Origin of the sequence: Pseudomonas sp. JV414, assembly GCF_032424305.1 — a bacterium.
Taxonomy (GTDB): Bacteria; Pseudomonadota; Gammaproteobacteria; order Pseudomonadales; family Pseudomonadaceae; genus Aquipseudomonas; species Aquipseudomonas lini.
This window is the reverse complement of the sequence record NZ_VYKC01000022.1, coordinates 1037277-1093451: the sequence shown is the minus strand read 5'-3', so window position 1 is coordinate 1093451 and position 56175 is coordinate 1037277. Positions and strand designations below refer to the sequence as shown.

The following is a 56175-nucleotide window of genomic DNA, read 5'->3' as shown; positions in this document are numbered from 1 at the left end:
AAGCCGAAGAAGTGCATCAAACCCAGCTGCCAGACCACCGCCACCAACGTGGTACTCAACACCGCCACGGTGCTGCGCATGCAGTGGGTGAACCAGTACAGCAGGATCAGGGTAATGACGAAAGCGACGCCGAAGAACATCACCACCATGACCAACCCATCGATCAGGTCGCCGACTTTCTTGGCGAACCCGACAATGTGGATCTTCACGTTGGGGTTTTGGGCTTCGAACTTGTTGCGGATCTTGTCTTCGAGTTCGTGAGAGAACTTGCGGTAGTCCAGCGCCAGCAACTTGCCCTGATCCTGCGGGTCCGGGTAGGACTCCAGCAGCGGGATATCGACGATGCTCGACTTGAAGTCGTTGGCCACCAGGCGCCCGACTTGCCCGGACTTGAGCACGTTGTTACGCAACAGGTCGAGGCTTTGCTGGGAGCCGTTATAGCTCTGGGGAATCACTTCACCACCGGCGAAGCCCTCCTCCGTCACCTCGGTCCAGCGCACGCTCGGGCTCCACAACGACTTGAGGCCGGAACGGTCGACGCCGGAAATGTAGAACACCTCGTCGTTGATCTGACGCAGGGTCTCCATGTATTCCTTGGAGAAGATGTCGCCATCGGTGGCTTCCACGGAAATCCGCACCGTGTTGCCCAGGTTCGCCAGATCGTTGCGGTGCTCCATCATTTTTTCAATGAACGGATGCTCGAGCGGGATCATTTTTTCGAAACTGGTGGACGGCCGGATCAACGTGGCCTGCCAGAACAGGAAAATACTGACCAGCAGGCAGATGACGATGACTGCCGGGCGGTTGTTGAAAATCAGGCGTTCAAGAAACGTCGCCTTGTCCTGATGAGGAGTGCTTAAGGATGTCATAGACCCGCCTTCTTATTATTTGCCCGGCTCATTTGGACGACCCGTTTTTTCCATTCTCTGCGCCGGTGGGCGAAGTGACGCGAACGCCACCCTGTCCAGCCAGAATCAGATTACCGTTGCCTGCCGCAGTCACCGCCGAGACGGAGATGCGATCCGGACGATTGAACACGCTGAAGGTTTCGCCGTCGTCGGTGCTGCGAATCACGCTGCCGCCATTGCCGACGATCACGATGGAACCGTCATCGAGCAATGTAGCGCCGGACAGACCGAACTCCAGTGCACCGCGTGTAGCCTTGAGTTCGACCTGCTCCCAAGTGCTGCCGAAATCCGTGGAACGGTAGAGATTGCCGCGCAACCCATAGGCCAGCAGCGTGGCCGGTTGCGCAGTGCCAATCACACCGAACAGCGAGCCTTCATAAGGGCCTTCAAGCCTTTCCCAGGTCTGCCCATCATCGGCGGAGCGGAACATGCTGCCCTGTTCGCCGACGATGAAAATGCCGGAATCCTTGACCGCTGCAATGGCATTGAGGTGGTACTGGTCTTCGTTGTCGAGGCGATCGCTGACGTTTTCCCAGTTTTTACCGCCATCGGTGGTTTCCAGCAAGGCACCGTAAGCGCCCACGGCAAAGCCGCTGTTAACGTCCTTGAACCAGACGTCGAGCAGCGGCGATTCACGTGTCAGGTCTTCGAATTGTTTGGTCCAGGTGATGCCGCCGTCTTCGCTGGCGAGGATCTGTGCGTCATGGCCAACGGCCCAGCCGTGTTTGTCATCGACAAAAAACACCGCCGTCAGCAGTTGCCGGGTTGGCACCTTGGCCTGGGTCCAGGTCACGCCCTGGTCATCGGAATACAGAATGTGCCCGCGATCGCCGACCGCCACCAGGCGTTTGCCGGCGTGTACGACATCGAGCATCAGGCCTTTGCTGGCCTTGGCGGATTCAACGGAATAAACCACATCGGCGGCCGACGCGGCAGCGGCCAGCGCAGGCGCCGACAGCACGGTACAGCCCAACAGCGAGAGCGCTGTAGCCAGCAACGCGAACCTGCGTAACGCCGGCGGGCGGCCAATACTCACACCCATGACAGGCTCACTCATAGACCTTCCCTCACATTATTATTGTTAGGTCGTTCAACCCTTCAGGGCGCCGTAAGGGATGCGCATCGGGATTGACCTATTCAGGAGCATAGTCCTGAAACCCGCAATCCAGAGCCCCTTCGGAAGCTGGCTTATCCTATCGGGGTTTGGAAAGGTCTGACAATCGACGCCACGTTATGTTTTGTTAACTGGAGGGAGATGGGTTGTAGGTGAATGAGGGGGTATTCGGAGGGGTGATTGGGGTTTGGGGTACATATCCGTTTCTGCGGTCACGGCGGCTATTGGTTTCGCTTTTACAGCGAGTCACTTTCGAAAAGCGCGAAAGTAACCAAAGCGCTTTTGCCCCTGTCGTTCGGTGCCTCGCCCAGGCTCGGCATGCCCTCGCTCCGGTCTCTCGAGGGGGCGAGTACCGCAACAGCAAAAGCGAGGCGGCCTACCGGCCGGCCTGATTGGAAGCGCGTGCGCATTTTTCCCGTAGGAGCTGCCGAAGGCTGCGATCTTTTGATTTTGCTTTGGCTTTGGATCTTGATCTACCCGCCCCTTCGGGAGGCTGAGTGGAGGTGTTCATCTGGGGATTGGCGCGCAGCGCCGTTCGACGCAGTCGAATCCATCGCATGTAGGTCGTAGCGAAGCAGACCGTAGGGCTATGCCCCCAGATGGATACCGGAGCGAAGGAACGCCGAGCCTTAGCGAGGGGCCGTACGCTTGGGGCGAGACCTTTTGGGTACTTTTGGGGCGTTTGCCAAAAGTGCCTCGCCGTAAGGGCGAAACCATTAGCAGCCGTTACCGCAGAAACGGATATGTACACCATCAAAAATCCCGGTCGGCTATCAGGCCGCCATCGCAGGCAAGCCAGCTCCCACAATTTGATCGGTGTGCATCTGCAAGAAACAGGTCGGCTATCAGGCCGCCTTCGCGAGCAAGCCCGCTCCCACAGGGTCCAAGTGAACCCTGAGGGAGCAAGGCCAAACTCAGGCCAGGCTTTTGCTGACCACTTCAAACACATCGCTGGACAGTTGCCCCGAAGCGCGAATCCGCTCCAGTTCGCCTTTCATCAACGCCTGACGAGCGCTGTCGTATTTGCGCCAGCGAGTCAGCGGCGCCAGTTGGCGAGAGGCGATCTGCGGGTTAAACCCGTTCAGCTCGATCACCAGATCCGCCAGGAACCGATATCCGGAACCATCGGCGGCGTGGAAGTTGATCAGGTTCTGCCCGGCAAACGCGCCGATCAGTGCCCGCACCTTGTTCGGGTTCTTGATGGTGAACGCCGGGTGTTGCATCAAGGCTTTGACCCGTTCCAGACCACCCGGCAATGTGCTGCCGGCCTGAACGCTGAACCACTGATCCATGACCAGCGGATTGTCCTTGAAGTGCTCGGCGAAGGTCGCCAACGCCGTGGCTTTCTGCTCTTCGAACGGCGAATTCACCACCACCGCCAACGCCGTCAGACGCTCGGTCATGTTGTCGCTGGTGTCGAACTGTTCAAGGGTTGCCGCCAACACTTCCGGCTTGCCGCTGAGCATCAGGTACGACAGCGCAATGTTTTGCAGCGCGCGGCGGGCGAAATGCTCGGCTTCGGCCACATACGGTGTTTTCTTCGAGAGATCGCGATTGGCCTGATAACGCAGCCACAATGCCTCGAACAAACCTTCAGCCAATTGCTTACGGGCAAACTCGCGGGCCGTGTGAATGGCGTCTACGTCAGCCACTTCACTGATCTCGGTCAGATACGCCTCGCCCGGCAACGAAAGCATTTCGGCGACCATGGCCTGATCCAGCGTATCGTCGGACAGCACAGTACGCAGTGCTGAAACCAAACGCTGATCCAGCACCAGCGTTTCGCCCTTCTGTTGCTGTTCGATCAACTCTTGCAGCACTTGCACCGACAATTGCTGACCGGCATCCCAGCGGTTGAAACCGTCGCTGTCGTGCTGCATCAGGAACATCAGCTGATCGCGGTCGTACGGGAAGCTCAGTTTCACTGGCGCCGAGAAGCCGCGCAGCAACGAAGGCAGCGGCTTTTCAGCAATATCGACGAAGGTGAAGGTTTGCTCGGCTTCAGTCACCGAAATAACCCGCGAAGTGCCTTGAGCACTGGTTTCACCGGAAAGACGCAGGGCAATCTCACCACCCTTGCTGTCCAGCAGACCCAGTTCCACCGGAATCACGAACGGCAGTTTTTCCACCTTGTCCGGGGTTTCCGGGCAGCTCTGGCGGAAGGTCAGGCTGTAGGTTTTCGCAGCGGTGTCGTAAGACTCGCTCACCGCCAAACGCGGTGTGCCGGCCTGGCTGTACCAGCGTTTGAATTGAGTCAGGTCAACGCCGTTGGCGTCTTCCATGGCCTTGATGAAGTCGTCGCAGGTCACGGCCTGGCCGTCATGGCGTTCGAAGTACAGGTCGCTACCTTTGCGGAAGCCTTCGGCGCCAAGCAAGGTGTGGATCATGCCGACCACTTCCGAACCCTTTTCGTACACGGTCAGGGTGTAGAAGTTGGAAATCTCGATGAAGCTGTCCGGGCGCACGGCGTGAGCCATCGGGCCGGCGTCTTCGGCGAACTGGTGGGTGCGCAGGTAAGCAACGTCCTGGATGCGTTTGACCGTCGCCGAGTTCATGTCGGCGGAGAAGCCGGAATCGCGGAACACGGTGAAGCCTTCCTTGAGCGACAACTGGAACCAGTCGCGGCAGGTCACGCGGTTGCCCGACCAGTTGTGGAAGTATTCGTGGGCAACGATCGCTTCCACACGCTGGTGCGCGGCGTCGGTAGCGGTTTCGGCGCGGGCCAGCACGGCGCTGGAGTTGAAGATGTTGAGGCCCTTGTTCTCCATGGCGCCCATGTTGAAGTCGTTGACCGCGACGATCATGAAGATGTCCAGGTCGTACTCGCGACCGTAAACCTCTTCGTCCCAGCGCATCGACTTCTTCAGGCTGTTCATGGCGTGCTGGCACTTGTCGATGTTTTCCGGCTCGACATAGATGCGCAGCGCCACGGAGCGCTCGGTCATGGTGGTGAAGGTGTCTTCGACGCACCACAGGTCACCGGCCACCAGCGCAAACAGGTAAGCCGGTTTCTTGAACGGGTCTTCCCAGGTTGCCCAGTGCCGGCCGTCTTCGCCAGGACCTGAGGCAATCGGGTTGCCGTTGGACAGCAGCACCGGATAGCTGTGCTGCTCAGCAACCACCGTGGTGGTGAACGTGCTCATCACGTCCGGGCGGTCGAGGTAATAGGTGATCTTGCGGAAACCTTCGGCTTCACACTGGGTGCAGAACATGGTGCCGGATTTGTACAGGCCTTCCAGGGCCGTGTTGGTTTCCGGGTGGATCTTGACGCTGGTGTCGACCGTGAAGCTTGTACCCGTTGGTTGCAGGGTCAGGTGATTCTCGGTCAACTGGTAGTCGGCGGCGCTCAGCTCACGGTCGGCCAATGTCACCGACAGCAGCTCGAGTTGCTGACCGTCCAGCACCAGCGGCGGCAGGCCCGGGCCACGTTCAGGATTGCGGCGCATCACCAGTTGCGCATGGACCAGGCTGTGGTCCTCGAACAACTCGAAGGTCAGGTGCGTCTCGTCGATCAGGTACTCAGGTGCCTGATAGTCCTTCAGGTAGATCATCTTCGGTTGTTCGGTGCGCATACTGGAATCCTTACTGATGCACGGCGAGCTGGTAGGCCGTGTATTTACGAATATTGATCACGCCGGTGTCGAAAATCAGGTACTGGCCCTTGATCCCCAGCAGCGTGCCTTCGGCAATCGGGTTCTTGTCCAGGTTGAAGCTGACAATCTTGGCCGGGTATTGCTCGACCGGATAGCGGATCTCGAGCGGTTCGACATCGGTAATGGTCTGGATTGCTTGTAGGCCAAATCGTTCCTGCAAACCTTGCAAACCTTGCGCACAACTTTCAAACAGCTGATCGCGAACCTGCGCCAGGTCCACAGATACGGCATCGCCCTTGAGTAAAGCACGCCAGTTGGTCTTGTCGGCTACCTGGCTGCGGAACAGGTCTTCGACGAAGCCCGACTGCTGGCGGGTCGCGACGCGCATGATCGGCAATGCCTGGCTGGCGCCCTGATCGAGCCAACGAGTGGGCAGCTGCGTAGCACGGGTTATGCCGACTTTGATCCCCGACGAATTGGCCAGATACACCACATGATCGGTCATGCAGAATTTTTCGCCCCACTCCGGATCGCGGCAGGTGCCAGCGTCGTAGTGGCAACGTTCCGGGCTCATGATGCAGAGGTCGCACTGCGCCAGTTTGGTCATGCACGGGTAGCAGTAACCCTGGCTGAAACTGGTTTTGGTCTTGCGTCCGCAATGGGTGCAGTGGATCGCCCCCAGGTATTCCAGGCGCACCGTGGTGCCGATCAACGGATTGACCGGTACCTCGGCGTCGCCCAGACGAAAAGCGTACTGAACGTTCGGCCCGTCAAGGCGCGCCGACATTTTGCTGATTGCACCACGGCCAATCTCGATCAATGGATGGCATCCGATTTGAACAGAATGTTTGGCACTTCGATCGACTTCGACTCGCATTCCTGCGGGCCCATGTAGCCGGTGCGCTCTTCCTCGGGCAGGTTCTGGATTTCCCAGGCGATCATCGCTTGCAGGGACAGTTCACGCTGCTCGGCGGTGAGTTTGCCACCGTCGGACCATTTGCCGATTTCCACCGCCAGTTTCAGGCTCTGGTAGATATCCGGGGTGATGTTTTTGATCATTTCGTTAAAAGAGGACATCAAGGGCTCCGCGCTCTTTAATCACATAGCTTATTTGGAGGTCAGTTTACGGCGGTTGTACAAACCGCCCAACAAACCGGTGAAGCATCCGATGAGTAACCCGCTGACGTGGGCCGCGTTGGCAATCTGGCCGAAGCCGATCATCGAGACCAGCCCCGACAGACACACCAGCAACCACACCAGCATCATCACCAACACCCCTCGAGGCAGGCGATACGCCGGATTCGGCGACAGGACCTGGAAGATCCAGCAATGCCCGAGCAGGCCGTACAGCACCCCGGACAACCCGCCAAACAGGCTCGGGCCGCTGAAAAGGTATTGGGTATAGTTGGACACCAGGCTGAACAGCAGCGTCAGGCCGATCAGGTTGATGCTGCCCTGACGCGACTCGATACGCCGCCCCAGTTCCCAGTACCACATGCCGTTCATGGCCAGGTGCAGGATGCCGAAGTGGATCAGCATCGGCGTCACCAGACGCCACCACTGCCCCGCCGCCAAGCTGTCGACCAATGGCGTGAAATGGATGTACTCGCCGACCACGCGGAAATCGAGGAACGTCAGCCAGCGTATCGTTTCGAGATTCTCGCCAAGCAGCGTCACCATCGCGACGATCAGGGTCAACAGCAGCACCAACGCCGTAGCCTTGCTGTGGCGCAATTGCTCGACGAAGCCTGGACGCTGCCGCGTCTGCGTGATCGGGATATCCAGTTGCTGATCGGGGTCGCCCGCCGGAAAGCGTTCGTACAATGAGCGCACATCTTCGCTGATGTTGGCCGGCACCCACAGCACTTGCTCGCCCGCCTCTTCGCTGACCCGATGGGGCACTTGCATGCGCTGCAGCAGTTTGACGAACCCGCTCAAATCCACCGCCAGAGGCAGACGCAATACCGCCACCGCCGTCATCGCAACACCTCCGGGCGCTCGACATCGACCCAGACAAATTTATGCGGGTCGAGACGGGTTTCCTGATCCAGACGATAAGCGACCAGTTTGCCGTAGAGCACCGCACTGTAATCCAGACACGCCAGGTTCGGGCGGATCGGCGCCGGTTTGCCGCTGCGCCAGTAGTGACCGACGAACAACAGCGGCTCATCGACGCCGTAGCGCAGCAAGTTGTCTTTTTCGCTGGACGACAGCGGCGTGCGGGCCACCGGCTCAGGCAGGGCGTCGGGCTGGAACACGATGTCTCCGTAGGTTTGCGGGTCGTCTTCCCAGAACTTGGTGCGGAAAAACGAGCGCGTCAGGCCGTCGCCGCTGGTCATGGTCAACCCGTGGGGCAAGCGCATGTCGGTGCCGCGCAACAGGCGATCGAACACGGTGCAGGCAAAACTGCCTGGCACCGCGGAGGCCTGGAGGAAGTGCTCATCGATGCAACCGTCGGGGAACAATCCGCGCAACGGCTCGATCAGGCCGGCGTCCCAACAGGCATGCACCACGCGGAAACGCCCGGCATCGACGAACAATGGCAGCTTATAGAACCATTGCAGGAAGTCATGCCATTCCGCGGGATGATCTTCGAACTGGGTCAGGGTTTCCTGAAGCAGGCGCGCGTGGCGTGGCGTATGTTCACGCACGAACTGCTGGCCACTGCCCGGCGGCGCCGGCGTGCTCCAGCCGAGGGCGTTGAATTCATGGTTGCCCATGATGCACAGCGCCTGGCCGGCCTCGACCATGTCGTGGACGATGTGCAGCGCCTCGCGAATCCGCGGGCCGCGGTCGATGATGTCGCCGAGGAACACCGCCATGCGCGACGGATGCCGCCAGACGCCAGCCTGTTTGTGGTAACCGAGCCGGTCGAGCAAGTGCTCAAGGGTCAGAGCGCAACCGTGCACGTCACCGATCAGGTCGTAGCTACGCGCGGGATCGAGCATCAGTCGCCTCCACCACCCAACTTGCTGCCCCAGCCAAGTTTGGTCCGGCAGACTTCATAGTAGTTGTGGTCCAGCGGATGAATCAGCCGCAGTTTCTGCGCTTTCTTGCTGATGGTGATGGTGTCACCGGGCGCGCAGGTGAAGTGATTCTGCCCGTCACAGGAGACTTGCGGGTAAATCTGCATATCTTTGGACACGACGATTTTCAGCTCACTATTGCCATCGACCACGATCGGCCTGCCTGACAAGGTATGGGGGTACATCGGCACAATCACAATAGCGTCGAGCTTGGGATGCATGATCGGGCCGCCCGCCGACAGTGCATAAGCGGTCGAACCGGTCGGCGTGGCGACGATCAGGCCGTCGGCCTTCTGGCTGCAGACGAACTGGCCGTCGATGTACAACTCGAACTCGATCATCCGCGTCGATTTGCCGGGGTGCAGCACCACGTCGTTCAGCGCATCGCCCTGGCCGATGGCCTCGGCGTGGCGACGGACTTCAGCTTGCAGCAGGAAGCGGTTTTCCACCAGGTAGTGGCCGTCGAGCACTTCGGCGACCTTGACTTCCAGTTCATCGGGACGAATATCGGTCAGGAATCCCAGGCTGCCCCGGTTGATGCCGAGCACCGGAATATTGTGCTTGGCCAAGGCACGGGCGGCGCCCAGCAGGCTGCCGTCACCACCGACCACAATCACCATGTCACACACTTCACCGAGCATCTTGCGCGACGAAGTTTGCAGGCCATGACCCGGCAGGACTTCGGCGATGGTGTCTTCGAGGATCACGTGCAGGTGACGATCGAGCAGAAACCGTTTCAGTCGGCGGACGGTATCCAGCACCTGAGAACTGCCCAGGCGACCGATGATGCCGATATTACGAAATTGCTCCATGGGGCTCCTAAGTTAGGGGATGTTGGCGTTCGCTGGCGGCCGCGTTGCGTGCCAACGTGCGCGAGGCTGCGTTGCGGGATTTGCCAAGGGAACAGCCATTGGCGGCATCCCGCGCCTTGCCTCGCACCCGTTGGCCCAGCAACGCGGCTCGCCACCAAACGCCAACAGCCCCTAAGGTCTGCGGCGGCGAAAAACACGATTATGGGCGAAAGCGCGGCGTAGACAAAACCCTTTCAGCCACGAGTGAAGAGGCTATGCTCGCAAGATGATCCTATTTCCAGATTTGCTCCAGTTACCTCACCAGTTGCGCCACCCTGAAGTGCGCGACCTGGCTTGGGTCATCCTCGCGCCGCCGATGCTCAGCGTCACCCCGTGGCCACAGCGTCATCCGCTGGCGGGCAGCGACTGGGTGCAGGCACCGGAGCGCCTGGAACACTGGCTCAGGCAACTGGATCGCGACAGCTACGACTTGCTGCACTGGCTGGCCCAGGCCAGAACCCGGCGCCTGGGTCTGTACTACGAGCGGCTGTGGCAATACGCCGTGCGACACGCGCCGGGTATCGAACTGATTGCCGCCAACATGCCGATCCGCCGTGAAGGCCACACCTTGGGTGAACTGGACATGCTGCTGCGTGATCGCGATGGCGTGCATCACCTGGAACTGGCGATCAAGCTCTACCTTGGGCCACAGAACGGTGACGGCCACGACACCGCGCAGTGGCTCGGACCGGGTTGTCATGATCGGCTCGACCGTAAACTGAAGCACCTGAGCCAGCATCAATTACCGATTTCCGCGCGGGCGGAGAGCCGTGCAGTGCTGGCGTCGCTGGATATCCAGCAGTTCAGTGCGCATCTGTGGCTGGGCGGTTATCTGCTCTATCCGTGGCCGGGGCAAGCCGAGCCACCCAGTGGCGCGCACCCTCAGCATTTGCGCGGTAGCTGGTTGCATCAGAAGGACTGGGCGGACTTTGTCGTGCAGCGCCCATCCGGTCGCTGGCAACCCCTGCCCCGCCATGCCTGGCTGGCGCCGGCCCATTATCCCGAAGAGCAGACCTGGGACGCTGAACAGCTGAGTGCATGGCTGAGCGACCTGGACCCGCTGGCACCTGCGCAGTTGATGGTGCGGCTGACAGAGAACGGCGAAGGCGATTGGGAAGAAGCCGAGCGGCTGTTTCTGGTGTCTGATCTTTGGCCGAATGTGCCGGGTAATGGTTGAGTTTTTGTGGTGAATGGACGGGCGTCTTCGCGGGCAAGCCTCGCTCCTACAAGGACCTTCGCCATAAGGAGATCCAATGTGGGAGCGGGCTTGCTCGCGAAAGCGGTGGGTCAGTCGATATCAATGTTGACTGTGCTGCCGTCTTCGCGAGCAAGCCCGCTCCCACAGGAATTGTGGCTGGCCACAAGAATTAATCAGCGCCACGTAAACGGGTCACTGCTTTTTATGCTGCTCAACCCACAGCGCATACGCATCGATGAATTTCTGCAAGAACGGCCTGACCGACTCCGACAACTTGCCCGCCTCGTCGAATGCTGAACCGGCGCCGCCCAGATAGGCTTCAGGCTGTTGCATACACGGCACATTGAGAAACACCATGGACTGGCGAATATTGTGGTTGGCCCCAAATCCGCCGACGGCGCCTGGTGAAACGCTGATCACCGCACCCGGCTTGCCGTTCCAGGCGCTCTTGCCGTAGGGGCGCGAACCCACGTCGATCGCATTCTTCAACGGCGCCGGCACCGAACGGTTATATTCCGGGGTTACGAACAGCACCGCGTCGGATGAGCTCACCTGTTGTCGGAAAGTGCTGTAGGCTGCCGGCGGTGACTCGCCATCGATGTCTTCGTTGTAGAGCGGCAAATCGCCGATTTCGACGATGTTCAGCTTCAGATTGGCAGGCGCCAGCTCGGCCAGCGCCAGTGCGACCTTACGGTTGATCGACGCTTTTCTCAGGCTGCCGACCAGAACGGCGATCTCGTAGACGTTGCTCATGGAAGATTCTCGACTGTCCGATGGGAAGAGCTTCTAGTTATAGATGATCAAATGACGATTCAACCAGTGGGCGACGGAAAAACGCCGCCCCTGACTATTTTTTTCCTGTAGGAAAACTTACCTCGCCCAACCACGGTCTACAGAACCGCAAATTGAGTGATTTATCTCCAGAGGTTCTAAGCAGATGGCAGCAGTACTCGTCGGTCAGTTCCATGCAAGAGACGCGGAAGGCCGCGTTTATTCCGTGCATGAGTTCCAGGAATCCACCCCGTCGCACGACGGCCTCGCCGGCTCGGTGCCTGTCACCACCTATAAGCTGGCCATTGGCGACCGGCTCAACAAACTCGACGACAACGAATTTGTGCTGGTGCAATCAGGCGTCACCCTCACTCGCGAACCTGAAACGAACGTGGCCTCATAACCCGCTGTTATGAGCAGAAGTCATATGCGCGCACTTGAGTTAGGATTCAGTGACTGACTCCCTCACCTGCTGAACATGGACTTCACGCATGCGTTTACGTCATATCGAAGTGATCCAGGCGCTCCTGCAGACCGGTCACCTGGGCACCGCCGCCGAATGGCTGCAGTTGCCGGTGGCCGAGGTTGAACGCACCCTGCGTGATGCCGAGGATCAGATGGGTTTCATGCTGTTTGCCAGCGTGCGCGGTCGCCTGCAAGCCACGCGCGAGGCGCGGGAGTTGCAGGTCGAGATCGCCCACGTCTACGAAGCCCTCGAGCCGGTCCAGCGACTGGCCAGCAGCCTCAAGCAATATTTGGCCCCGCCCCTGCGAATCATCTGCACCCCGCCGTTGGCACAACACCTGTTGCCACACAGCATCGCGGCCCTGCGCCGACGCCTCCCCGACGCACCTTGCACCCTCCTGAGCCAGCCGACCCGCGAGATTGTCAGAAGCCTGCTGCTGCGTGAAAGCGATTTGGGCCTGAGCCTGCATGACCCGGACCACGCCGATATCCATTGCCAGGTCATCGCTCAAGGCAAGCTCCAGCTGCTGGCGCCCCATGGCTGGCTGCAACCGAAACAGAAGTACATCTCGCTGCAGGACCTGGCCGGCCAGTCGATGGTCGGCCTGGAAGGTCACGATCCGTTAAGCCCGGCGCTGGACAACAAGCTGCATGCGCTGCGCCCTGCCCCGGTCATCCAGACCCGGGTCCAGACTCATCAAATGATGCGCAGCATGGTCGAGGCCGGTGAAGGCCTGGCAATCGTCGACCCATTCACCGCCCTCGGCGCCAAATCGGCTGGGCTCGATACCTGCCCCCTGGCGCCTGCCGTGCCGATCAGCGTGTATGCCTTGAGCCTCAAGACCGCCGAGCCCTCTTCGGCGGTTCAGGCGTTGCTGGACATCGTCACGGAACAAGCCGTGGCGATGTTGGCGAGCTGAGCGGGTTTTCCAGCGGATTATCGAACAGGCGATACCAGAACAGCGCCACCTCAGCGGTGTTCGGATCGATCCCGCGGTAGCGCAGATGATCGATCCCGCCGACCGTGTAACCGCAACGCTCATAAAGTCGGCAGGCCCCCAGGTTGTTGTTCTGGGTTTCCAGCATAATGCCCGGCAGTTTTTTCTTGCGGCTCCAGAACTGCGCCACGTCCAGCAGCGCCTTGGCCACGCCATGACGGCGCGCCGGCGCATGCACCGCCAATTCATCGATATGGGCGAAGCCGTTCCAGTTGGTACTGACCACTAAATGACCCACCGGCTCGTCATCCAGATAGGCCATGAAAATCTCGCTGTCAGCGGCATCGCGAAAACTGCTGAATTCCTCGGGATCGATGCCATAACACTTGCGATACGGGGTGATTGGTGTCACCGGCCACTGCAGCACCGGCTTACCGATTTGCGCGGCACCATAGGCGGCGACTTCAAAACTGAAATCACTGCCCCAGATATAAGCCGCAAACCCCTCATCGGCGACACGCACCGAGAGGCCTGGGTATTTGGGATTCATGACTGGTTGCATACTCGGAAAGGTCCTCATTCCTTGATGCAATCGACGGTGTAGTGCCGTCCATTGCCCTCGTCTTCGTGTTGCAAGCCATGCACATCGGCGACAAATCCGGGGAAGCTGCTGTCGAACGTACGGGCAAACTTCAGGTAATCGATGATCGAACGGGTCGACTCGGTGAAACGCTCGCCGGGCATGATCAACGGAATCCCCGGCGGGTATGGCACCAGCATTACCGCTGCGATCCGCCCGTCCAGAGCATCGATCGAAACAGCCTCAACCTCCCCGCGTACCAATTGATCATAGGCGTCCGCCGGCTTCATCGCGACTTCCGGCAGTACGGTGTACATGCGTTTGAGGTGTTTGGCCGTGGCGTTGCTGCGATAACAGGCGTGCAATTGATCACACAGATCACGCAAACCCATGCCTTGATAACGGGCAATATTGTGTTGCGCCACGCACGGCAAACAACTTGCCAGGCTGACGTTGGCGTCGTAACTGCGCTTGAACTCCAGTAATTCGGTCAGCAGCGTGCTCCACTTGCCCTTGGTGATGCCCATGGAGAACAGCACCAGGAACGAATACAGCCCGGTCTTTTCCACGACCAGCCCACGCTCCCAGAGGAATTTGCTGACCACCGCCGCCGGAATCCCCCGCGCACTCAGGGCACCGCCTGCCGTCAAACCCGGCATCACCAGCGTGACCTTGATCGGATCGAGCAGCACATAGTCGTCGGTCACGCCGCCAAAGCCATGCCAATCGGCGTCGGGTTGCAGCAGCCAGTCTTCGGTGACCACCTGCTCGATACCTTCGGCCGAGGGTGGTTGCCAGATGGAAAACCACCAATCATCAGCGGCGATGTGCTGACGCAGATTGGCCAGGGCCCGGCGAAAACTCAGGGCCTCGTCGAACATTTCCTGCAACAGCGAACGCCCGGCCGGCCCTTCCATCATCGCCGAGGCCACGTCCAGCGAAGCAATGATGCTGTACTGCGGCGAGGTCGAGATATGCATCATGAATGCTTCGTTGAAACGGTCGCGATCCAGCTGCCGCGCACCGCCGTCCTGAACGTGAATCATCGACGCCTGACTGAACGCCGCCAGTAACTTGTGCGTAGAGTGCGTAGTGAACACCAGCGGGCTGTCTTCGCTGCGAGAGGTGCCCATACCGTAACGGCCGGCGAAGAACTCGTGGAATGCCGCGTAGGCGTACCAGGCCTCATCGAAATGCAACACCTCGACGCTGTTGCCCAGGCTCTGCTTGATCAGCTCGGCGTTGTAGCACAAGCCGTCGTAAGTCGAGTTGGTCACCACCGCCAACTTGACCTTGGGTTCGCGGCCCTGGGTCAGCGGGCTGGCGTCGATCTTGGCCTGGATCGATTCGCGGCTGAATTCGCTCAACGGAATCGGGCCGATAATCCCCAGCTCATTGCGCTCCGGGCACAGGTACAGCGGAATCGCGCCGGTCATGATGATCGAGTGCAACACCGACTTGTGGCAGTTGCGATCCACCAGCACCAGGTCATCGCGGGCCACCATGGAATGCCAGACGATCTTGTTGGCGGTCGAGGTGCCATTGATCACGAAAAAGGTGTGATCGGCGCCGAAATTGCGCGCGGCTCTCGCTTCCGCCTCGGCCAGAGGGCCGGTGTGATCGAGCAGCGAACCGAGCTCGGGCACCGATACCGACAAATCCGAACGCAGGGTGTTTTCCCCGAAGAATTGGTGAAACGCCTGCCCCACCGGGCTCTTGTGATACGCCACGCCGCCGCCATGGCCGGGGGTATGCCAGGAATAATTGGAGTCAGCGGTGTGCTGCACCAGCGCCTTGAAGAACGGTGGCAACAGACCGTCCAGATATTTGCGCGCCGCGCGAGCGACCTGACGGGCGAGGAAGGGCACGGTGTCTTCGAACAAATAAAGAATGCCGCGCAACTGATTGAGCTCGGCCATGGCGTCGGCCGGGGCATTTTCCAGGGTGACCTGTTCGCCCAGGGCAAAGATCGGCAGGTCCGGCGCCCGAACCCGTGCCAGGCGGATCAGCTCGGCCATGTTATGCAGAAGATGAGCATTGGTGCTGGCGTCTTCGGCGGCAATCAACATGCAGGAGAGGCCGTGATGAGTCGAGGCGACCAGACGCCCTTCGTTGTAATCGACCGCCGAGACGATGCTGAAGCCTTCCTGCTCCAGCTCCCGGGCGATGCCACGCACACGATCACCGGCAACGGTGTCGGCTTTGATGTCGCGGTGGACGATCAGGACCGGAAATTTCAAATCTTTATACATGGGGCTCGGTGTCCTGAGGCGGCAGACCGTGGCCTGCCAATAACCTCAGGGTAGAGGGTTGGAGCGCATGTGGCGAGCGGGATGCCCTGAAGTGGGGCATTGGTTGCGTTTGCGAAGATCAAAAGATCGCAGCCTGCGGCAGCTCCTACAGGATCGGGGCCACCGTTGATTTGATGCTCGACACGGTTGGCGTAGGAGCTGCCGAAGGCTGCGATCTTTTAAGGCCTTTAGGCCTGGGCCTTGGCCTCAGCCAATTGCTGCCACAGCGACGGAGCGCCGGCGGATTTGGCGATGGCTTCAAGGCGCGCAATGTGCTGGGCCAGATCCTCTTCACTGGCACGGATGATCCGGATTGGCTGACGATCGGCCGGCAGACGACGGATTTCGGTGGCGGAGTTGTCCGCGCCTTCACCTGAACCATTGCCATCGGACGCGTTACCGGCCAGCGACAGGCTGGTCTGGCCGCCGGTCATTGTCAGGTAAACGTCGGCGAGAATCTCGGAGTCGAGCAACGCGCCGTGCAGCTCACGGCCGGAGTTGTCGACGCCATAGCGTTTGCACAAGGCGTCGAGGCTGTTGCGCTGCCCCGGGTGACGTTCCCGGGCCATCATCAGGGTGTCGAGGATCGAGCAGTGTTGCGTGATGTCCGCGCGTTCGTGGTGGCCCATCAGGGCGAATTCGTTGTTGATGAAGCCAACGTCGAACGCCGCGTTATGGATGATCAGCTGCGCACCCTTGATGAACTCGAAGAACTCATCGGCCACTTCGGTGAAACGCGGCTTGCCCACCAGGAACTCGTTAGTGATGCCGTGGACGCCAATGGCGCCTTCATCACTCTCGCGATCCGGTTGCAGGTAAACGTGGAAATGCCGGCCGGTCAGGCGCCGACCGATCAACTCGACACAACCGATTTCGATAATCCGGTGGCCGTCGGTCACCGGCATGCCGGTGGTTTCGGTATCGAGTACAACGGATCTGGTGGCCATCAGTGCTCAGCTCTCAACGGGTCAATCGTGCAAAAGCGGCGATGTTAACACGCTCGCGGGATCCAGCGCGCCGCCAGACAACCAGCTACCACGACCTTGGTACTGTGAACACGGTCCCTGTAGGAGCTGCCGAAGGCTGCGATCTTTTGATCTTGATTTTTTCGGAGCCGCTGAAGACCAAGATCAAAAGATCGCAGCCTCCGGCAGCTCCTACGGGGGGATCGCGCGGCTTTAGGCCTGCTTGTACCCACGCACTTCATCAACGCCACGGTTGGCCAGTTGGTCGGCCCGTTCGTTGCCGTGATGGCCGATGTGCCCACGTACCCATTTCCAGGTGACGTTGTGGCGGTTGACCTGTTCGTCGAGCAGCTTCCACAGATCGGCGTTTTTTACCGGTTCCTTGGCCGCGGTTTTCCAGCCGCGTTTCTTCCAGTTGGCCATCCACTCGTTGATGCCTTTCATCACGTACTGGGAGTCGGTCACCAGCAGCACATCGCAGGAGCGTTTGAGTTCTTCCAGGCCACGGATCGCGCCCATCAACTCCATGCGGTTGTTGGTGGTGTTGGCTTCGCCGCCCCAGAGTTCTTTTTCAACGCCCTTGCATACCAGCAACGCACCCCAGCCGCCCGGGCCAGGGTTGCCCTTACAGGCGCCATCGGTGAAGAGTTCTACGCTATCGCTCATGCCAATCTATCCAGAAAATGCGGTGGCTCGCCGATCGGTGACCGACGATGCCCAAGGCCGGGGCGAACCCGGCCGGGAAAATAAAATGTGTACTACGGTTCGAGGTGACGACGGTTGACCTTGGCCATCGGCAATGGAATCAGCTTGCCCATCGGTTCGCGCCGTTCCTGACGCACCGGCCGCAGGCCTACCACGATCTTGCGCGCGACCAATAAATAGAAGCCACCACCCGACAATTGCCAGTCACCGGCCTTGCGCTCCCAACCGGCCAGACGGGCTTGCCAGGCAGGCGACGCAAGCGGCGGACGATAGCACCCGAAGCGGCGTTTCTCCAGCGCGAAGCCCAGCAGGTTCAGCCAGTCAGCAACCCGCGACGGCGAAATGCAGCGGGCCTTGCGCAAGGCGTCATGGGCGAACACATGACGCAGGCCCCAGCTGCTCCAGGGGTTGATTCCGACAATCAGCAGATGCCCGCCAGGCCGAACACTGCTCGCCGCTTCGCGCAGCAAACCGTGGGGCGACAGGCAGAAATCCAGCCCGTGCTGCAACACCACCACATCGGCGGCGTGCTCGCTCAAAGGCCAGGCCTGCTCTTCGCAGACGATCTCGACCCCCGGCAACGGCGCACCGAGCCGCACATTGCGCTGGACCTGCGGCGCCGACGGCGGTGTCTGCGCCGAAGGGCCGTAATGCACCAGGTAACCGCCGAAGAAGCGCCCCAACTCGTCTTCGAGCATGCGTCGTTCTTCGTCCAGCAGAAATTGCCCGATGGGCCCGGACAGCCATTCACGGGCCGCGCTGATCAATGTCAGCCACTCAGGATCGGCCTGAGCGAACGCTTTATCGGTCATTGCATTCTCCAACGCGCCAGGAAGTTCTAAGATGCGCCAATGTTTTCCGCTTGGCGAATCCGACGATGATACAGATCAGTGCCCTGCCCGCCTTCACCGACAACTACATCTGGTTGTTACAAGACCACAGCACCCAGCGCTGCGCCGTGGTCGACCCGGGCGATGCCGCGCCAGTACAAGCCTGGCTCGCGGCGCACCCGGGTTGGGTGTTAAGCGATATTTTGATCACTCATCACCATCATGACCATGTCGGCGGCGTCGAGCGGCTGAAAAAAGCGACAGACGCGACAGTCTACGGCCCGGCCAGCGAAAGCATCCCGGCGCGGGACGTGGCGCTCAAGGATAATGACCGCATCAGCGTGCTGGGCTGGGACTTCGACGTCATCCAGGTACCGGGCCATACCCTTGGGCACATTGCCTTTTATCATCAGGGCCATTTGTTTTGCGGCGACACCCTGTTCGCCGCCGGTTGCGGACGGTTATTCGAAGGCACGCCCGAGCAAATGCATCACTCGCTGAGCCGCCTCGCAGCGCTGCCCGAAGACACGCTGGTCTACTGCACCCACGAGTACACCCTGAGCAATCTGAAGTTCGCCGCAGCAGTCGAACCGAACAACCCCGATACCCTCGAACGACTGGCCAAAGTCACCCGGCAACGCGACGCCGGAATCATGACGTTGCCTTCGACGCTGGCACTGGAAAAGCTCACCAATCCGTTTTTGCGTACCGGAGAAACATCCGTTAAAGAAAAAGTGGACGAACGGAATGGTACTGATAACCGGGCTCCGAGTGCGGTTTTTGCTGCTCTTCGAGCGTGGAAAGATACGTTCTAGGGAGGCTGCTTGATGATACAAAAATTCTGAATGGTTGACCGCAGGGGGTGCGCTTTCTAGAATCGCCCGACATTTTTGCCCGGAACTTACTTCCAGCCAATGTCGTCACCTATTCGTAAAGCCATCAATTCAGACGCATTGACCCGCTTGGCTCAAGCCATCGCGGTGGCTGTGTCCGCCACTTTGGCGGGCTGTTCCAGCCATGTGCCGCAGACCGAAGCGACACACACTCCGAACATCGCCGCTCGAGCCAAGCAAAAACCCATCTGGCTCAGCGAAAAACCAACACCGCAAATTCCACAGGACGTCTGGGAGCGCATGCGCCAAGGCTTCCAGTTGCAGGACAACCTGGGCGTCAACCCGCGCATCGAGCAACAGCGCCTGTGGTTCGCCAGTAATCCGTCCTTCCTCGAAAACGCCGGCGAACGCGGCAGCCTCTACATTCACTACATCGTCGAACGCCTTGAAGAACGCAACATGCCGCTGGAACTGGCGCTGTTGCCGGTGATTGAAAGCGCCTACAACCCAATGGCCTATTCCCGGGCCAACGCGGTGGGTCTTTGGCAATTCATTCCTTCCACCGGGCGTTACTTCAACCTGCGCCAGACCCGCTTCTACGATGGCCGTCGCGACATCACCGCCTCGACCACCGCGGCCATGGATTACCTGACCCGCCTGCACGACATGTTCAACGGCGACTGGCTGCTGGCCTTGGCGGCCTACAACGCTGGCGAAGGTACGGTCAGCCGGGCCATCGAGCGCAACGAACGACTCGGCCTGCCGACCGACTACTGGAACCTGCCGCTACCCGCAGAAACCCAGGCCTATGTGCCGAAGCTTCTGGCGTTGTCGCAAGTGGTCCTGGCGCCCGAAGCCTATGGCGTGAACCTCAACCCGATTGCCAACGAACCGTACTTCCAGGTCGTCGAAATCAACCAGCGCATGGACCTGTCCAAGGTTGCCGCGGTGGCCAACATCGACGAAGACGAACTGTTCCAGCTCAACCCGGCCTTCAAGCAGCGCACCACCATTGACGGCCCCCAGCATCTGCTGGTGCCAACGTCCAAGGCGCAACTGCTGACCGCCAGCCTGTCGACCATGCGTCCTGACGAGCTGATCAGCCAGCGATCGCTCAAGCCAGTGTTCGAAGGGGCAGACGAAAGCGAAATCGCCAGCCTCAAGCGCGCCTATCGGGTCAAACGCGGCGACAATCTGGGCACCATCGCCAAGGCCAACAAGGTCGACATCAAGGACCTGCAACGCTGGAACAAACTGACCGGCAAGAACCTCAAGGTCGGCCAGACCCTGGTGATGCAGGACACCACCAAGCGCAAATCCGGGCGCGTCAACACCGTGGTCGCGGCGAACAGCAAGGCGAACGGCAAGGTTACAAACAAGACGCAACAGACCCAATACAAGGTCAAGCAAGGCGATTCGCTGTACATGGTCGCCAAACGTTTCAACGTTGAAATGCAGCACCTCAAGCGCTGGAACCCTCGAGTTGGCCAGGCGCTGAAGCCGGGGCAGATGCTGACGGTTGCTTCGCCGAATTAAAATTGTGTGCTGCTGAAAAGATCGCAGCCTTCGGCAGCTCCTACAGAATGCGTACATCCAATCAATCGCGGGTGTACATGATCGATGTAGGAGCTGCCGCAGGCTGCGATCTTTTTTTATGCCTGGACATCGCTTTCAGCCCCCGTCTTTTTCCTGTCGATACAAGCTGTTACTGTACGGCCCACAAAGCCCAAGCCGCCTGGATCGGATCTCTGACTTGAAGCGTCCCCTCCTCCTGCTCCTGATCAGCCTGGCCTTGAGCTCCCCCGCAAGCGCGACGATCAGCGAAAGCCATGGTTATGCGCAGTTCGGCACGCTCAAGTACCCGGCCAGATTTACCCACTTCGACTGGGTCAACCCGCAAGCGCCCAAGGGCGGTACGTTGCGGGTGATGGCGTTTGGCACCTTCGATACGCTCAACCCTTACACATTCAAGGGCTCGAGCCCGGTTTCCACCGGCAACTTCCTGCAATACGGCATCAACGAACTCAATGAACCGCTGATGGTCGGCACCGGCCAATACGCGCCGTCCGGCGATGAGCCGACCTCCAGTTATGGCCTGATTGCCCAATCGGTGGAATACAGCGAAGACCGCAGCTGGGTGGTGTTCAACCTGCGTCCCGAAGCGCGTTTCCACGATGGCACGCCGATTACCGCTTACGACGTGGCGTTCTCGTACCGGTTGCTGCTCAAGGAAGGTCATCCGCAATACCGCACCAACCTTCAGGAAGTGTCGCGGGTGGATATCCTCAACCCACGACGCATCCGTTTCGTCTTCAAACGCTCCGGTAATCCGCTGCTGATCCTGCGCCTGGGCGAGTTGCCGGTGTTGCCTCAGCATTACTGGGAAGGTCGCGACTTCAAGGCCACCACCTTCGAGCCGCCATTGGGCAGCGGGCCGTATCGCATCACCTCGGTAACGCCCGGACGGCAGATCGTCTTCGAACGGGTCAAGGATTACTGGGGCAAAGACCTGCCGGTCAATCGCGGCAAGTACAACGTCGATCGCATGGAAGTCGAGTTCTACCGTGACAGTGACGTGGCTTTCGAAGCGTTCAAGGCCGGTGAGTTCGACATCTACATCGAACACCAGGCGAAGAACTGGGCCAACGGTTACAACTTCCCGGCCGTGCGCCGTGGCGAGGTGATCAAGGCGCAAATCGCGCATCAGATCCCGACCCAGAGCCAAGGCCTGTTCATGAACACCCGGCGACCGGCCTTCGCCGAGGCCAAGGTCCGCGAAGCGCTGGGGCTGATGTTCGACTTCGAGTGGACCAACCGCACGCTGTTCAGCGGTGCCTACAAGCGCGCCATGAGTTATTACCCCAACAGCGAGTTCTCCGCCACCGGGCTACCGGTCGGTCACGAGTGGCTGCTGCTCAAGCCCTATCGCGATCAGTTGCCCGCCAAGCTGCTCACCGAGCCGTTCAGCCTGCCGCAGACCGAAGGCCGCGGCATTCCGCGGGAAACCATGCGCAAGGCCCTGGAGCTGCTCGCCGAGGCCGGCTGGAAGCTCAGCGGTCAGCGGCTACAGAACACCATCGGCCAACCGTTGCGCTTCGAGATCCTGCTGGTCAACCCGAACCTGGAACGCATCCTTCAGCCTTACGTCGAGAACCTCGCCAGCATCGGCATCGATGCGCGGCTGCGCACGGTCGATCGTGCCCAGTACAAACAGCGCCTCGATCAGTTCGATTTCGACATGATCCTGATGACCCTCAACCAGACCCTGAGCCCGGGTCTGGAACAATGGCAGTACTTCCACTCCAGCCAGGTCGGGGTCAAGGGCAGCAAGAACTACGCCGGTATCGCCAACCCGATAGTCGACCATTTGCTCGAACAACTGCTCGCCGCCCAGACCCGCGATGCACAAGTCGCCGCCGGCAAGGCGCTCGACCGGGTGCTGCTGTGGCAGCACTACATCATTCCCAACTGGTACCTCAATTATCACCGCCTGGCCTACCGCAACCGGTTCGCCTTCGTCACGACGCCGCCCTACACCCTGGGCCTGAGCGCGTGGTGGCTGAAATCTTCGGAGAAAGATCGATGAAACCCGTACGCGCCCTGCTCTTGCAGGCCAGCGGTCTGTTGTTCGCCGGGCTGGCCTGCGCCGCCCCGCAACATGCCCTGACCCTTTACAACGAGCCGCCGAAATACCCGGCCGATTTCAAACATTTCGATTACGTAAACCCTGACGCGCCCAAGGGCGGAATCTTCCGACAGGCCGGGTTCGGTGGCTTCGACAGCCTCAACCCGTTCATCAACAAAGGCGTGCCGGCCGACGACATCAGCATGATCTACGACACCCTGGCCAAACAGGGTCTGGATGAGCCGTTTACCGAATACGGCCTGATCGCCGGCAAAATCGAAAAAGCCCCGGACAACAGCTGGGTGCGCTTCTACCTGCGTCCCGAAGCACGCTTCCACGACGGTCACCCGATACGTGCCGAAGACGTGGTGTTCAGCTTCCAGACCCTGACCAAGGACGGCGCCCCGCTCTACCGCGTCTATTACAGTGACGTGGAAGAAGTGGTCGTCGAAGACCCGCTTAAAGTGCTGTTCAAGTTCAAGCACAAAAACAACCGTGAATTGCCGCTGATCCTCGGGCAACTGCCGGTACTGCCCAAGCATTGGTGGGCCACTCGCGACTTCACCAAGGGCAACCTGGAACTGCCGCTGGGCAGCGGGCCGTACAAAGTCAGCGAAGTGAAGGCTGGACGTTCGGTACGCTATGAGCGGGTCAAGGATTACTGGGGCAAGGACCTTCCGGTCAATCGCGGCTTCTACAATTTCGACGTAATGACCACCGACTATTACCGTGACAACACCGTCGCGCTGGAAGCGCTCAAGGCCGGCCAGTTCGACTACTGGCTGGAATCGGTCGCGAAAAACTGGGCCAAGGCCTACAACATTCCGGCGGTGACCGAAGGTCGGCTGATCAAGGAAGAAATCCCCAACGGCAACCCCACTGGCATGCAAGGCTTCGTGTTCAACCTGCGCCGCCCGGTGTTTCAGGATGTGCGCGTGCGTCAGGCACTGACCCTGTTGCTGGACTTCGAATGGACCAACAAGCAACTGTTCAACGGCGCCTACGCGCGCACCCGCAGTTACTTCGAAAACTCGGAAATGGCCGCCACAGGCCTGCCAGACGCCGATCAACTGGCGATTCTCGACCCGTTCCGCGGCAAGATTCCCGAGCAAGTGTTCAGCGAAGCGTTCCAGAACCCGGTGACCGACGCCAGCGGCATGATCCGCACTCAGCAGCGCAAGGCCTATCAACTGCTGCAAGAGGCCGGCTGGCGGATCGTCGACGACAAAATGGTCGACGCCACCGGCAAACCGGTGACCATCGAGTTCCTGCTGGCCCAGACCGAGTTCGAGCGGATACTGCTGCCGTTCAAGCGCAACCTCAGCGACCTGGGCATCGACCTGGTGATTCGCCGGGTCGACGTCTCGCAATACATCAACCGCGTGCGCTCCCGGGACTTTGACATGATTGTCGGCAGCTTCCCGCAGTCCAACTCGCCGGGTAACGAGCAGCGTGAGTTCTGGATGACCGACGCAGCCGACAAACCCGGCAGCCGCAACTCCATGGGCCTGAAAGACCCGGTGGTGGACCAACTGGTCGAGCAACTGATCAACGCCGATTCGCGCCAAAGCCTGGTGGCCCATGCCCGGGCGCTGGACCGGGTGCTGCAATGGGGCTATTACGTGATCCCCAACTGGCACATCAAGACCTGGCGCGTGGCGTACTGGAACCACATCGGCCACCCGAAGGTTTCGCCCAAATATGACATTGGCATCAATACCTGGTGGGTCAAGCCCAACGCGACAGTGCCGATAGAAGTCGAAACCAAACTGCAAGCCGACCCTGCGGGCACGGAGTAATCAGATGCTGGCGTATATTTTTCGGCGACTGCTGCTGATCATCCCGACCCTGCTCGGCATTTTGCTGATCAACTTCGTGATCATCCAGGCCGCCCCCGGTGGGCCGGTGGAACAGATGATTGCCAAGCTCGAAGGCTTCGAAGGTGCCACCAGTCGCATCGCTGGCGGCGGTGCCGAAGTGTCGGTGGCCGGTTCCGCCTATCGCGGCGCCCAAGGCCTGGACCCGGCGCTGGTCAAGGAAATCGAACACATGTACGGCTTCGACAAATCGGCGCCGGAACGTTTGTGGATCATGATCAAGAACTACGCCACCCTGGATTTCGGCGACAGCTTCTTCCGTGACGCCAAGGTCATCGACCTGATCAAGGAAAAGATGCCGGTGTCGATCTCCCTGGGGCTGTGGAGCACGCTGATCATGTACCTGGTGTCGATCCCGCTGGGGATCGCCAAGGCGACGCGACACGGCAGCCACTTCGACGTCTGGACCAGTTCGGCGATCATCGTCGGTTACGCGATCCCGGCGTTCCTGTTCGCCATCCTGCTGATTGTGGTGTTCGCCGGCGGCAGCTATTTCGACTGGTTTCCGTTGCGAGGCCTGACCTCGAACAACTTCGACGAGCTGAGTACCGGCGGCAAGATCCTCGATTACTTCTGGCACCTGGCACTGCCGGTGACCGCATTGGTGATCGGCAACTTCGCGACCATGACGCTGCTGACCAAGAACAGCTTCCTCGATGAGATCAACAAGCAATACGTGGTCACCGCCAAGGCCAAGGGCCTGACCCGTCACCGCGTGTTGTACGGCCATGTGTTTCGCAACGCCATGCTGTTGGTGATCGCCGGTTTCCCTTCGGCATTCATCGGGATCTTTTTCACCGGCTCGTTGTTGGTGGAAGTGATTTTCTCCCTCGACGGCCTCGGCCTGATGAGTTTTGAAGCAGCGATCAACCGCGATTACCCGGTGGTTTTCGGCACGCTGTTCATCTTTACCCTGCTGGGGCTGGTGGTGAAGCTGATTGGCGATCTCACTTACACCTTTGTCGATCCGCGCATCGACTTCGAAAGCCGGGAGCATTGAGATGAACCTGTCCCCTCTCAATCGCCGACGTTTCGAACTGTTCAAGGCCAACAAGCGTGGCTGGTGGTCGCTGTGGCTATTCCTGATTTTGTTCGGCGCAAGCCTCGGTGCCGAACTGATCGCCAACGACAAACCGCTGGTGGTGCATTACGACAACGCCTGGTACTTCCCGGCCCTCAAGCGCTACCCGGAAACCGCGTTCGGCGGCGAATTCCCGCTGGAAGCCAACTACAAGAGCCCGTACATCCGCGAACTGCTCAAGGCCAAAGACGCTTGGGTTTTGTGGGCGCCGATTCCCTATAGCTACCAAAGCATCAACTACGACCTGAAAGTCCCGGCCCCCGCGCCGCCCTCGGCCGATAACCTGCTGGGCACCGACGATCAGGGCCGCGATGTGCTGGCCCGAGTGATTTATGGCTTCCGGATTTCGGTGCTGTTCGCTTTGACGCTGACCATTCTCAGCTCGATCATCGGCGTGATCGCCGGGGCCTTGCAGGGCTTTTATGGCGGCTGGGTCGATCTGGCCGGGCAGCGTTTTCTGGAGATCTGGTCCGGGTTGCCGGTGCTGTATTTACTGATCATTCTGGCCAGTTTCGTGCAGCCGAATTTCTGGTGGCTGCTGGGGATCATGCTGCTGTTCTCGTGGATGAGCCTGGTGGATGTGGTGCGCGCCGAGTTCCTGCGCGGTCGCAATCTGGAATACGTGCGCGCGGCCCGGGCGCTCGGCATGCAGAATGGTGCGATCATGTTCCGCCATATCCTGCCCAACGCCATGGTCTCGACCATGACCTTCATGCCGTTCATCCTGACCGGCGCCATCGGCACGCTGACCGCCCTGGACTTCCTTGGCTTCGGCCTGCCGCCGGGCGCGCCGTCCCTGGGTGAACTGGTGGCCCAGGGCAAATCCAATCTGCAAGCGCCGTGGCTCGGTATGAGTGCGTTTGCGGTGCTGGCGCTGATGTTGAGTTTGCTGGTGTTCATCGGCGAGTCCGCTCGCGATGCCTTCGACCCGAGGAAGTGAAATGAATCAGGACAATCTGATCGAAGTGCGCGACCTGGCCGTCGAATTTATCGTCGGCGAACGCGTGCAGCGGGTGGTCGAAGGCGTCAGCTTCGACATCAAGCGCGGCGAAACCCTGGCGCTGGTGGGCGAAAGCGGCTCCGGTAAATCGGTGACCGCCCACTCGATCCTGCGGCTGCTGCCCTACCCGCTGGCCCGGCACCCGTCCGGAACCATCACTTATTCCGACCGGAATCTGCTGGACCTGAAAGAGAAAACCATCCGCCACATCCGCGGCAACCGGATTGCGATGATTTTTCAAGAGCCGATGACCTCGCTCAATCCGCTGCATTCGATCGAAAAACAAATCAACGAAATCTTGGGCATCCACAAAGGCCTGACCGGCAAAGTCGCGACCAAGCGCACGCTGGAACTGCTGGAAATGGTCGGCATCCCCGAACCGGAGAAGCGTCTCAAGGCCCTGCCCCACGAATTGTCCGGAGGCCAGCGTCAGCGAGTGATGATCGCCATGGCCCTGGCCAATGAGCCGGAATTGCTGATAGCCGACGAACCGACCACGGCGCTGGACGTGACCGTTCAACTGAAAATTCTCGAACTGCTCAAGGAATTACAGGCCCGCCTAGGCATGGCGTTGTTACTGATCAGTCACGATTTGAACCTTGTGCGAAGAATTGCGCATCGCGTATGTGTCATGCAGCGCGGTTGCATCGTCGAACAGGCATCGTGCGAAGAATTGTTCCGCGCACCGCAGCATCCGTACACGCGGGAACTGCTGGCAGCGGAGCCCAGCGGCAAACCGGCGACCAACGTGATTGGCCCGCCATTGCTGCAGGTCGAGGACCTGAAAGTCTGGTTCCCGATCAAGAAAGGCTTTCTGAAAAAGACCGTGGACCATATCAAAGCGGTAGACGGGATCAATTTCAGCCTGCCCCAGGGCCAGACTCTGGGGATTGTGGGAGAAAGCGGTTCCGGCAAGTCGACGCTCGGCCTGGCAATATTGCGGCTGATCGGTAGCAAAGGCGCCATCCGTTTTGAAGGCAAGCAGCTAGACTGCCTGACGCAGCATCAGATTCGACCGCTGCGGCGGGAGATGCAGGTGGTGTTCCAAGACCCGTTCGGCAGCCTGAGCCCACGGATGTGCGTGAGCCAGATCGTCGGCGAAGGCCTGCGAATCCACAAGATGGGCACTGAGGCAGCACAGGAACAAGCGATTATTGCGGCACTCAAGGAGGTAGGCCTGGACCCGGAAACCCGGCACCGCTACCCCCACGAATTTTCCGGTGGGCAACGGCAGAGAATCGCCATTGCCCGGGCATTAGTGCTAAAACCGGCGTTGATTCTGCTGGACGAGCCGACTTCGGCCCTCGACCGGACCGTGCAACGCCAAGTGGTGGAGCTGCTACGTTCACTGCAAACCAAGTACAACCTGACGTATTTGTTTATCAGCCATGACCTGGCTGTCGTCAAAGCGCTGAGCCACCAGCTGATGGTGGTCAAGCATGGCCAAGTGGTCGAACAGGGAGACGCGCAAAGTATCTTTGCCGCCCCCAAACATCCGTATACACAGCAGTTGCTGGAAGCCGCTTTTCTGGCACCAGCCACTGCGCAATAAACCTGAAAAGAGGAGCAACACATGGGTTTTCTCGCCGGTAAGCGCGTACTGATCGTCGGTGTCGCCAGCAAGCTGTCCATCGCATCCGGCATCGCTGCCGCCATGCATCGCGAGGGCGCTGAGCTTGCCTTCACTTATCAGAACGACAAACTCAAGGGTCGTGTCGAAGAATTCGCACAAGGCTGGGGCTCGAGCCCTGAGCTGTGCTTCCCGTGCGACGTGGCCAGCGATGAAGAAATCGCCAAGGTCTTCGAAGCACTGAGCAAGAAGTGGGACGGCCTGGACTGCATCGTGCACTCCGTCGGCTTCGCCCCGGGCGACCAACTGGACGGCGACTTCACCGAAGCCACCACCCGTGAAGGTTTCCGCATCGCTCACGACATCAGCGCCTACAGCTTCGTGGCCCTGGCCAAGGCTGGCCGCGAAATGATGAAAGGCCGCAATGGCAGCCTGCTGACCCTGTCGTACCTGGGCGCCGAGCGCACCATGCCGAACTACAACGTAATGGGCATGGCCAAGGCTTCTTTGGAAGCTGGCGTGCGTTACCTGGCTGGCTCCCTGGGCCCGGATGGCACCCGCGTGAACTGCGTATCGGCTGGCCCGATCCGCACCCTCGCCGCTTCCGGCATCAAGAACTTCCGCAAAATGCTGGCCGCCAACGAAGCGCAAACCCCGCTGCGTCGTAACGTCACCATCGACGAAGTCGGCAACGCCGGCGCCTTCCTGTGCTCGGACCTGGCGTCCGGCATCAGCGGCGAAATCATGTACGTAGACGGCGGCTTCAACACCACCGCCATGGGCAACATCGAAGAGTGATCTTCGGTTAGCCATGAAAAAACCCGCCGATTGGCGGGTTTTTTTATGCCCTCAATTCCAGGCTTGATGCGGTCAAATGTGGGAGCGGGCTTGCTCGCGAAAGCGGTGTGCCAGTCGACACTTTCTGTATGCCGAACACCGCCTTCGCGAGCAAGCCCGCTCCCACAGGGATTAGTGTTCAGTCGTCGATCTGCGTCAAACACCGGGCAAACAACTGCTGGATCGGTTGTGTGCGCTGGCTATAACGCTGCAACAGCACGATCTCCCGGTAGAACGTCAGCTCACCCAACGGAATGATCCGCACCTTCGCCCCATGCTCAAGCCACAGCCCCGCCTCGGGCAATAGCGAAACACCCAGCCCGCATTCGACCATTTTGACGATAGCTTCCAGCTCATCCAGTTCCAGTGCCACCTGCACATCAATCTGCTGCTCACGTAAAAAGCGAGTCACCAAGCGCCCACCGAAAGAATTGCGGTCGTAGCGCACGTGGGGGTGGTTGGCGAGCAACTGCAGCGGGTCGTCACCCTCAAGATTTGCCGGCACGATCAGCACAAACGGCTCCCGGCGAATGACGTGCACCGACAATTCCTTGGGTAACTCAAATGGCGGCTTGATCAGAATCGCCAGGTCCACTTCGCCGGTGTCCACCTGACTCAACAGGCTCAGGGATACCCCCGGCACCAGTTTCGTCTCCAACAATGGCGCCTGTTGCCGGAGTCGCAACAGCGCTCGCGGCAACAGCCCGGTCTGGACGGTGGCCACCGCGCCGATCTTCAATTCACCACGAAACTCGCCGACGCCATCACTGACAGCCATACGGCTGAAGGTCTCAAGAATTTCCCGGGCCATTGGTAACGCCCGCTGCCCCGCCGCGTTGAGAATCGCCTGACGTCCGGTGCGATCGAACAGGCGCATGCCCAACGCCTGCTCAAGGTTACGGATCTGCGCGCTGACCGCCGACTGGGTCAGACCAATGTGCATGCCTGCCGCAGCGAACGTGCCATAACGCGTCACGGCAATGAAGGTTTTCAGTTCCCGCAGCATGGGCCCTCCAATTGATCGAAATAATTTGAGCTCGCCGCAAAAACTATCGTCTTTCAATCAAAAAGCACAGGACTAAACTCGGTATCAACTCCCAACCTGTCGAGGCACGTCCGATGCAACTGTCCCCTTTTCATTTGGCCATCCCGGTTTACGACTTGGCCGCCGCCCGGCGCTTCTACGGTGAAGCGTTCGGCCTGGAGGAAGGTCGCTCCAGCGATCACTGGGTCGATTTCAACTTTTTCGGCCATCAACTGGTGATTCATCTGGCACCGAAAAACGCTTCTCAGGAAGCCGCCCATACCAACGCCGTCGATGGTCACGATGTACCAGTACCGCATTTCGGTGTGGTATTGGGGATGGAGGAATGGGAGACCCTGGCCGAGCGCTTGAAAGCCATTGGTACACGCTTCGTGATCGAACCGGGTATCCGCTTTCAGGGATTGGTGGGCGAACAAGCCACGATGTTTCTCTTCGACCCCTGCGGCAACGCTCTGGAATTCAAGGCGTTCAAGAATATCGATCAGTTGTTCGCCAAATGATCGGCCCGACCGGCTGTTGTGGACAGCCGAGCACATTGCAACGGTCTTGCAAGACGCCATTCAACAATGACGGGCGTCGAACTGTCGGTCGCGCATCGCCTTATCGACCAAGGCCAACAAGTCTTGCGCTGTCTGGTGTAGCCGAGGATCAAACTCGATCTGCCCGATACTGAAGCGAATGTCATAGCCACGATGTGCCGTGGCATTACGTTCATCGAGTATTTCTTCGAGGCGCGCCCTGATCGCGGCGATTTCCACGGCGTCGGCGCCGGTCAACAAGGCAGCAAACTCATCGCTGCCGAGCCGGCCGATCACATCGCTTTCACGAAAGGCGATGCGTAGCACATCGGCGAAGGTTTTCAGGGCATCGTCGCCCTCGGCGCGACCGTACAGCTGATTGATGCGCTTGAAGTCATCAAGGTCGAAAAACAGCAGGGTCGCGGGTTTGCCCAACTGCTGACAGGCCTCCAGCCCTAACTGAGCCAAAGCCTCGAAGCCATGACGATTGGAGAGCAGGGTCAATTCATCCATGCTCGCCATCTGCACGCCCATCAGCGCTTGCTCGGCCCTTCGCGCCAGATCGCGCAGTACATCGCGATCTGCGCTGTCGAGTGCATTCGGCGCACGCATGTCTGCGCCAGCGCCGGGTTTGAGCGGTTTGCCTGGGGTTAACATCTCTCACTCCTTGATGGATATGAACGTTAGAGTCGTTCACACCCGGTATGACTCCCTATAAACGCGCCGCTGGTCAGCTACCCGCCAGCGGACACGGCCCTCCAGCGTCGGCCCAGAGTTTGAACTGGGTGACGAATATGTCATGGGGCACGGGCACCGGCGCCCGTCCCTCACCCGGACGCCAGCCCCAGAGCACCAGTTTGTCCTCGCTGACATGTTTGATCAGCGCCGCAAAATCACGATCACCATTACTGGATCGGTCCTTGATCATCGCGCACAACTTGTCGGGCGGCAGGCCGATCCAGGCCATTTTGTGCGCCGCTGGCGGCAGGCTCCAATGTGGCGCTCCGGGTGGCGAGTTGGGGCCATAACTGGCCGGCGGATTTCTTTCGGCATGACAACTGGCACACGGCAAACCGGCTGCGCCCTTGCCGTCCAGGCCGCGAACCACATTCATTGCGTGAGGAACACCGGCGTCGAACTGCAACGGCGCATCGCCGGGGATATGACAGTTCTGACAACGCGGGCTCTGGAACACTTTCTGCACCGTGTCGAACGCCTTCACTGCCTCTTTATCATCAGCGAACAGGTCAGAGGCATAGCCACTCAGACCGATCAGCACCACCGCGCCCAGAATCAGATGTCGTCTCATCTCACACCCCCGACAGTTGCAGCGGCAGGTCCCGCAGACGCTGCCCGGTCAGGGCAAACACCGCGTTCGCCACGGCCGGCGCCACGGGCGGTACACCGACCTCGCCGATGCCGCCGGGCTTGTCGCTGCTGGGGACGATATGCACCTCGACCACCGGCATCTCGTTCAGGCGCAGGACCTGATAGTCGTGATAATTGGATTGCTGCACCTGACCGTTCTTGAACGTCAGCTTGCTGTGCAAGGTAAATCCAAGACCAAAGGTAATACCTGATTCCATCTGCGCGGCGATGCCCTGCGGGTTGACCGCAATGCCGCAGTCCACCGCACACACCACCCGGTGTACGCGAATCGCCAGATTGTCCTGCGATACCTCGGCCACTTGGGCGACGTAACTGCCGAAGGACTCATGCACCGCCACGCCCAATGCGTGACCGTCCGGCAAAGGTGCTTTCCAGTTGGCTTTTTCCACCGCCAGATTCAGCACGCCCAAATGCCGTGGATGCGCCTTGAGCAAGGCGCGTCGGTACTCCACCGGATCCTTGCCGGCGGCGTCTGCCAGCTCATCGATCAACGACTCCATGACAAATGCAGTGTGGGTGTGTCCCACCGAACGCAACCACAGCACGCTGATGCCGGTTTGCGGTGAATGCAGTTCGACCTGATGGTTGGCCAGCCCCTCAAGGTAAGGACTGTCGGCCACGCCTTCGACGGAGGTTTTGTCGACGCCATCCTTGACCATGGTCGCCGCGAACGAGGTGCCCGTCAGAATCGACTGCCCGACCAGCACATGCTTCCAGGCCATCGGCATGCCGTCGGCGCCCAGCCCGATGCGCGCCTGATGCAAGAACGCCGAGCGGTAGTAACCGCCGCGAATGTCATCCTCTCGGGCCCAGACGGTTTTCACCGGCCCGCCCGCTGCCTTGGCGACGTACACGGCTTCACTGACAAAATCCGAGGTCGGGTTGGCCCGACGCCCGAAGCCGCCGCCGAGAAATTGGGTGTGGATCTCGACCTGTTCGGGTTTGAGCCCGGTGATCTTCCCCGCGATCATCTGATCCAGCGTTTGAAACTGCGTGCCGGTCCAGATTTCGCATTTATCCTTGGAAATTTTCACCGTGCAATTGAGCGGCTCCATCGGCGCGTGAGCCAGGTACGGCACGCTGTATTCAGCCTCAATGGTCTTTGCCGCTTTGCCCAGCGTCGCCATCGCATCCCCGGCCTTACTGGCAGAAGTGCCGGGGGTGGCGGCGAGTTTACGAAAGCTCTCCAGCAGCTGTTGGCTGTCGAGCCCGGCGTTTGGCCCCAGGTCCCATTCGACCTTCAGCGCATCGCGCCCCAGCTTCGCCGCCCAATAATGATCGGCAATCACCGCGACACCCGTGGGCACCTGCACCACTTTGTGCACGCCCGGCACCGCCAGGGCCTCGGCGCCTTCGAAGGATTTGACGCTGCCACCGAACACCGGTGGGCGAGCGACCATCGCCGTCATCAGCCCATCGAATTGCACGTCCATGCCGAACTTCGCCTGCCCGGTGATTTTCTCCGGGGTGTCGAGGCGCTTGGTGGGTTTGCCGATGACTTTCCAGTCCTTGGCTTCCTTGAACTTGATCGAGGCCGGATCCGGCACCGGCAGCTTGGCGGCGTCATCCGCGAGTTCGCCGTAAGTGGCGCGCTTGTCGCCGGCAATGACCACGCCCGATTCGGTGCGAATCTGCGAAGGCGCCACGTCGAATCGCTTGGCCGCCGCCTCGATCAGCATCAAGCGTGCCGCCGCTCCGGCCTGGCGATAGCGGTCGAACTCCATCCAGGTCGACGTCGAACCGCCGGTGATCTGCATTCCGCCAAACGCCGGCAGGCCATAATCGGCCGCCGAGGCCGGCGCATGCTCGACGCGGATTTTCGACCAGTCGGCGTCCAGCTCTTCGGCGATCAACATGGTCAGGCCGGTCCAGATGCCCTGGCCCATTTCCGAATGGCCGAGCAGCACGGTGATGCTGTTGTCGTTGCCAATGCGTAAAAAGGCATTGGGGGCGAAGACATTTCCTTGATTCTCGGCGCCGAGGGCAAAGCGATTGGCACCCGGGATGACAAACGCCACCACCAGACCACCGCCCAACACCGCACTGCCCTTGAGAAAACCGCGACGCGAGACAGGGTTGATTCTGTTCATGGGTCAGCTCCCTTCGACGTGTATCAACCGATCTCGGCGGCGCGTTTGACCGCGGCGCGGATTCTTGGGTAGGTGCCGCAGCGGCAGATGTTGCCGGACAGCGCCTGGTCGATGTCGCTGTCGGTGGGCTTGGGGATCTTTGCCAGCAAGGCGGCCGCCGACATGATCTGCCCCGACTGGCAATAACCGCACTGGACCACGTCGAGCTCGGCCCAGGCTTGCTGGACCGGGTGCGAGCCATCGGCGGACAAGCCTTCGATGGTGAGAATTTTCTGCCCGTGGGCCACCGCCGTGGCGGGCGTGATGCAAGAGCGCAGCGGCGCGCCATCGACGTGTACGGTGCAAGCGCCACACTGGGCCATGCCGCAACCGAATTTGGTGCCCGTCAGGTGCGCGACATCGCGCAGCACCCAGAGCAACGGCATGTCCGCGGGGACATCCAGTTCCTGGTCCTTGCCATTGATATTAAGGGTCAGCATTGCGGGTTTCCTCAGACTCACGGTGTTCTGAAGGGGCGCCTCGTGGCGAGGGGGCTTGCCCCCGTTCGGCTGCGAAGCAGTCGCAAATCCAGTGCATACTGGTGTGCTTGGCAGTACGAGATTGCAGGTTTTAGGACAGCTTCGCAGTCCAACGGGGGCAAGCCCCCTCGCCACAGGGTTATCCCTACAGCTAAGCGCAATTTGCCCCACTAGCCATGTTCATCGACCACCGGTCGCTCTACGCGGGTTGATCGGAAAGCTGGGCCAAGCCCACCTAAAAGCAAACCAATATCATTTGCGAGACTTCCGGTCATTTGCTTTAATCGCGACCAATTCTTATTTGCACCCGCGACGCCAGTCGCTACGGACGTGTGCTCTCAATGACAGTCGCCGACTTTTCTTCGGTTCAAAACCTCTATACCTGCCATCACCGATGGCTGTATGAGTTGTTGCGTCGACGCCTCAGTAATGCAATGGATGCCGCTGACTTGGCTCATGACACCTTCATGCGGGTGCTTAAGCGGCCGCAGACGTTCGACTGCGAGGTTCGCGAGCGCTCCTATCTGGCGACCATTGCTCGCGGTTTGTGCATTGATCACTGGCGTCGTCGGCAGTTGGAGCAAGCTTGGCTGGCAACGCTCGCCGCACGACCTCCCGCCTTGCAGCCTTCACCGGAACAACGGGCGATCATTGTCGAGACTCTGCACGAAGTGGACGCCCTGCTGCAGCGCTTGCCAAAGCGGGTCAGCGATGCATTTATCCTGGCTCAGTTGCACGGCATGCCCTACCGACTCATCGCCGACGAGATCGGCGTGAGCGAGCGCATGGTCAAGAAGTACCTGGCCCAGGCCATGATGCATTGCGCGATCCTCGAAGCCGAGTTCGATGGGTTGCTGATTGAATAACCCCATGCCCGCCGTCCCCCTGAAAAAACTCAGCCATGCCAGCCTCGAGCAAGCGGCCCAGTGGTATGTGCAACTCCACGACCCACAAGTGGCCGATCACGAACGCCTGAGCTGGCAGGCCTGGCTAGCCCAAAGTGCCGACCATCAGGACGCCTGGCGCTACATCGAACGGGTCGGCCAGCGCTTCACTCCGCTGCAACACGAGAGCGAGCAACAGGCTGTCAGCCAAGTCCTGCGCGGCACCGGCCGCTCGCCAATCAGTCGCCGCCACACGCTAAAGAGCTTGCTGATACTCACCGCCGGCAGCCTGACGGGATGGGCGGCATGGCGCGGCACGCCGTTGCCGGAAACACTCGGCCGGCTCACTGCCGATCTCGCTACCGGCACCGGGGAAACCCGCGAAACCGTGCTCAACGATGGCAGCCGGATCTGGCTGAATGCACTCAGTGCGCTGAATGTCCGCTTCGATGCCACGCAACGCTTGCTGCAGTTGCAGTGCGGCGAAGTGTTGATCGACACCGCCAAGGACCCCGGTCGACCGTTCCTGGTGGAAACCGCCCAAGGGCGACTGCGGGCGCTGGGTACCCGCTTCAGCGTTCGCCAAGAGGATCGACAGACCTTGCTGAGCGTCTATGAAGGCGCTGTCGAAGTTCGCACCCGCCACGGCGCGGTACAGGTTGTCGAGGCCGGTCGGCAACTGGCGTTCAGCGACAGCACAATGGCGCTGAGCACCGCCGCCAGCCCCTCACGGGAAGCCTGGCGCCATGGCCTGCTGCTGGCAGACAACCTGCCACTGGGCCAGTTGATCGACGAATTGAACCGCTACCGTCCGGGGCATTTGCACTGCGATCCGAAAGTTGCCGAGCTGCCGGTCATGGGCTCGTTCCCGCTCAAGGACACCGATCAGGCATTGCGCCTGCTGGAAGCGGCATTGCCGATCCGGGTGCAAAATACCTTCCCCTGGTGGGTCAGCGTCGGCCCGAAAGCCTGAGTGGAAAACTTTTTTCGGCAATCGGTTCCCTTTTGTCTTTCTCGTTCGGTTAACCCCTCAGAAGCACCTCACATTGCCGATCGAACTGATTCCAGGGAACGCCATGTCACGCAACGCCTTCACCCGCACTCGTTTTGCCCTGCGCCCCTTGGCGCTGGCCCTGCCGGCCGCATTCCTGAGTTTTTCAGCGCCGCTCGCTCAAGCAGACACCACGGGCGCCAGTGAACAGTCCAGCCACCGGACACGCCATTACTCGATAGCGGCGGGCCCCTTGGCAAGCGTACTCAATCGCTTCGCTGAGCAAAGCGGTGTCTTCCTCGCCGGTCACAACGACCTCGCCGCCGGCAAGCGCAGCCCCGGCCTCGACGGCGACTACACCGACTCGCAAGCGTTGCAGCGACTGTTGCAAGGCAGCGGCCTGCAAGCCAGCCCCCAAGGCAACGGCGGCTATGTGTTGCAAGCAGTGCCCGCCTCACAAGGCGCACTGGAACTGGACGCCACGAACATTTCCGGTCAGGGGCTGGGCGCCACCACTGAAGACACTCATTCCTACACCACCGGTTCGACGTCTTCGGCTACAGGCCTGCCGCTGTCCCTGCGCGAAACACCGCAGTCGGTGACCGTCATCACCCGTCAGCAAATGGACGACCAGGGCTCCACCAGCATCGCCGACACCTTGCGCCGCGCCCCCGGCATCAGCGTGCAGAACTACGACAGCGAACGCTGGGAGTTTTCCAGCCGTGGCCTGCCGATCACCAATTTCCAGTACGACGGCGTCAATACCGACTACGACGGCGTCTACGATTACGGCACCACCAGCACCGACATGGCGACCTTCGACCGCGTGGAAATCATCAAAGGCGCAACGGGCCTGATGACCGGTTCGGGCGATCCCTCGGCCACCGTCAACCTGATCCGCAAGCGCCCGACCAAAGAGTTCAAGGCATCGATTGCCGGCACGGTCGGCTCCTGGGACAACTATCGCAGCGAAGGCGACATTTCCGGCCCGCTGACTGAAAGCGGCAACGTGCGCGGGCGGTTCGTCGGGGTCTATCAGGATCGCAGCGCCTACATGGATCACTATCAGAACACCAAGGACATCGCCTACGGCATCCTCGAAGCGGACCTGACCCCGGACACCCTGCTGACCTTCGGCATGGACCAGCAAAATACCCGTTCGCGCGGCGCCAGCTGGACCGGTTTCCCGATGTACTTCAGCAACGGTTCGCGCACCAACTTCTCCCGTTCCTTCAACCCGGCCACCGACTGGAGCCGTCGCGACTTCACCAACCAGACAATTTTCGCCTCCGTGCAGCAACGACTGGCCAACGACTGGACGCTGAAAGTCAGCTACGACCGCAAACACCGCCAGCACGACACCCTGCTCGGCTCGGCCAGCGGCGGTAATCCGGACCCGGTCACCGGTAACGGCATGTTCATGTACATGGGTAAATTCAAGGGCGATCAGGTTCAGGACAACATCGACATCAACCTCACCGGCCCTTTCAGCCTGTTTGGTCGCGAGCACGAATTGATCGCCGGCTTCATGTCGATGAACGCCCGCCAGGACATCCCGGTGCACGGCTCGGTCTATCCGGCCCTAAACAGCAGCGTCTTCGACTGGCGCGGCGAGTTCCCCAAACCGGACATCCCGCGCATCGGCGATAACGACATCGTCCAGCGCCAGACCGGAGCCTACCTGGCGACCCGGCTCAAGCCCACCGATGATCTATCGGTGATCCTCGGCGGCCGGGTCAGCGACTTCAAGGGCAGCGACCACCTCGACTACAACGACCCGAACACGCCCGACGTGCGCGACGGTTATCGCCAGACGGGAGTGGTCACCCCTTACGCCGGGCTGATCTACGACCTCAACGACACTTATTCGCTGTACACCAGTTACACCAGCATCTATCAGCCGCAAATGAGCAAGGACGCCGCGCGCCAACTGCTCGACCCGGTGGAAGGCGACAGCTACGAAGCCGGCATCAAGGCCGAATACTTTGGTGGGCGCCTGAACGCCAGTTTCGCGGTGTTCCGCATTGAACAGGACAACGTCGCCCAATACATCAGCGGCTTCGAGACCGAGTCGGTGTACAGCGCCGTTCAGGGCGCGACCACCAAAGGCTTCGAGTTCGAGCTGGCCGGTGAAGTGATGGAAGGCTGGAACCTGTCAGCCGGCTACACCTACAACCATACCCGCGATGCCAAAGGCGATTACGTCTACGGCTCGGTGCTGCAAACCACCGCCCCGGAACAAGTGGTGCGCGTGTTCAGCACCTATCGACTGCCCGGCGCATGGGAAAACCTGACCGTCGGCGGCGGTGTGAACTGGCAAAGCGAGTTTTTCGGCAACGTGTTCCAGCCCAACCCCTCCGACACCGTCAACTTCGGCCAGTACTCACGCATCACCCAGGACAGCTACTACCTGGTGGACCTGATGGCACGCTATCGCTTCAACGATCACCTGAGCGCGACCGTCAACGTCAAGAACCTGTTCGACAAGACCTATTACACCGGACTCGGCAACTTCGGCACCGGTTTCTACGGCGAACCGCGCAGCCTGCAACTGACGACCAAGTGGGATTTCTGATCCCTGCTCCAGGCGCTGCCGAGGGATCGGCAGCGGTTTTCTTGTGAGTTATCGATCTACGGTGCCACCGGGCGATCACAGGCTGACTACGCTGATAATCCAGACTGATTAACCCGCAGAGGAGCACCGCCATGCACCGCGTTCAAAAGCTCACGCCTTGCCTTTGGTTCGACGATCAGGCCGAGGAAGCCGCGAAGTTTTACTGCGCGATCTTCGATCATTCAAAAATCACCGGCGTCACCCATTACGGCAAGGCCGGTCAGGAAATCCATGGCCGGCCGGAAGGTTCGGTGATGACCGTCAGTTTCGAACTCGATGGGCAGAGCTTTACCGGCCTTAACGGTGGCCCGGTGTTCAAGTTCAATGAGGCGATCTCATTCCAGGTCAATTGCCACACTCAGGAAGAAGTCGACCACTTCTGGGGGCGCCTGTCTGCGGGCGGTCCCGTTGAAGCCCAGCAATGCGGCTGGCTCAAGGATAAATTCGGCGTGTCGTGGCAGATCGTGCCGGTCGTTCTGATGGACATGATGAAAGACCCCGACGCAGCCAAATCCCAGCGCGCCATGGCAGCGATGCTACAAATGAAAAAACTCGACATCGCCACGCTGCAACGAGCCTTTGACGGCGAGAGCTAATACACTCCAAAGCTGAACCGCCGAGGGTCCCGAGATGAAGCACACCGCCGCCAAAGATGCAGACAAAGCCCCGCGCTTCTGGCGTGACGACGCCCTGCCCTTCATCGAAGCCCGTTCCATCGCCGACGGTCGCGAGGTCTGCTACAGCCGGCATTCCCACGCGCATTTTTCTATCGGGGCGATCACCGCCGGGCGCAGCACCTATATCCACGAGCAATCGGAGTTTCAGGTCAGTGCCGGCACGGTGGTGCTGATGAATCCAGGCGATGTGCATGCCTGCAATCCGATCGACGACCAGCCGTGGTCGTACCTGATGCTGTACGTCGAGACGCCCTGGCTGACCGATTTGCAGCATCAACTCGGCTTCAGCCAGGACTTGGCGTTTCGCCGGTTCTCCATCACCCACAATCGTGACGTCGAACTGTTCGCCGGCCTGAAGAATTTGTACGAGATATTGGTCGATCAGCAGCAAGACGTGCTGTGCAAGCACAGCGCGGCGGTGGAATTTTTCACCGAGGTGCAACAGCGGCTCAACCCGATCGATCAACCGCTGCGCGAACCCAATTTCAAGCTGGAACGGGCCGCCGACTATATCCGCGACAACTGCACAAAGATGCTCAAGCTCGAGGACATTTGCGAAGCGGCGCAACTGTCGCCGTCGTACCTGATCCGCGCGTTCAAGCAGCATTACGGCATGACGCCTCATGCGTTTCTGGTCAACCGGCGCATCCAGTTCGCCCGGGATCAATTGCGCAGCGGCAGGTTGATCGCCGATGTGGCGCTGGAAGCGGGGTTTGCCGATCAGGCGCATTTTCAGCGCGCATTCAAACAGCATCTGGCGGCGACACCGGGGCAGTATCGCGGCTAACTCATCCTCCCCTCGCCACAAGCCTTGATGGGTGGAACTGCCACACAAATCCCTGTGGGAGCGGGCTTGCTCGCGAAAGCGTCAGGTCAGCCAACATTAATGTTGAATGACACACCGCTTTCGCGAGCAAGCCCGCTCCCACATTATTAGGGGAACACCCTCCAGACCTACGGCAACAGCAAATACCCCGCACTCACCGCCAGCAACAGCGCCATGACCCGATTGAACAGGCGCATCCCCGCAGGGTTGCTCAGATAGCCGCGTAAAAACGTCCCGGCATACGCCCAGCAACCCACCGACAGATAGCAGATCACCAGATACACCGCCGCAAACTGCCACACCAGCCGCGCTTCGCCATCGGCGACAAACGCGCCCATCCCCGCGACACAGGCCAGCCAGGCTTTCGGGTTGAGCCATTGCATCACCGCGCCATACAGCATCGACGGCGCCCGACCTGACGCCTTGGCATCGAGTTGACCGTTATCAGTGGCCAATTTGAAAGCCATGAACAACAGAAACGCCACGCCGGCCAGTTGCACTACCCGGGTCATGAACGGCCACAGTTTCAGCAGTTCATGCAGCCCCAACCCCATCAGCACCAACAGCAGCACGAAGCCCAGGGTCGCCCCCGCCACATGCCGCTGGCTCGCGCGAAAACCGAACTGTGCCCCCGAACTCAACGCCACAATGTTCACCGGCCCCGGTGTAATGGATGCCGCCAGAGCAAACGCTGCCATCGAAACAATCAGACTCATCACACACCTGCTTCAATTCAGTTGAACCAGGCCTCAAGGTAATGAGGCGCCTGAACGCCGTATTGAAGAAAACACCCCTTTGCGTCGTTGCAAGCCTGTGACGATGCGCCTTGTGGCGGGCCTATACTCTAAGAGTTGGCACACTCGAAGCGACCTGAAATCGTGTTTGATGTATGGGGTGGCGTGTCGAGTGATCGTTCACGCAGGCCACGGCCTGCCTTCATAGTAGGGAGGAGAAGATCATGGCGCGTAAATACATCGACTGCCGCGAGTTTCCAAGCGATTCCAAATGCTCGGTCGCGCTGTCCGCAGACTCTGAAAACGAACTGCTCGAGGCCGCCGCACAGCATGCGGTCAGTGTTCACAAGCACACCGATTCACCGGAACTGCGTGCTCAACTGAAGACGATGTTTCACGACGGCACCCCGCCTGTTGAAGCACCGCGTCCCGCTTGACATAAAAAGGGACAGACCACGACTTCAGGCATATGCCGAACAATCGTGGCCTGTCCCCTGTTTTCCCTGCAAATGCCAGCAGATGACGATTCGCTGCCCGGTTCTGAAATCCTCTTCGACGAAGCTGATTGTGGCTTACTGCTTACCGCAGAAAATGGCCAGATCGCACAGGTCAACCTTACCTTCTGCCGCTGGATTGGCTACTGCTGGATTTCACCTTGACGCAGGTCGGGCGAGGTATCGAAGTCCTGCCCAAACCAGTCGACCTAAACGAACTGGTGGCCGACTGTCTGGACGAGTTGAGTCTGGCGTTCCCCGGGCATGAGTTGACCCAGCTGCGTTTTGGACAAGGTGACTTTACTGCCGACAGTGATCGGCTCTATCAGCTCATCGGCAACCTGGTCGCCAATGCAGTAGCCTACGGTGCTGCCGATAGCGAAGACACCGTTTCTTCGAGCTTCGAAGATCAAACTGTCGTTATTACGGTGCACAACCTTGGCACCCCCATACCACCGGAGCATCTTCTCTAACGAGCGGAACGACATTCACTGCAACCTTTCCTCGCACTTTAAATTAGACTGGATTGACGTTCACTGAGCCCGGCGCCAGCTGCTGCGACGGTCGCAATCCTGTATTCAGGTTCTTTCTAAAAACCCACATCCAGTACCACACTGTCCAGATAGGTTCCCGGTGGGGGCGTGCTCTGGTCGGTGTAGATTTTGGCGTTGTAGTTGAATATCTGGCTGCCGGTTCCCAGGCCGTTGCCGGGGTTGACCTCGGCATCGGAACTGGCGCGGCGGGCCGTGCTGACGCTGCCCCAACGAGTGGTTCCGGCGCTTTTGAAGAGGTCGTAAGCGAGGTAATTGCTGCCCGAGATCATCCGCCTGCGCCCGCCCACGCCAACAGCATGCTGACCATCGTCCAGCCCCACCGTGTAGGCACTGCCCTTGGTGCAGGCCAGGTTGATCGTCTGGCCAGTGACGGTGGCGAAGGAACTGATTACCGAGGCGCTGCCAAAGCTGATGTTCGGCGCAGTGATCGTGCAATCGTTGTCCACGGTCATATTGACAGTCAGAGTGGTGGAACCGCTGTTGATGTCTCGCCCCTGACAACTGCCGCCACCATAGTCATGGCAATAATCCCAGCTCCAGAAAATGTTCAGGGTTTCAGAGTAAATCCCGGCAGCCACGTTGCTGCCGATAATCGTATTCAGGTAGATCGGCACGGCCTTGGCAACCGCTGGATTGGAAAGCAGGTCGAGGTCATCGATGATCGAGTGTCGGGCGAAGTCGAACGCTACGCCGCGAGTGATTGGATAGCTGGTGCTGTTGTTGGCAAACAGCGTGTAACCAATCACATCACCGGTTGGCCCGACCGCCCCTGCGGTTGCCGACGTAATGGTGGCGTAAAAATGATCATCGCTGGCCAACGACGATGCCAACGAACCGGTGCAACTCAAACCGGCATGGGTGGTGGAACTGGTTTGCAAAGTGGTACGCACCGCGATCGAACTCATCGAGCCAAAGCCGGCCGGTGAAGTGCTGACCACCTCGCACAAGGCATAAGCCTGACATGGCAGAAAAATCGCCATCAGCCCAACCGCGTTACCTGGCCATCGATCAGAAAACTGCACAGCCCATCTCCCTGCTCTGTTCATTTCATTGGCGTTTTCATTGACACAGCAGCGGTCCGATCAACGGCACCTGGTCCTGCTGCATGTCCAGCGTGAACTGCGCCTGGCAGGTTCGGCCATCGGCGAGGGTCACGTGCAAACCGTTGTGCTCTTCCAGATTTTCCAGATAGACCAGCCCGTCCCAACCGACCACCGCATACGCCCCGCTCTGCTCGTGTCGCACGCGGCTGCCCAAGGGCAATTCGTGTTGCTGCGCATCCATCAGTACAACACTCGCGGCAATGATCCGGCTCAGAGGAAACTCCAGCAGGTAACCACTGCCACGGCGCACCGAGACCCGTTGTTCGACATTCGAACTCTGCACATTGGTTGGCAGGTTCAGTGGATCGATTTCATATTTGCCGCGATAGTAGGCGCTGCTCCACGGCACCAGCAGATGGCCATTTTTATCCGTCTGGCCCACCCGTTGATTCTCGTAACGCACCGGAATATCGGCAAATCCGCCGGTGCTGACCACGACGAAGGCATCATCGATACGATTGGCGACGAACACTTGGTGGTCCATCCACACCAGCGAACCGCTGGCATCGGCCCAGCGGGTTTCGGCATCACTGCTGCCATAAACCCCGGCCTGCAATTGCACCGATTGCAGGCGCCAGGTCAGGTCGGCCTGACGATAATCCGGGCCTTCGTCGTGGGCATAACCGAGATTGAAGCCTACGCCGCCTGCGCTGGGCACAGCGCGACTGTAATTGATGCGCTGGCGGCTTTCGCCGGTCTTGCTGCGCTCGCCACTCACACTCAGGGTGCCACGCAGGTCGAAGGGGATGATCAGTTGCGCCTGCATCGCCCAGTCGCTATCGCCGATCTCGCGATTGGCCGACAAGTAAAAACTGGTATTGCGCCACAGTGGCTTGCTCCAGGTCAGATTGAGTAACCGGGTGCGCGAATCATCCGCCGCCCGCACATCGAAATAGCCCGCGCCGAGGCTGCCCCAGCCGTTGAGACTGACGCTCAGGGTCAACTGCTCGCTACGCTGGCTGAGGCTGAGATAGGGGCTGTCGACAACGGTCAGGTCAGCGTACTGGTCGCGGCGCTGCATACGCTGATAAGAAACGCTGTAGTGCTGGCTGCTGTATTGATAACCGAGGCTGACTTGCTGACCGCTATTGCCATCGAACCGGCTTTGACTGACCGCCGTGTTGAGCACGCCGAAGTTGCCCAGGCGCAGGTTGCCGCCAACGCCGCCAAGGGACAGCGCGTCCGAGGCCTCGGCATGGCTTTCGAGGGTCAGACTGTCGTTCAGACCGTAACGCAGGCTGCCGGAGGTCACGCCCGGACCGTAACCGAAATCGCGAATTCCGAAGTCACGGCGCAGGGTACCGGCGGCCACCGAGAAGTCCATCAGGCCTTTTTGCAGCAGGTTGCTGGTGACATAAAACGGTACGGTGGTCGAGACCTGTCGACCGAGGGCATCGGTCGTGACCACCACCGCTTCACCGGCCCCGTTGATGAACGGAATGTTGGTCAACGTGTAGGGACCGGGTTGCAACTCGGCGCTGCTGGATTTGTAGCCGTTGATGAACAAATCCACCGAGGATGGCACCGCCGCCTCTCCGGCGAACTGCGGCAACGGGTAGGTCACCAGGTCCGGGCGCACACCGAAGTCGCGCGACACTTGCACACCGCCCAGGCGAACCGAACTGCTCCAGGGCAAGGCGCCGCTGATCAGGTCGCCCGCCTCATAGGTCAGCAGACGTTCGTCATCGGAGTAACGCCAGGTGGTGTCGTAACGCCGATATCCATTGTTCAATGTGCCGTTGCTGATTCCGGAAATCGTGCGCCGGTATTGCCCGGTGTTGGACAGCGTGCCCCAACTGTCGAATAGCCGCACCTCGTTCCAGGCCGCGAGGTAGGTGCCGCTGTCATCGGTGTCGTTGAGGTACAGGTCGTAATTGAGCAAGGCGCCGAAACTGCTCAACGCCGAGGTACGCGGGTAGGCCTGGCTACCGACAAGCTGCTCCGGCAACCAGCCTGGCGGGACGTTCAACAACAGCCGCTGCCCCTGGCTGTCATAGTCGCTATGCAGGCCTGGCAGACTGTCGAGGGCGATCTCGGCGCTGAGGTCTTGCGGCAACTTCATACCGGTTTCGCGCAATACCGCGACCGGTACAAAGAGGCGTCCGCCGCGCTGCTCCACCGCTATCACACGCCCGGTGTTCATTTGGTTGACTACCAGTTCCAGAAACAATTGCGCGTCGACAATCGCCTCCACGCCGCTGGGGGCTGGCGGCAGGTCTCCCGCCAGGCCGTGGTGGACAAATACCAGACAGCACAGGCCAATCGCGGCCCACAGCGGACGCTTGATACTGTGAGCCCGATCCTGGCTCATCGCCGCTTTACGTCCGTCAATGGACATTTCCTTACTGTTGCGAGCGGGCTTGACCTGATGTCCATCAGCTGTGGCGATCAAGAGGCGCGCACAACACTTGTGGCGAGGGGGCTTGCCCCCGTTGGGTCGCGGAGCGGCCCTAAAATCGGTGACATCATTTTGTCAGGTAGAACGCATCTGCAGATTTTACGACTGCTTCGCAGCCGAACGGGGGCAAGCCCCCTCGCCACAGCGGCCCTCTCACCACAACAAGCTCCCTCGCCACACTGTTTCCATCGCCAGGCTGTCAACGCCCCGGCGCAATGCTCTGAGCTTGCGGCGCGCCATTGACCCGTACTTGCAATACTTGATCCGCGGTGATCGGTTCCGGTGTCGGCCAACGCATGATCGCTCCCGGCAACACATAACCGAGCAATCCCTCAACCAGTAGCCGTGTCTGACCGCCCTGCTTGAACGCGACATCGGTCAGCCGGGCATGCACCGCGCCCTGATTGCGTACTTCCATGTAGAAACGCCCATCGACCGCCACTTTACGCCAACTCAGATCAGGCACGCCGACGCCCTTGGGGTCGCGTTTACGGGTCATGTCTTCCTTGCTCCACAGACCGGCGCCATAGGCAAACAGCGGCACCGAGTAACGCATCTGAAACCGAATGGCGGCAGCGGTTTTTCCGTCTTCAGCCGCCACAGGTCTGGCCGAGGGGATCTCATCGATAATGATGCGATAGGCCAACTCCTGCCCCGGCGGTATATCGCGGGTACGGGTCAGGCGCACGAGTTGCTTCTGCCCGGGTTCGATCTTCGCTACCGGCGGGCTGCCAATGACATCGCGCTGGTTCTGATACTGATCGCTGAAACCACTCTGGCTCCAGGCAAACACCCGGATCTGTAGATTCGCCGTCTCGTTGCCGCGATTTTCCAGCCACAGCGCACTCGCCTGCTGATCAGCCTCCAGCACCGGATCGATCGGCCAGATCAGCACCGAACTGGCCGCCTGCACCTTGACCGCGCCCAGCAAGACCATCGCCAGCACAGCGCAACGCGCGGCCGGTGACCTGCGGGAAGGTGAACACATATGCCTACTCCTTATGCTCGAACTACCGAGCTACCACGACAGCTGCACCTGCAGCACATCGCTATAAATCCCCCCGGGCTGATTACCCGGTAACTGCACTTGTCCGTAAATAGGTAATCTGATGTCGTTCGCATCGCTGTAGGCCACGGCCACGTTCTGCCCGATGCCCAAGCGCTCACTGAACGCCGCGTCGCTGAACAACTGATAGGCCACTCGGGCACTGCCGCCATCGAGCTGCAAGTGCCGTCCGTTGCTGTTGTACTGGCCGCCATCGATGCTCATGCTCAGGGTCACGCCCGGCGTGCATTGCAACTGCACGCCGCCGCTCAATTGCACTTGCACGGTATTGGTCGCCAGCGCCGATTGAGAGCCGAAATCGAGGTTGCCGTAATTGGAATTCCCGCCCATCACCAGACATGTCGCTGTCACTGTCGCGCTGACCTGAAAACTCTGACTGGTCACCGCCGACAGCGGCAGTGGCAAACCGGTCGCGCAGATCAGAATTGGCACGGCAGAACGGCATCGCACTAGAAGATCAATTCAATGGCGACAGAGTCGGCGTACAGGTCGTAAGGCACCAGAACGAGAAAATCCAATCCTTGGTGCAGCATGTGCATGATGTCCATCCTCTGAGTTTTACCAATCCAGCGTGATCGTCAGGCTGTCGGTATAGACCCCCGCCACGATCGCGCGAGTATTCGCCATCGCCATGTCAATGCCTTGTTACCAGCTCACGGTCACTTTCAAGAGGTCGGAATAACGGCTGACGCGGGGAATCTCGGCCAGTCGTTCGATACGGGCATACAGAGGCAAATCCACCGTACCTGAATCCGGCACCCGTCCGCTCAAGAGCACATTCACCGGCAGCGGAATCTGCCGTGCAGCGTCTTGATAGAGGCGATAAGGAATGGGTTTGCTGCGCTCTGCGCTGGCCGCCAGATAGCGGACCTCGCCTACGCCACCATGCAGGCCGCCGTCGACTTGTAATTGGTAAGGGGTATCGGGATTGCATTCCAGGCGTGGCACACGTGCGTCAAGCAGTGCTGCACTCAATGCCCCAGCCGGATCGTCCAGGCGGGCGGTGGTGCCGAAGTCGAGGACGCCCAATTGCTCGACACCCGCCTCGCGCTGTTGGCCAACCAACTGACAACCGCGCTGCACATTGACCCGGACCTCAACCTGAAGCTGTGCGGCCAATACAGTTGCACTGAACATCGTGCTCAAGACCGCTAAAACCCCAAGCCCATTCAAATTCCCATTCCCTTTAAGGGGTTATTCGCAGGCTGAGGTTAGCATCCAAGGGGGAAACAACCAGTCAAGGTGGCATTTAACACGTCAAATCCGCACCTTTGCGACGAAGGGGCACATTTCGCCGATAGGCTTTCTGGGGAAAGAAGCAGGCTTGACCACAGCTTCGAAGGTCAGAAGGTGACGGTAGCCGTCATTGTGTCGGCATACGTGCCCGGTGGACTAAGCTGCCCCGCCACTATCCGTCCATAGACCGGGATCACCTGGGCGGAGCCACTGCCGGTTCCGGTTATGAGGCCAGTGCCGCCGGTGTCACCCCAATTGATCGCCCGCGTGACGTCCGAGTACAGCGCATAGAACAGGATACCTGCGGGAGTGCCGGACATCTGCCGGGCTGTCGCGGTCCCGCCGCTCGTCCCGGCGCCGAGGCCGACACTGTAGGCCGTCGTGTTGGTGCAGTTGACCGAGAGGCTGGATTCGGCATCGGCTTGCACGCCTGTATAGGCGCCGAAGGCCAAGGGAGAAGCCGTGATCCCGCAACCGGCCACGATGCTCGCGGAGACGGCGAACGTTGCGGTGGCGGTGGCAGAAATGGCCTGAGTGGGCAGTAGGCTGAGTGCGAAAATCCCCAGGATGCTGACACCGGCAAGAACGCCCCTATTGCGCCGCATCCGAGTCTCCTTGCCTACCAGAGTATCGCTACCATCCCAACGGGGATGTGAGGAGGATTGCGTGCAATGCAAGAACGTCATGGCGATAACTCCCTGTAGTACTTAGGGAACGGTCAGGTTTTTTCAGTACCCTGAAAGAACCTGACCGTCCAGCCTGGAATCCGAAGTCTAGTCCACATCTGAACCTCACACGTGCGTTTCGGGCAATACCTGCGGAGATAGACACATGTTGAACGGGCGAACGCAGGTTCGCTTTCGACCTAAAGTGGCCGGTGGTCGTTGCATTTCGCTCGCCGCCGGGCGCTTGGCTAAGCTGAATAGATCGGGACGAACTGAAACCTGAGTGATAGCGGCCATTAGCGGATCTGGATTGGCATCAAGACGGTAACTCCTAAAGGAGACGACCATGTATGCGGTTATAAGAACCTACCTGGGTGCTGGAGCAAAGCAGCTTTTCGATCTTTTGGAACAGCGCAAGGCCGACGTCGAAGCGACCCTGCGGACAGTGCCTGGCCTGGTAAGTTACACACTGCTGAATACGGGTGATGGCGGTACGGCGGTGACTGTTTGCACGGACAAGGCTGGCAGCGATGCGAGCTTGAAAGTTGCGCGCGACTGGATTCAGAAAAACGCATCGAATATCCAAGCGAACCCGCCGATCGTGACGGAAGGTCCGGTCATTGTGCAGATCAAATAGCGCGTCTTTTATCCCAACCTGAATGACGAATGAGATCCCCTGTAGGAGCTGCCGAAGGCTGCGATCTTTTGATCTTGATCTTCACCCGGACCGCTGAAAATCAAGATCAAAAGATCGCAGCCTTCGGCAGCTCCTACGGGGGGATTTTGGGTGTTTAGGGGAACTTGTTTAATATGGCTGCGCGTTACTTCCTGAAAGCTACAGCGTCTTGCGTCATTGCCTACGACTACGCCAGAATCCGCCGGCTTGTGCGCTTTGGCCCTGGCCTCTATCGTTTCCCTGCCACTGCCTATCAGTGGTCGGGTTTAGTCGCTCGCTGATGTCAAGATGCACATGCTTCTATCAGTCAGGTATCCCATCCCTGCACTTGATGGTGGCTGTGCGCAGGGCGCTTCGGCGCGCCGATTTCTTGGCTCATCGGTCGACTAACCTGCGCACAGCTGCCTCCTATTCGTTTAGTCGCGAACTGGTTGCAGCCTTACTCATATAGAGGTTAGAGCCAATGTTCAAGATCACACCTAATCCACCGGAAACCGACGACGACGTTTCCCCCTACGAATCCATCGACTCAAAAAAGCTCCACGACGCGGCTGAACGCGCGCTCGATCATTACCTCAAGCCCCCCAAAGAACCTACTGCTGCCCGTAAACCCAGCAGAATGTTCATCGTCGCCCCCGACATGGATACCGAAAGTTTGCTGGCCCATGCCTGCGAATCACTGGCATCAGCCAGTGTCATGCTCAGTGATTTTGCAAACCTTCTGGAAAACCCGCATCGCAACACCATGCTGGGGATTCAGCAGAACATCATGCTGGGCGAGCTGGCGGTGAACCGGGCGCTGGACAATATCGATCCGCAGAATTAGTCGCTTAGTCCGTTGAAAAAACGGCCTTAACCAAGCAATGCCAGTCAGCTAAGGCGCAGAACCTGTGGGAGCGGGCTTGCTCGCGAAGAGGGAGTATCTGCCAACATTAATGTTGCCTGACACACCGCTTTCGCGAGCAAGCCCGCTCCCACATGGATTGCGCTAACCGACTGGCATTTGTCTTGACCAACCCGGCACAAGTGTACGGCGATTTGCGTCCATCGCTGTATGGGCCGGCCCACTCGTCACTCATGATAAAAATATGTCTCTCGTTACTGGAGACGTCGTCATGGACCTCGCCACCCTCACCCTGTTTCTCCCGGCCTGCTTCGCCCTGAACATGGCCCCCGGCCCGAACAATCTGCTGTCGGTCAGCAACGCCACCCGCTATGGCTATCGTCGCGCCTGTGTGGCCGGCGTCGGTCGCTTGCTGGCGTTTGCCGGGATGATCGCCCTGGCCGCCGCCGGGTTGTCGGTGGTGCTGCAAACCTCGGAATGGCTGTTCTATGCGATAAAGATCATCGGCGCGGCTTACTTGTTGTACCTGGCATGGCAACTGTGGCGCGCCAATCCGGAGACCGAGCAGCTTGTGACCGGCGCGCCGATTGGCATTGTCGCTCTGGCGCGGCAGGAGTTTCTGGTGGCGGCGGGCAATCCCAAGGCTATCTTGCTATTCACCGCATTCCTGCCGCAGTTCGTCGACCCGACTCGACCAATTGCTGCGCAATTCGTCGTGCTCGGCGCGTTGTTCCTGATGCTGGAATGGATCGCCATCAGCGCCTACGCCTACATGGGCCTGCACATGCGCCGTTGGTTCGCCGAACCTCGGGGCAAGCGGATTTTCAACCGTTGCTGCGCGGGATTGTTGTCGGCAGCGGCTTCGGTGCTGCTGATGGCGAAACGGGCGTGATCTTTACCCTTGGGACGGCCCTTTCAGTTCGACCTGATTGCCGTCCGGATCGAAGCAATAGATCGACAGCCCGTGGCCTTCGGCGCCAAAACGCACGGCGGCTTTCTCGGGTATCAGGCCGAAGGACTGCAAGTGACTGACCAGCGCTTGTTCGTCGAACGGTTCGATGCGCAGGCAGAAGTGATCGACGTTGCGCCGTTCGTGGCCAGCGGCAGCACCGCCCTTGCGGCCGAGTTCGCCCTGGATGTCGACGAGGTCGATCATCGAGGTGCCCGCACGCAAATGCACCATGCCCAGGTCGTCACGGCGCTTGACCAGTTCGGCGCCGAATACCTCGCCGTAAAAAGTGATGCTTCGTTCGAGATCCTTGACGCGCAGGACGATGTGATCGATGTGTTTGATCGTGAACGGTTGCATTAGGATGATTCCTGAAAATATCGTTTACAGGATTATCGGTGACCCGATGACTGTAGCTCAGGGCTACAAAAATTCACTGTCGATTTTCCGGTGGAGACGTCGGGCGACGCAGCATATGCTCTGCCCATGAACCTACAAAACGCTGTGCTTCCACCCCACGCCGAGATGGTTCGCGCCATGCTCGAACGCGACACCGCCTACGAGGGGGTGTTCTTTACCGCGGTCAAAACCACTGGCATTTTCTGCCGCCCCGGCTGTACGGCGCGCAAACCGAAGCCGGAAAACGTCGAGTTTTTCGCTCATGCCGATGAGGCGATGTCGGCGGGCTATCGCGCCTGCCTGCGTTGCAAGCCGCTGGACGCCGCGGCCATCGCGCCAGACTGGGTGCAGCGACTGCTCAAATCAGTGGACGCCGACCCTGACCTGCGCTGGACTGATGCCCAGTTGCTCGCCGAGGGCATCGAGCCGCTGAAACTGCGCCGCTGGTTCAAGCAACATTTCGGAATGACCTTTCACGCCTGGCTGCGCAGCCGACGCCTGGGCATCGCCCTCGGTGGCATCAAACAAGGCGGATCCATCGACAACGCTGCGTTCGACTCCGGCTATGAATCCCTGAGCGGCTTTCGCGATGCGTTTCAAAAATCGTTCCACATCACACCCGGCCGCGCCGCCCACAGCGAGCCACTGCTGTTCACTCGACTGACCACACCGCTGGGGCCGATGATCGCCATGGCCGAACAGCGTGGGCTGGTGCTGCTGGAGTTTCTCGATCGACCGGCACTGACCAAGGAAATCGAAGAACTGCAAAACCGTTATGGCTACGCCGTGGCCCCCGGTCACAACGGGCATTTGCAACAGATCGAAGAAGAGCTGGCGCAATACTTCGCCGGCAAACGGACCGAATTCAACGTGCCACTGCACCTGCCCGGCAGCGCTTTCGCCCGACAAGTGTGGGCTGAACTGATGAAAATCCCCTACGGCCAGACCACTACTTATGGCGCGATCGCCGCGCTACTGGGCAAGTCCGGCGCCAGTCGCGCCGTGGGCCTGGCCAACGGACAAAACCGCTTGGCGATTATCCTGCCCTGTCACCGGGTGATCGGTGCAGACGGCTCATTGACCGGCTATGGTGGAGGACAACCGCGCAAGGCGTTTCTGCTCAGGCTGGAAAGCGCTGCGGTGCAAATCACTCAACAACTCGCGTTCTGATTAATCCACCGTTTATTCAAAAAAAAGAATCATAAGGAAGGACATTCGATGGACACACTCGACAACCAATTCCATCAACTGCACCAGAGCGGCCTGCTGATTCTGACCAACGTCGCCGATGCCACCGGGGCGCGATTGGTGGAACAGCTGGGCAGCAAGGCCGTCGCCACCAGCAGCGCGGCGGTGGCTTGGGTTCACGGTTACCCGGATGGCAACACCCTGCCACTTGAACGCCTCGTTTCCACCGTCGAATCCATCGCCCGGGTTATCACGGTGCCGTTGACCGTGGACATTGAGGCCGGTTATTCCGATGACCTGGGGCGGGTTGCGGAAGTGATCGACGCTGTCATCGCCGCCGGTGCCGTGGGGATCAATATCGAGGACGGTGCTTCGTCGCCCGAGCTGCTGGCGCGCAAGATCGAAATCGCTCGCCAGGTCGCCGATCGCCGGGACGTGAAGCTGTTTATCAACGCTCGCACCGACGTGTACCTCAGGGGCCTGGTGCCGGCCGAAGATCGCGTGGCAGAGACACTCAAGCGTGCCGCGTTGTATCAGGCCGCCGGTGCCGACGGGCTGTTCGCGGCGGGCGTCACGGCGGCGTATGAGATCGAAGCGCTGTGCCGTGGCACGACGCTGCCGGTGAACGTGCTCGGTTTCGCGGGCCTGCCTTCGCCTGAAGAACTGCAAGCCCTCGGCGTGCGCCGTTTGAGCGCCGGCTCGAGCATCGCCGAATTCCTCTACGGCGCCATGGCGTCGGTGGCGAAAAGCTTTCTGGAAACCGGAAAACTCGATAGCAGCGACCTCAAGCCCTTCACGTATGGCCAAGTGAACGCGCTGCTGGCCCCCACCGGCAAAGTTTGACCGCAAGCAATGGAGTGCGGCGCTGCGGGGTGAGGTCTAATCTTCCCCGCAGTCACCCGCGCTTCAGGATGCTCCATGCCCGACACCTATCAACTGGCCAGCGAATTTCTCTCGGCCCTCGACGCCGACTGGCAACGTCACATCAGCGCCATCGGCCCCTGCCTGCATCAGCCCCATGCGGCTCGTGATCCTTACGAATCGCTGGTGCGGGCGATTGCCTATCAGCAGCTGCATGCAAAGGCCGGCGATGCGATTGTCGGCCGGTTGCTGGCGCTGTTTCCGGCGAGCACCTTCCCAAGACCCGAGCAGATTCTGGCGACAGACTTCGAACAGATGCGCGGTTGCGGATTTTCCGCCAGCAAGATCGCGACCATTCAGGGCATCGCTCAGGCGGCTCTGGACGGCGTGGTGCCGGATTACGCCACGGCCCTGGCGATGGACGATGAAGCGTTGATCGAACGCTTGATTACCTTGCGCGGGGTGGGTCGCTGGACGGTGGAAATGCTACTGATCTACAGCCTGGAGCGGCCAGACATTTTGCCGGCCGATGACTTTGGCGTGCGCGAGGGTTATCGGCGACTGAAGGGGTTGGAGGTACAGCCGACGCGTAAGCAGATGATTGAAATCGGGTTGGTGTGGCGCCCTTATCGGACGGTGGCGGCGTGGTATTTGTGGCGGGTGCCCAGCCGGTAGACCGCGTTATCGTTCTTCGCGAGCAAGCCCGCTCCCACATTAGATATTCAGTGAGCACGGATTTTGTGTACGACAACGATCAAGTGTGGGAGCGGGCTTGCTCGCGAAGAGGCCCGCACATCCAGCACAAATTCAACTACCCGGAAACCCTGACGGTCTAGGCTGTCTTGAGTCATCCCAAGACCCGTCGGAGGTTCCCATGCAGCTCGAAGGCTCCTGCCATTGCGGCGCAGTGTCGTTCAGCCTGACCAGCGCCCACCCCTACCCTTATCAACGCTGCTATTGCTCGATCTGTCGCAAGACTCAGGGCGGTGGCGGTTATGCGATCAACATCGCTGGCGATGCCGTCACCCTCAAGGTACGCGGTCGCAAGCACATCTCGATTTACCATGCGCGGCTCAAGGAAGAAGGCGACAAACGTGCCCACCGCAGCACCGCCGAGCGGCATTTCTGCTCCGTTTGCGGCTCGGGATTATGGGTGTTCAGTCCTGAATGGCCAGACCTTGTTCACCCATTCGCCTCGGTCATCGACACGGCGCTGCCGGTGCCACCCGAGTACACGCACGTGATGCTCGGTTCGAAAGCATCATGGGTGCAAGTCCAGACGCAGCCCGCTGATCGACAGTGTGATGTCTGGCCTGAAGAATCCATCGCCCAATGGCATGAGCGCCTGGGTTTGAGCCGCTAAGGCCGTTCACAGTCTTTGACAGTTTCCCGACAAAGCTGTCAAAGATTGCTGGCCGGCACCCGCCTAGCATGGGCGCATCCAACCTCCCTTCGGGTGCTCCCATGTTCCGTTCGTTGTGTCTGCCGTTGACTTCATGCTGCCTGCTCATCTCTTCCGACTCATTGCACGCCGAAGACTGGCGCTACAGCCTGCGAGCCGGTGCCGCCAGCGTGCCGCGTTACAGCGGCAGTGATGAACGCGTAGTCGCGCCGTTGTTGGGGGCAGAGATCATCAGCCCTTATGGCTTTTTTCTCGATACCCAAAAGGGTCTGGGCTGGGCGTTTGATGAAGACGATTTCGGTCTGAGCGTATACATCGGCGCCAGTGATGTGCGCAAGGATCGCAAGAGCGGGTTCAAAGGCTCGGATGAGCTCGACGGCATGGGCTCGATCAAGTCGCGCCCGCTGCTGGGGCTGGACGGGACCTATAACATGGGGCCGATCATCCTCGGCGCGACCTTCGAACATGCGCTGGAAAAAGACGATGACGATCACGACACCAGCGCGGCCTGGTACCGGCTGAAGCTGAGCATCAGCGCACCGTTTTATGAGGGTGACTACGGCAAGCTTGTGGGTAGCCTCAACAGTCAGTTCGGCGACAGCAGTTACGTGCGCACCTGGTATGGCGTCAGCGCGGCTCAGGCCTCACGCAGTCAGTTCCGGGCTCATGACACTCATGGCGGGCTGTTCAGTCGCGGGGCGGATTTGACGTGGTCATTGCCGATCGATAATCAGTGGAGCGTTTCGACGGTGCTGGCCGTGCAGTACCTGGCCAATGATGCGGCGGACAGCCCGATTGTGGAGCGGCGGATGCAGACGTCGTTGGCTGGGCAGGCGGTTTATGCCTTTTGAGAGGGGGGGTTGTTGATGGCCCCTTCGCGGGCAAGCCTCGCTCCCACGGAAGATCTGTAAAGGACACAGATCAAATGTGGGAGCGGGCTTGCTCGCGAAGGGGCCAGTAAGCGCAATAAAAATCTAATCGACATGCGCCCAGGTC

55 protein-coding genes and 1 pseudogene (2 of these 56 running past the window's edge) are annotated in these 56175 nt (G+C 59.8%); 28 read left to right on the top strand and 28 right to left on the bottom strand.

What is annotated here, in order from left to right; all coding sequences use genetic code 11:
- The 8 genes from F6R97_RS28985 to F6R97_RS28950 form a co-directional block, all read right to left on the bottom strand.
- Window positions 1–869, bottom strand: the start of a protein-coding gene (locus F6R97_RS28985; RefSeq protein WP_305421540.1) for an efflux RND transporter permease subunit. 1516 nt of this gene lie to the left of the window's left edge; only the first 869 of its 2385 coding nucleotides appear in the window; its start codon is at window positions 867–869; its stop codon lies off the left edge, out of view.
- A gap of 28 nt (window positions 870–897) precedes the next feature.
- Window positions 898–1965 (bottom strand): WD40/YVTN/BNR-like repeat-containing protein, encoded by a 1068-nt coding sequence (locus F6R97_RS28980; RefSeq protein WP_038984089.1) that lies wholly within the window; start codon window positions 1963–1965, stop codon window positions 898–900.
- Window positions 1966–2936: 971 nt separating this feature from the next.
- Window positions 2937–5594, bottom strand: coding sequence for an aminopeptidase N (pepN, locus tag F6R97_RS28975; RefSeq protein WP_315867525.1), 2658 nt, complete (start codon window positions 5592–5594; stop codon window positions 2937–2939).
- 10 nt (window positions 5595–5604) lie between these two features.
- Entirely contained in the window at window positions 5605–6435 is an 831-nt protein-coding gene (locus tag F6R97_RS28970) for a DUF2797 domain-containing protein (RefSeq protein WP_315867524.1), read from the bottom strand.
- Window positions 6432–6692: a YeaC family protein gene (locus F6R97_RS28965; protein WP_038984092.1), complete on the bottom strand. Its 261-nt coding sequence runs from the start codon at window positions 6690–6692 to the stop codon at window positions 6432–6434. The genes F6R97_RS28970 and F6R97_RS28965 overlap by 4 nt, the downstream gene beginning before the upstream one ends.
- Before the next feature lie 30 nt (window positions 6693–6722).
- Window positions 6723–7595 carry a rhomboid family intramembrane serine protease gene (locus F6R97_RS28960; RefSeq protein WP_315867523.1) on the bottom strand — a complete coding sequence of 291 codons (873 nt, stop codon included), beginning with the start codon at window positions 7593–7595 and terminating at the stop codon, window positions 6723–6725.
- A complete protein-coding gene (locus F6R97_RS28955) occupies window positions 7592–8566 on the bottom strand; it encodes a metallophosphoesterase (RefSeq protein ID WP_173667547.1) in 975 nt (324 codons plus the stop codon). Before F6R97_RS28955 ends, F6R97_RS28960 begins: the two co-directional genes overlap by 4 nt.
- Window positions 8563–9453, bottom strand: coding sequence for an NAD(+) kinase (locus F6R97_RS28950; RefSeq protein ID WP_030130396.1), 891 nt, complete (start codon window positions 9451–9453; stop codon window positions 8563–8565). The genes F6R97_RS28955 and F6R97_RS28950 overlap by 4 nt, the downstream gene beginning before the upstream one ends.
- A 265-nt stretch (window positions 9454–9718) precedes the next feature.
- Between F6R97_RS28950 and F6R97_RS28945 the strand changes: the two genes are divergently transcribed.
- Window positions 9719–10669: a DUF1853 family protein gene (locus F6R97_RS28945; protein WP_315867522.1), complete on the top strand. Its 951-nt coding sequence runs from the start codon at window positions 9719–9721 to the stop codon at window positions 10667–10669.
- A gap of 213 nt (window positions 10670–10882) precedes the next feature.
- On the opposite strand, the gene F6R97_RS28940 is transcribed toward F6R97_RS28945, so the two are convergent.
- On the bottom strand, window positions 10883–11443 hold the full coding sequence (locus F6R97_RS28940; protein WP_038984096.1) for an NADPH-dependent FMN reductase: 561 nt from the start codon (window positions 11441–11443) through the stop codon (window positions 10883–10885).
- 184 nt (window positions 11444–11627) lie between these two features.
- Here F6R97_RS28940 and F6R97_RS28935 point away from each other — a divergent pair, with 184 nt between their 5' ends.
- Both F6R97_RS28935 and F6R97_RS28930 read left to right on the top strand, forming a co-directional pair.
- Window positions 11628–11864, top strand: coding sequence for a hypothetical protein (locus tag F6R97_RS28935; RefSeq protein WP_052964268.1), 237 nt, complete (start codon window positions 11628–11630; stop codon window positions 11862–11864).
- An 88-nt stretch (window positions 11865–11952) separates the two neighbouring features.
- Entirely contained in the window at window positions 11953–12846 is an 894-nt protein-coding gene (locus F6R97_RS28930) for a LysR family transcriptional regulator (protein WP_315867521.1), read from the top strand.
- Here F6R97_RS28930 and F6R97_RS28925 read toward each other — a convergent pair.
- The 5 genes from F6R97_RS28925 to F6R97_RS28905 all read right to left on the bottom strand — a co-directional run bounded on the left by F6R97_RS28925 (window position 12812) and on the right by F6R97_RS28905 (window position 18217).
- Window positions 12812–13426, bottom strand: coding sequence for a GNAT family N-acetyltransferase (locus F6R97_RS28925; protein WP_038984099.1), 615 nt, complete (start codon window positions 13424–13426; stop codon window positions 12812–12814). The two genes, F6R97_RS28930 and F6R97_RS28925, sit on opposite strands and share 35 nt — an antisense overlap.
- 14 nt (window positions 13427–13440) lie before the next feature.
- Window positions 13441–15696, bottom strand: a complete 2256-nt coding sequence (locus tag F6R97_RS28920; protein WP_038984100.1) for an Orn/Lys/Arg decarboxylase N-terminal domain-containing protein — start codon at window positions 15694–15696, stop codon at window positions 13441–13443.
- 227 nt (window positions 15697–15923) lie between these two features.
- Entirely contained in the window at window positions 15924–16682 is a 759-nt protein-coding gene (dnaQ, locus tag F6R97_RS28915; RefSeq protein WP_038984101.1) for a DNA polymerase III subunit epsilon, read from the bottom strand.
- Window positions 16683–16913: 231 nt separating this feature from the next.
- Window positions 16914–17366: a ribonuclease HI gene (gene rnhA / locus F6R97_RS28910; protein ID WP_003180633.1), complete on the bottom strand. Its 453-nt coding sequence runs from the start codon at window positions 17364–17366 to the stop codon at window positions 16914–16916.
- A 92-nt stretch (window positions 17367–17458) separates the two neighbouring features.
- The gene (locus tag F6R97_RS28905; RefSeq protein WP_008074391.1) at window positions 17459–18217 is read right to left on the bottom strand and encodes a methyltransferase domain-containing protein; all 759 of its coding nucleotides are present in this window, start codon (window positions 18215–18217) and stop codon (window positions 17459–17461) included.
- 65 nt (window positions 18218–18282) lie between these two features.
- Here F6R97_RS28905 and gloB point away from each other — a divergent pair, with 65 nt between their 5' ends.
- From gloB to fabI, 8 genes are all read left to right on the top strand, one after another.
- Window positions 18283–19050: a hydroxyacylglutathione hydrolase gene (gene gloB, locus F6R97_RS28900; protein WP_038984102.1), complete on the top strand. Its 768-nt coding sequence runs from the start codon at window positions 18283–18285 to the stop codon at window positions 19048–19050.
- A 99-nt stretch (window positions 19051–19149) separates the two neighbouring features.
- Complete coding sequence (locus F6R97_RS28895) at window positions 19150–20604, top strand: transglycosylase SLT domain-containing protein (RefSeq protein WP_038984103.1); 1455 nt, start codon at window positions 19150–19152, stop codon at window positions 20602–20604.
- A 217-nt stretch (window positions 20605–20821) separates the two neighbouring features.
- A complete protein-coding gene (locus F6R97_RS28890) occupies window positions 20822–22654 on the top strand; it encodes an extracellular solute-binding protein (RefSeq protein ID WP_315867520.1) in 1833 nt (610 codons plus the stop codon).
- Entirely contained in the window at window positions 22651–24492 is a 1842-nt protein-coding gene (locus tag F6R97_RS28885; protein ID WP_315867519.1) for an extracellular solute-binding protein, read from the top strand. The genes F6R97_RS28890 and F6R97_RS28885 overlap by 4 nt, the downstream gene beginning before the upstream one ends.
- Before the next feature lie 4 nt (window positions 24493–24496).
- Entirely contained in the window at window positions 24497–25570 is a 1074-nt protein-coding gene (locus F6R97_RS28880; RefSeq protein WP_007906757.1) for a microcin C ABC transporter permease YejB, read from the top strand.
- A 1-nt stretch (window position 25571) separates the two neighbouring features.
- Window positions 25572–26591: an ABC transporter permease gene (locus tag F6R97_RS28875; protein ID WP_008074378.1), complete on the top strand. Its 1020-nt coding sequence runs from the start codon at window positions 25572–25574 to the stop codon at window positions 26589–26591.
- A gap of 1 nt (window position 26592) precedes the next feature.
- Window positions 26593–28203, top strand: a complete 1611-nt coding sequence (locus F6R97_RS28870; protein ID WP_315867518.1) for an ABC transporter ATP-binding protein — start codon at window positions 26593–26595, stop codon at window positions 28201–28203.
- A 21-nt stretch (window positions 28204–28224) separates the two neighbouring features.
- Window positions 28225–29019, top strand: a complete 795-nt coding sequence (fabI, locus tag F6R97_RS28865) for an enoyl-ACP reductase FabI (protein WP_007906751.1) — start codon at window positions 28225–28227, stop codon at window positions 29017–29019.
- A 178-nt stretch (window positions 29020–29197) separates the two neighbouring features.
- Here fabI and F6R97_RS28860 read toward each other — a convergent pair whose 3' ends face one another.
- A complete protein-coding gene (locus tag F6R97_RS28860) occupies window positions 29198–30064 on the bottom strand; it encodes a LysR family transcriptional regulator (protein ID WP_315867517.1) in 867 nt (288 codons plus the stop codon).
- A 113-nt stretch (window positions 30065–30177) separates the two neighbouring features.
- Between F6R97_RS28860 and F6R97_RS28855 the strand changes: the two genes are divergently transcribed.
- Window positions 30178–30603: a VOC family protein gene (locus tag F6R97_RS28855; RefSeq protein WP_038984108.1), complete on the top strand. Its 426-nt coding sequence runs from the start codon at window positions 30178–30180 to the stop codon at window positions 30601–30603.
- Window positions 30604–30663: 60 nt separating this feature from the next.
- On the opposite strand, the gene F6R97_RS28850 is transcribed toward F6R97_RS28855, so the two are convergent.
- The 4 genes from F6R97_RS28850 to F6R97_RS28835 form a co-directional block, all read right to left on the bottom strand.
- On the bottom strand, window positions 30664–31278 hold the full coding sequence (locus F6R97_RS28850) for a GGDEF domain-containing protein (protein ID WP_038984109.1): 615 nt from the start codon (window positions 31276–31278) through the stop codon (window positions 30664–30666).
- Window positions 31279–31351: 73 nt separating this feature from the next.
- The gene (locus F6R97_RS28845) at window positions 31352–31930 is read right to left on the bottom strand and encodes a hypothetical protein (RefSeq protein ID WP_315867516.1); all 579 of its coding nucleotides are present in this window, start codon (window positions 31928–31930) and stop codon (window positions 31352–31354) included.
- A gap of 1 nt (window position 31931) precedes the next feature.
- Window positions 31932–34100, bottom strand: a complete 2169-nt coding sequence (locus F6R97_RS28840; protein WP_315867515.1) for a xanthine dehydrogenase family protein molybdopterin-binding subunit — start codon at window positions 34098–34100, stop codon at window positions 31932–31934.
- 23 nt (window positions 34101–34123) lie between these two features.
- Entirely contained in the window at window positions 34124–34579 is a 456-nt protein-coding gene (locus tag F6R97_RS28835) for a (2Fe-2S)-binding protein (protein ID WP_007906916.1), read from the bottom strand.
- A gap of 380 nt (window positions 34580–34959) precedes the next feature.
- Here F6R97_RS28835 and F6R97_RS28830 point away from each other — a divergent pair, with 380 nt between their 5' ends.
- The 6 genes and pseudogenes from F6R97_RS28830 to F6R97_RS28805 form a co-directional block, all read left to right on the top strand.
- Window positions 34960–35484, top strand: a complete 525-nt coding sequence (locus F6R97_RS28830; protein ID WP_315867514.1) for a sigma-70 family RNA polymerase sigma factor — start codon at window positions 34960–34962, stop codon at window positions 35482–35484.
- 4 nt (window positions 35485–35488) lie between these two features.
- On the top strand, window positions 35489–36475 hold the full coding sequence (locus F6R97_RS28825) for a FecR domain-containing protein (protein WP_315867513.1): 987 nt from the start codon (window positions 35489–35491) through the stop codon (window positions 36473–36475).
- Between the two features lie 103 nt (window positions 36476–36578).
- Window positions 36579–39068: a TonB-dependent siderophore receptor gene (locus F6R97_RS28820; RefSeq protein WP_315867512.1), complete on the top strand. Its 2490-nt coding sequence runs from the start codon at window positions 36579–36581 to the stop codon at window positions 39066–39068.
- A 131-nt stretch (window positions 39069–39199) separates the two neighbouring features.
- Complete coding sequence (locus F6R97_RS28815; protein ID WP_038984115.1) at window positions 39200–39703, top strand: VOC family protein; 504 nt, start codon at window positions 39200–39202, stop codon at window positions 39701–39703.
- A 34-nt stretch (window positions 39704–39737) separates the two neighbouring features.
- On the top strand, window positions 39738–40571 hold the full coding sequence (locus F6R97_RS28810; RefSeq protein ID WP_315867511.1) for an AraC family transcriptional regulator: 834 nt from the start codon (window positions 39738–39740) through the stop codon (window positions 40569–40571).
- A 27-nt stretch (window positions 40572–40598) separates the two neighbouring features.
- A pseudogene (locus F6R97_RS28805) lies at window positions 40599–40712 on the top strand (metal ABC transporter ATP-binding protein); the annotation flags it as partial.
- A gap of 26 nt (window positions 40713–40738) precedes the next feature.
- On the opposite strand, the gene F6R97_RS28800 reads toward F6R97_RS28805, so the two are convergent.
- Window positions 40739–41326 carry a LysE family translocator gene (locus F6R97_RS28800; protein WP_038984117.1) on the bottom strand — a complete coding sequence of 196 codons (588 nt, stop codon included), beginning with the start codon at window positions 41324–41326 and terminating at the stop codon, window positions 40739–40741.
- A gap of 242 nt (window positions 41327–41568) precedes the next feature.
- On the opposite strand from F6R97_RS28800, the gene F6R97_RS28795 reads away from it, so the two are divergent.
- Together F6R97_RS28795 and F6R97_RS28790 are read left to right on the top strand one after the other, a co-directional pair.
- Window positions 41569–41781, top strand: coding sequence for a DUF1059 domain-containing protein (locus tag F6R97_RS28795; RefSeq protein ID WP_008074349.1), 213 nt, complete (start codon window positions 41569–41571; stop codon window positions 41779–41781).
- Between the two features lie 128 nt (window positions 41782–41909).
- Window positions 41910–42311, top strand: coding sequence for an ATP-binding protein (locus F6R97_RS28790; protein ID WP_315867510.1), 402 nt, complete (start codon window positions 41910–41912; stop codon window positions 42309–42311).
- A gap of 116 nt (window positions 42312–42427) precedes the next feature.
- Here F6R97_RS28790 and F6R97_RS28785 read toward each other — a convergent pair whose 3' ends face one another.
- The 6 genes from F6R97_RS28785 to F6R97_RS28760 form a co-directional block, all read right to left on the bottom strand.
- The gene (locus F6R97_RS28785) at window positions 42428–43372 is read right to left on the bottom strand and encodes a spore coat protein U domain-containing protein (RefSeq protein WP_050682508.1); all 945 of its coding nucleotides are present in this window, start codon (window positions 43370–43372) and stop codon (window positions 42428–42430) included.
- 79 nt (window positions 43373–43451) lie between these two features.
- Complete coding sequence (locus F6R97_RS28780; protein ID WP_048394566.1) at window positions 43452–45806, bottom strand: fimbria/pilus outer membrane usher protein; 2355 nt, start codon at window positions 45804–45806, stop codon at window positions 43452–43454.
- A 286-nt stretch (window positions 45807–46092) separates the two neighbouring features.
- Window positions 46093–46881, bottom strand: coding sequence for a molecular chaperone (locus F6R97_RS28775; protein WP_315867509.1), 789 nt, complete (start codon window positions 46879–46881; stop codon window positions 46093–46095).
- Between the two features lie 30 nt (window positions 46882–46911).
- Complete coding sequence (locus F6R97_RS28770; RefSeq protein ID WP_231983797.1) at window positions 46912–47391, bottom strand: spore coat U domain-containing protein; 480 nt, start codon at window positions 47389–47391, stop codon at window positions 46912–46914.
- 213 nt (window positions 47392–47604) lie between these two features.
- On the bottom strand, window positions 47605–48096 hold the full coding sequence (locus tag F6R97_RS28765; protein ID WP_390176081.1) for a spore coat U domain-containing protein: 492 nt from the start codon (window positions 48094–48096) through the stop codon (window positions 47605–47607).
- Window positions 48097–48302: 206 nt separating this feature from the next.
- Window positions 48303–48800, bottom strand: coding sequence for a spore coat U domain-containing protein (locus F6R97_RS28760; RefSeq protein WP_038984123.1), 498 nt, complete (start codon window positions 48798–48800; stop codon window positions 48303–48305).
- Between the two features lie 406 nt (window positions 48801–49206).
- Between F6R97_RS28760 and F6R97_RS28755 the strand changes: the two genes are divergently transcribed.
- From F6R97_RS28755 to F6R97_RS28745, 3 genes are all read left to right on the top strand, one after another.
- Window positions 49207–49497: a hypothetical protein gene (locus F6R97_RS28755; protein ID WP_038984124.1), complete on the top strand. Its 291-nt coding sequence runs from the start codon at window positions 49207–49209 to the stop codon at window positions 49495–49497.
- Window positions 49498–49999: 502 nt separating this feature from the next.
- Window positions 50000–50362, top strand: a complete 363-nt coding sequence (locus F6R97_RS28750) for a DUF6124 family protein (RefSeq protein WP_048394573.1) — start codon at window positions 50000–50002, stop codon at window positions 50360–50362.
- A gap of 289 nt (window positions 50363–50651) precedes the next feature.
- On the top strand, window positions 50652–51272 hold the full coding sequence (locus tag F6R97_RS28745) for a LysE family translocator (protein WP_315867508.1): 621 nt from the start codon (window positions 50652–50654) through the stop codon (window positions 51270–51272).
- A 3-nt stretch (window positions 51273–51275) separates the two neighbouring features.
- Here the strand turns inward: F6R97_RS28745 and F6R97_RS28740 are convergent, their stop codons facing one another.
- The gene (locus F6R97_RS28740) at window positions 51276–51689 is read right to left on the bottom strand and encodes a VOC family protein (protein ID WP_315867507.1); all 414 of its coding nucleotides are present in this window, start codon (window positions 51687–51689) and stop codon (window positions 51276–51278) included.
- 126 nt (window positions 51690–51815) lie between these two features.
- On the opposite strand from F6R97_RS28740, the gene F6R97_RS28735 reads away from it, so the two are divergent.
- From F6R97_RS28735 to F6R97_RS28715, 5 genes are all read left to right on the top strand, one after another.
- Complete coding sequence (locus tag F6R97_RS28735; protein WP_315867506.1) at window positions 51816–52898, top strand: trifunctional transcriptional activator/DNA repair protein Ada/methylated-DNA--[protein]-cysteine S-methyltransferase; 1083 nt, start codon at window positions 51816–51818, stop codon at window positions 52896–52898.
- 48 nt (window positions 52899–52946) lie between these two features.
- A complete protein-coding gene (locus tag F6R97_RS28730; protein ID WP_315867505.1) occupies window positions 52947–53759 on the top strand; it encodes an isocitrate lyase/phosphoenolpyruvate mutase family protein in 813 nt (270 codons plus the stop codon).
- A gap of 75 nt (window positions 53760–53834) precedes the next feature.
- Window positions 53835–54452: a DNA-3-methyladenine glycosylase family protein gene (locus F6R97_RS28725; RefSeq protein ID WP_050682499.1), complete on the top strand. Its 618-nt coding sequence runs from the start codon at window positions 53835–53837 to the stop codon at window positions 54450–54452.
- A gap of 199 nt (window positions 54453–54651) precedes the next feature.
- Window positions 54652–55140 (top strand): GFA family protein, encoded by a 489-nt coding sequence (locus F6R97_RS28720; protein WP_315867504.1) that lies wholly within the window; start codon window positions 54652–54654, stop codon window positions 55138–55140.
- Window positions 55141–55241: 101 nt separating this feature from the next.
- Entirely contained in the window at window positions 55242–56030 is a 789-nt protein-coding gene (locus tag F6R97_RS28715) for a MipA/OmpV family protein (RefSeq protein ID WP_038984132.1), read from the top strand.
- A gap of 123 nt (window positions 56031–56153) precedes the next feature.
- On the opposite strand, the gene F6R97_RS28710 is transcribed toward F6R97_RS28715, so the two are convergent.
- On the bottom strand, window positions 56154–56175 hold the end of the coding sequence (locus F6R97_RS28710) for an ATP-binding protein (RefSeq protein ID WP_315867503.1). The gene runs 1265 nt beyond the window's last position; only the last 22 of its 1287 coding nucleotides appear in the window; its start codon lies off the right edge, out of view — the gene reads right to left on this strand; the stop codon is at window positions 56154–56156.

What these genes read in the sequence shown, in the direction of transcription:
- F6R97_RS28980 (WP_038984089.1), bottom strand. Translation starts at nt 1,965, where the DNA reads ATGAGTGAGCCTGTCATGGGTGTGAGTATTGGCCGCCCGCCGGCGTTA.
- pepN (WP_315867525.1), bottom strand. Translation starts at nt 5,594, where the DNA reads ATGCGCACCGAACAACCGAAGATGATCTACCTGAAGGACTATCAGGCA.
- F6R97_RS28965 (WP_038984092.1), bottom strand. Translation starts at nt 6,692, where the DNA reads ATGTCCTCTTTTAACGAAATGATCAAAAACATCACCCCGGATATCTAC.
- F6R97_RS28960 (WP_315867523.1), bottom strand. Translation starts at nt 7,595, where the DNA reads ATGACGGCGGTGGCGGTATTGCGTCTGCCTCTGGCGGTGGATTTGAGC.
- F6R97_RS28950 (WP_030130396.1), bottom strand. Translation starts at nt 9,453, where the DNA reads ATGGAGCAATTTCGTAATATCGGCATCATCGGTCGCCTGGGCAGTTCT.
- F6R97_RS28945 (WP_315867522.1), top strand. Translation starts at nt 9,719, where the DNA reads ATGATCCTATTTCCAGATTTGCTCCAGTTACCTCACCAGTTGCGCCAC.
- F6R97_RS28940 (WP_038984096.1), bottom strand. Translation starts at nt 11,443, where the DNA reads ATGAGCAACGTCTACGAGATCGCCGTTCTGGTCGGCAGCCTGAGAAAA.
- F6R97_RS28935 (WP_052964268.1), top strand. Translation starts at nt 11,628, where the DNA reads ATGGCAGCAGTACTCGTCGGTCAGTTCCATGCAAGAGACGCGGAAGGC.
- F6R97_RS28930 (WP_315867521.1), top strand. Translation starts at nt 11,953, where the DNA reads ATGCGTTTACGTCATATCGAAGTGATCCAGGCGCTCCTGCAGACCGGT.
- F6R97_RS28925 (WP_038984099.1), bottom strand. Translation starts at nt 13,426, where the DNA reads ATGCAACCAGTCATGAATCCCAAATACCCAGGCCTCTCGGTGCGTGTC.
- F6R97_RS28920 (WP_038984100.1), bottom strand. Translation starts at nt 15,696, where the DNA reads ATGTATAAAGATTTGAAATTTCCGGTCCTGATCGTCCACCGCGACATC.
- dnaQ (WP_038984101.1), bottom strand. Translation starts at nt 16,682, where the DNA reads ATGGCCACCAGATCCGTTGTACTCGATACCGAAACCACCGGCATGCCG.
- rnhA (WP_003180633.1), bottom strand. Translation starts at nt 17,366, where the DNA reads ATGAGCGATAGCGTAGAACTCTTCACCGATGGCGCCTGTAAGGGCAAC.
- F6R97_RS28905 (WP_008074391.1), bottom strand. Translation starts at nt 18,217, where the DNA reads ATGACCGATAAAGCGTTCGCTCAGGCCGATCCTGAGTGGCTGACATTG.
- gloB (WP_038984102.1), top strand. Translation starts at nt 18,283, where the DNA reads ATGATACAGATCAGTGCCCTGCCCGCCTTCACCGACAACTACATCTGG.
- F6R97_RS28895 (WP_038984103.1), top strand. Translation starts at nt 19,150, where the DNA reads ATGTCGTCACCTATTCGTAAAGCCATCAATTCAGACGCATTGACCCGC.
- F6R97_RS28885 (WP_315867519.1), top strand. Translation starts at nt 22,651, where the DNA reads ATGAAACCCGTACGCGCCCTGCTCTTGCAGGCCAGCGGTCTGTTGTTC.
- F6R97_RS28880 (WP_007906757.1), top strand. Translation starts at nt 24,497, where the DNA reads ATGCTGGCGTATATTTTTCGGCGACTGCTGCTGATCATCCCGACCCTG.
- F6R97_RS28875 (WP_008074378.1), top strand. Translation starts at nt 25,572, where the DNA reads ATGAACCTGTCCCCTCTCAATCGCCGACGTTTCGAACTGTTCAAGGCC.
- F6R97_RS28870 (WP_315867518.1), top strand. Translation starts at nt 26,593, where the DNA reads ATGAATCAGGACAATCTGATCGAAGTGCGCGACCTGGCCGTCGAATTT.
- fabI (WP_007906751.1), top strand. Translation starts at nt 28,225, where the DNA reads ATGGGTTTTCTCGCCGGTAAGCGCGTACTGATCGTCGGTGTCGCCAGC.
- F6R97_RS28860 (WP_315867517.1), bottom strand. Translation starts at nt 30,064, where the DNA reads ATGCTGCGGGAACTGAAAACCTTCATTGCCGTGACGCGTTATGGCACG.
- F6R97_RS28855 (WP_038984108.1), top strand. Translation starts at nt 30,178, where the DNA reads ATGCAACTGTCCCCTTTTCATTTGGCCATCCCGGTTTACGACTTGGCC.
- F6R97_RS28850 (WP_038984109.1), bottom strand. Translation starts at nt 31,278, where the DNA reads ATGTTAACCCCAGGCAAACCGCTCAAACCCGGCGCTGGCGCAGACATG.
- F6R97_RS28845 (WP_315867516.1), bottom strand. Translation starts at nt 31,930, where the DNA reads ATGAGACGACATCTGATTCTGGGCGCGGTGGTGCTGATCGGTCTGAGT.
- F6R97_RS28840 (WP_315867515.1), bottom strand. Translation starts at nt 34,100, where the DNA reads ATGAACAGAATCAACCCTGTCTCGCGTCGCGGTTTTCTCAAGGGCAGT.
- F6R97_RS28835 (WP_007906916.1), bottom strand. Translation starts at nt 34,579, where the DNA reads ATGCTGACCCTTAATATCAATGGCAAGGACCAGGAACTGGATGTCCCC.
- F6R97_RS28830 (WP_315867514.1), top strand. Translation starts at nt 34,960, where the DNA reads ATGACAGTCGCCGACTTTTCTTCGGTTCAAAACCTCTATACCTGCCAT.
- F6R97_RS28825 (WP_315867513.1), top strand. Translation starts at nt 35,489, where the DNA reads ATGCCCGCCGTCCCCCTGAAAAAACTCAGCCATGCCAGCCTCGAGCAA.
- F6R97_RS28820 (WP_315867512.1), top strand. Translation starts at nt 36,579, where the DNA reads ATGTCACGCAACGCCTTCACCCGCACTCGTTTTGCCCTGCGCCCCTTG.
- F6R97_RS28815 (WP_038984115.1), top strand. Translation starts at nt 39,200, where the DNA reads ATGCACCGCGTTCAAAAGCTCACGCCTTGCCTTTGGTTCGACGATCAG.
- F6R97_RS28810 (WP_315867511.1), top strand. Translation starts at nt 39,738, where the DNA reads ATGAAGCACACCGCCGCCAAAGATGCAGACAAAGCCCCGCGCTTCTGG.
- F6R97_RS28800 (WP_038984117.1), bottom strand. Translation starts at nt 41,326, where the DNA reads ATGAGTCTGATTGTTTCGATGGCAGCGTTTGCTCTGGCGGCATCCATT.
- F6R97_RS28795 (WP_008074349.1), top strand. Translation starts at nt 41,569, where the DNA reads ATGGCGCGTAAATACATCGACTGCCGCGAGTTTCCAAGCGATTCCAAA.
- F6R97_RS28785 (WP_050682508.1), bottom strand. Translation starts at nt 43,372, where the DNA reads ATGGCGATTTTTCTGCCATGTCAGGCTTATGCCTTGTGCGAGGTGGTC.
- F6R97_RS28780 (WP_048394566.1), bottom strand. Translation starts at nt 45,806, where the DNA reads ATGAGCCAGGATCGGGCTCACAGTATCAAGCGTCCGCTGTGGGCCGCG.
- F6R97_RS28775 (WP_315867509.1), bottom strand. Translation starts at nt 46,881, where the DNA reads ATGTGTTCACCTTCCCGCAGGTCACCGGCCGCGCGTTGCGCTGTGCTG.
- F6R97_RS28765 (WP_390176081.1), bottom strand. Translation starts at nt 48,096, where the DNA reads ATGTTCAGTGCAACTGTATTGGCCGCACAGCTTCAGGTTGAGGTCCGG.
- F6R97_RS28760 (WP_038984123.1), bottom strand. Translation starts at nt 48,800, where the DNA reads ATGCGGCGCAATAGGGGCGTTCTTGCCGGTGTCAGCATCCTGGGGATT.
- F6R97_RS28755 (WP_038984124.1), top strand. Translation starts at nt 49,207, where the DNA reads ATGTATGCGGTTATAAGAACCTACCTGGGTGCTGGAGCAAAGCAGCTT.
- F6R97_RS28750 (WP_048394573.1), top strand. Translation starts at nt 50,000, where the DNA reads ATGTTCAAGATCACACCTAATCCACCGGAAACCGACGACGACGTTTCC.
- F6R97_RS28745 (WP_315867508.1), top strand. Translation starts at nt 50,652, where the DNA reads ATGGACCTCGCCACCCTCACCCTGTTTCTCCCGGCCTGCTTCGCCCTG.
- F6R97_RS28740 (WP_315867507.1), bottom strand. Translation starts at nt 51,689, where the DNA reads ATGCAACCGTTCACGATCAAACACATCGATCACATCGTCCTGCGCGTC.
- F6R97_RS28735 (WP_315867506.1), top strand. Translation starts at nt 51,816, where the DNA reads ATGAACCTACAAAACGCTGTGCTTCCACCCCACGCCGAGATGGTTCGC.
- F6R97_RS28730 (WP_315867505.1), top strand. Translation starts at nt 52,947, where the DNA reads ATGGACACACTCGACAACCAATTCCATCAACTGCACCAGAGCGGCCTG.
- F6R97_RS28725 (WP_050682499.1), top strand. Translation starts at nt 53,835, where the DNA reads ATGCCCGACACCTATCAACTGGCCAGCGAATTTCTCTCGGCCCTCGAC.
- F6R97_RS28720 (WP_315867504.1), top strand. Translation starts at nt 54,652, where the DNA reads ATGCAGCTCGAAGGCTCCTGCCATTGCGGCGCAGTGTCGTTCAGCCTG.
- F6R97_RS28715 (WP_038984132.1), top strand. Translation starts at nt 55,242, where the DNA reads ATGTTCCGTTCGTTGTGTCTGCCGTTGACTTCATGCTGCCTGCTCATC.